At 39.1% G+C, this 57,169-nt stretch carries 59 protein-coding genes, 1 tRNA gene and 1 other RNA gene (2 of these 61 cut by a window edge); 14 read left to right on the top strand and 47 right to left on the bottom strand.

Annotation, left to right across the window (positions count from 1 at the left end):
* Together AC1DEF_RS21715 and AC1DEF_RS21710 are read right to left on the bottom strand one after the other, a co-directional pair.
* A protein-coding gene (locus AC1DEF_RS21715) for a hypothetical protein (protein ID WP_014457868.1) crosses the window boundary here: on the bottom strand, positions 1–103 show its 5' portion. It extends 35 nt beyond the left edge of the window; only the first 103 of its 138 coding nucleotides appear in the window; it begins with the start codon at positions 101–103; its stop codon lies off the left edge, out of view.
* A 36-nt stretch (positions 104–139) separates the two neighbouring features.
* Positions 140–3,250: an efflux RND transporter permease subunit gene (locus AC1DEF_RS21710; protein WP_097824867.1), complete on the bottom strand. Its 3,111-nt coding sequence runs from the start codon at positions 3,248–3,250 to the stop codon at positions 140–142.
* A 269-nt stretch (positions 3,251–3,519) separates the two neighbouring features.
* Between AC1DEF_RS21710 and AC1DEF_RS21705 the strand changes: the two genes are divergently transcribed.
* A complete protein-coding gene (locus AC1DEF_RS21705) occupies positions 3,520–4,392 on the top strand; it encodes a TetR/AcrR family transcriptional regulator (RefSeq protein WP_013085359.1) in 873 nt (290 codons plus the stop codon).
* A 24-nt stretch (positions 4,393–4,416) separates the two neighbouring features.
* Here the strand turns inward: AC1DEF_RS21705 and AC1DEF_RS21700 are convergent, their stop codons facing one another.
* The gene (locus AC1DEF_RS21700; protein WP_043977273.1) at positions 4,417–5,001 is read right to left on the bottom strand and encodes a DUF502 domain-containing protein; all 585 of its coding nucleotides are present in this window, start codon (positions 4,999–5,001) and stop codon (positions 4,417–4,419) included.
* Positions 5,002–5,172: 171 nt separating this feature from the next.
* Here AC1DEF_RS21700 and AC1DEF_RS21695 point away from each other — a divergent pair, with 171 nt between their 5' ends.
* Together AC1DEF_RS21695 and AC1DEF_RS21690 are read left to right on the top strand one after the other, a co-directional pair.
* Positions 5,173–5,967 carry an SDR family oxidoreductase gene (locus tag AC1DEF_RS21695; protein WP_025752640.1) on the top strand — a complete coding sequence of 265 codons (795 nt, stop codon included), beginning with the start codon at positions 5,173–5,175 and terminating at the stop codon, positions 5,965–5,967.
* Between the two features lie 129 nt (positions 5,968–6,096).
* Positions 6,097–7,299: an MFS transporter gene (locus tag AC1DEF_RS21690; RefSeq protein WP_097824868.1), complete on the top strand. Its 1,203-nt coding sequence runs from the start codon at positions 6,097–6,099 to the stop codon at positions 7,297–7,299.
* 37 nt (positions 7,300–7,336) lie between these two features.
* On the opposite strand, the gene AC1DEF_RS21685 is transcribed toward AC1DEF_RS21690, so the two are convergent.
* The 3 genes from AC1DEF_RS21685 to AC1DEF_RS21675 all read right to left on the bottom strand — a co-directional run bounded on the left by AC1DEF_RS21685 (position 7,337) and on the right by AC1DEF_RS21675 (position 9,833).
* On the bottom strand, positions 7,337–7,768 hold the full coding sequence (locus AC1DEF_RS21685) for a carboxymuconolactone decarboxylase family protein (RefSeq protein WP_016765843.1): 432 nt from the start codon (positions 7,766–7,768) through the stop codon (positions 7,337–7,339).
* 136 nt (positions 7,769–7,904) lie between these two features.
* A complete protein-coding gene (locus tag AC1DEF_RS21680) occupies positions 7,905–8,798 on the bottom strand; it encodes a LysR family transcriptional regulator (protein WP_097824869.1) in 894 nt (297 codons plus the stop codon).
* Between the two features lie 408 nt (positions 8,799–9,206).
* On the bottom strand, positions 9,207–9,833 hold the full coding sequence (locus tag AC1DEF_RS21675) for an FMN-dependent NADH-azoreductase (protein ID WP_097824870.1): 627 nt from the start codon (positions 9,831–9,833) through the stop codon (positions 9,207–9,209).
* 217 nt (positions 9,834–10,050) lie between these two features.
* Here AC1DEF_RS21675 and AC1DEF_RS21670 point away from each other — a divergent pair, with 217 nt between their 5' ends.
* Positions 10,051–10,764: an FTR1 family iron permease gene (locus AC1DEF_RS21670; protein WP_043977283.1), complete on the top strand. Its 714-nt coding sequence runs from the start codon at positions 10,051–10,053 to the stop codon at positions 10,762–10,764.
* 30 nt (positions 10,765–10,794) lie between these two features.
* Here the strand turns inward: AC1DEF_RS21670 and AC1DEF_RS21665 are convergent, their stop codons facing one another.
* The 3 genes from AC1DEF_RS21665 to AC1DEF_RS21655 form a co-directional block, all read right to left on the bottom strand.
* Complete coding sequence (locus AC1DEF_RS21665; RefSeq protein ID WP_097824871.1) at positions 10,795–12,150, bottom strand: sensor histidine kinase; 1,356 nt, start codon at positions 12,148–12,150, stop codon at positions 10,795–10,797.
* Complete coding sequence (locus AC1DEF_RS21660) at positions 12,128–12,853, bottom strand: response regulator transcription factor (RefSeq protein WP_013059676.1); 726 nt, start codon at positions 12,851–12,853, stop codon at positions 12,128–12,130. Before AC1DEF_RS21660 ends, AC1DEF_RS21665 begins: the two co-directional genes overlap by 23 nt.
* Positions 12,854–13,011: 158 nt before the next feature.
* Positions 13,012–14,148: an MGDG synthase family glycosyltransferase gene (locus tag AC1DEF_RS21655; RefSeq protein WP_230586501.1), complete on the bottom strand. Its 1,137-nt coding sequence runs from the start codon at positions 14,146–14,148 to the stop codon at positions 13,012–13,014.
* Between the two features lie 153 nt (positions 14,149–14,301).
* Between AC1DEF_RS21655 and AC1DEF_RS21650 the strand changes: the two genes are divergently transcribed.
* From AC1DEF_RS21650 to AC1DEF_RS21635, 4 genes are all read left to right on the top strand, one after another.
* On the top strand, positions 14,302–14,928 hold the full coding sequence (locus tag AC1DEF_RS21650; RefSeq protein WP_043977288.1) for an undecaprenyl-diphosphatase: 627 nt from the start codon (positions 14,302–14,304) through the stop codon (positions 14,926–14,928).
* A 129-nt stretch (positions 14,929–15,057) separates the two neighbouring features.
* A complete protein-coding gene (locus AC1DEF_RS21645) occupies positions 15,058–15,417 on the top strand; it encodes a hypothetical protein (RefSeq protein WP_477727542.1) in 360 nt (119 codons plus the stop codon).
* Entirely contained in the window at positions 15,398–15,835 is a 438-nt protein-coding gene (locus AC1DEF_RS21640; protein ID WP_013085370.1) for a MarR family winged helix-turn-helix transcriptional regulator, read from the top strand. The genes AC1DEF_RS21645 and AC1DEF_RS21640 overlap by 20 nt, the downstream gene beginning before the upstream one ends.
* 27 nt (positions 15,836–15,862) lie before the next feature.
* Positions 15,863–16,504, top strand: a complete 642-nt coding sequence (locus AC1DEF_RS21635) for a nitroreductase family protein (protein ID WP_013059680.1) — start codon at positions 15,863–15,865, stop codon at positions 16,502–16,504.
* 33 nt (positions 16,505–16,537) lie between these two features.
* Here AC1DEF_RS21635 and moaD read toward each other — a convergent pair whose 3' ends face one another.
* The 5 genes from moaD to AC1DEF_RS21610 are packed head-to-tail and all read right to left on the bottom strand — an operon-like array spanning position 16,538 to position 20,049.
* The gene (gene moaD / locus AC1DEF_RS21630) at positions 16,538–16,771 is read right to left on the bottom strand and encodes a molybdopterin converting factor subunit 1 (RefSeq protein WP_013085372.1); all 234 of its coding nucleotides are present in this window, start codon (positions 16,769–16,771) and stop codon (positions 16,538–16,540) included.
* 2 nt (positions 16,772–16,773) lie between these two features.
* Entirely contained in the window at positions 16,774–17,238 is a 465-nt protein-coding gene (locus tag AC1DEF_RS21625) for a molybdenum cofactor biosynthesis protein MoaE (RefSeq protein ID WP_097824872.1), read from the bottom strand.
* Positions 17,235–17,762 (bottom strand): molybdopterin-guanine dinucleotide biosynthesis protein B, encoded by a 528-nt coding sequence (gene mobB, locus AC1DEF_RS21620; RefSeq protein ID WP_097824873.1) that lies wholly within the window; start codon positions 17,760–17,762, stop codon positions 17,235–17,237. Before mobB ends, AC1DEF_RS21625 begins: the two co-directional genes overlap by 4 nt.
* Entirely contained in the window at positions 17,750–19,015 is a 1,266-nt protein-coding gene (locus tag AC1DEF_RS21615; RefSeq protein ID WP_097824874.1) for a molybdopterin molybdotransferase MoeA, read from the bottom strand. The genes mobB and AC1DEF_RS21615 overlap by 13 nt, the downstream gene beginning before the upstream one ends.
* Before the next feature lie 17 nt (positions 19,016–19,032).
* Entirely contained in the window at positions 19,033–20,049 is a 1,017-nt protein-coding gene (locus tag AC1DEF_RS21610; protein WP_097824875.1) for a molybdopterin-synthase adenylyltransferase MoeB, read from the bottom strand.
* A gap of 161 nt (positions 20,050–20,210) precedes the next feature.
* On the opposite strand from AC1DEF_RS21610, the gene mobA reads away from it, so the two are divergent.
* Positions 20,211–20,780: a molybdenum cofactor guanylyltransferase gene (gene mobA / locus AC1DEF_RS21605; RefSeq protein WP_097824876.1), complete on the top strand. Its 570-nt coding sequence runs from the start codon at positions 20,211–20,213 to the stop codon at positions 20,778–20,780.
* A 12-nt stretch (positions 20,781–20,792) separates the two neighbouring features.
* Here mobA and moaA read toward each other — a convergent pair whose 3' ends face one another.
* From moaA to AC1DEF_RS21590, 3 genes are all read right to left on the bottom strand, one after another.
* Positions 20,793–21,809 carry a GTP 3',8-cyclase MoaA gene (gene moaA / locus AC1DEF_RS21600; protein WP_013085378.1) on the bottom strand — a complete coding sequence of 339 codons (1,017 nt, stop codon included), beginning with the start codon at positions 21,807–21,809 and terminating at the stop codon, positions 20,793–20,795.
* Positions 21,810–21,855: 46 nt separating this feature from the next.
* On the bottom strand, positions 21,856–22,602 hold the full coding sequence (gene fdhD / locus AC1DEF_RS21595) for a formate dehydrogenase accessory sulfurtransferase FdhD (protein ID WP_411970502.1): 747 nt from the start codon (positions 22,600–22,602) through the stop codon (positions 21,856–21,858).
* 66 nt (positions 22,603–22,668) lie between these two features.
* Positions 22,669–23,013, bottom strand: a complete 345-nt coding sequence (locus tag AC1DEF_RS21590) for a Na-translocating system protein MpsC family protein (RefSeq protein WP_013085380.1) — start codon at positions 23,011–23,013, stop codon at positions 22,669–22,671.
* 364 nt (positions 23,014–23,377) lie between these two features.
* Between AC1DEF_RS21590 and fdhF the strand changes: the two genes are divergently transcribed.
* From fdhF to modB, 4 genes are all read left to right on the top strand, one after another.
* Complete coding sequence (gene fdhF, locus AC1DEF_RS21585) at positions 23,378–26,317, top strand: formate dehydrogenase subunit alpha (RefSeq protein WP_097824878.1); 2,940 nt, start codon at positions 23,378–23,380, stop codon at positions 26,315–26,317.
* A gap of 11 nt (positions 26,318–26,328) precedes the next feature.
* Positions 26,329–26,808: a helical membrane plugin domain-containing protein gene (locus AC1DEF_RS21580; protein WP_013085382.1), complete on the top strand. Its 480-nt coding sequence runs from the start codon at positions 26,329–26,331 to the stop codon at positions 26,806–26,808.
* Positions 26,809–26,933: 125 nt separating this feature from the next.
* A complete protein-coding gene (gene modA, locus AC1DEF_RS21575; RefSeq protein ID WP_097824879.1) occupies positions 26,934–27,731 on the top strand; it encodes a molybdate ABC transporter substrate-binding protein in 798 nt (265 codons plus the stop codon).
* A gap of 7 nt (positions 27,732–27,738) precedes the next feature.
* Positions 27,739–28,395 carry a molybdate ABC transporter permease subunit gene (gene modB / locus AC1DEF_RS21570; RefSeq protein ID WP_013059693.1) on the top strand — a complete coding sequence of 219 codons (657 nt, stop codon included), beginning with the start codon at positions 27,739–27,741 and terminating at the stop codon, positions 28,393–28,395.
* A 155-nt stretch (positions 28,396–28,550) separates the two neighbouring features.
* Here modB and ssrA read toward each other — a convergent pair.
* The 15 genes from ssrA to AC1DEF_RS21495 form a co-directional block, all read right to left on the bottom strand.
* Positions 28,551–28,912, bottom strand: a transfer-messenger RNA (tmRNA) gene (gene ssrA / locus AC1DEF_RS21565).
* Between the two features lie 137 nt (positions 28,913–29,049).
* The gene (gene smpB, locus AC1DEF_RS21560) at positions 29,050–29,517 is read right to left on the bottom strand and encodes an SsrA-binding protein SmpB (RefSeq protein ID WP_034648422.1); all 468 of its coding nucleotides are present in this window, start codon (positions 29,515–29,517) and stop codon (positions 29,050–29,052) included.
* A 151-nt stretch (positions 29,518–29,668) separates the two neighbouring features.
* The gene (gene rnr / locus AC1DEF_RS21555; protein ID WP_097824880.1) at positions 29,669–32,011 is read right to left on the bottom strand and encodes a ribonuclease R; all 2,343 of its coding nucleotides are present in this window, start codon (positions 32,009–32,011) and stop codon (positions 29,669–29,671) included.
* A 38-nt stretch (positions 32,012–32,049) separates the two neighbouring features.
* Complete coding sequence (locus AC1DEF_RS21550; protein WP_097824881.1) at positions 32,050–32,790, bottom strand: alpha/beta hydrolase; 741 nt, start codon at positions 32,788–32,790, stop codon at positions 32,050–32,052.
* Between the two features lie 267 nt (positions 32,791–33,057).
* Positions 33,058–33,291, bottom strand: coding sequence for a preprotein translocase subunit SecG (gene secG / locus AC1DEF_RS21545; protein WP_013059697.1), 234 nt, complete (start codon positions 33,289–33,291; stop codon positions 33,058–33,060).
* A gap of 208 nt (positions 33,292–33,499) precedes the next feature.
* Entirely contained in the window at positions 33,500–34,795 is a 1,296-nt protein-coding gene (gene eno, locus AC1DEF_RS21540; RefSeq protein ID WP_013059698.1) for a phosphopyruvate hydratase, read from the bottom strand.
* Between the two features lie 24 nt (positions 34,796–34,819).
* Entirely contained in the window at positions 34,820–36,352 is a 1,533-nt protein-coding gene (gene gpmI, locus AC1DEF_RS21535) for a 2,3-bisphosphoglycerate-independent phosphoglycerate mutase (protein ID WP_097824882.1), read from the bottom strand.
* Positions 36,352–37,107: a triose-phosphate isomerase gene (gene tpiA / locus AC1DEF_RS21530; protein WP_043977318.1), complete on the bottom strand. Its 756-nt coding sequence runs from the start codon at positions 37,105–37,107 to the stop codon at positions 36,352–36,354. The genes gpmI and tpiA overlap by 1 nt, the downstream gene beginning before the upstream one ends.
* A gap of 175 nt (positions 37,108–37,282) precedes the next feature.
* Positions 37,283–38,467 carry a phosphoglycerate kinase gene (locus AC1DEF_RS21525; RefSeq protein ID WP_013059701.1) on the bottom strand — a complete coding sequence of 395 codons (1,185 nt, stop codon included), beginning with the start codon at positions 38,465–38,467 and terminating at the stop codon, positions 37,283–37,285.
* Positions 38,468–38,776: 309 nt separating this feature from the next.
* Positions 38,777–39,784 (bottom strand): type I glyceraldehyde-3-phosphate dehydrogenase, encoded by a 1,008-nt coding sequence (gap, locus tag AC1DEF_RS21520; RefSeq protein WP_013059702.1) that lies wholly within the window; start codon positions 39,782–39,784, stop codon positions 38,777–38,779.
* A 45-nt stretch (positions 39,785–39,829) separates the two neighbouring features.
* Positions 39,830–40,858: a sugar-binding transcriptional regulator gene (locus AC1DEF_RS21515; protein WP_097824883.1), complete on the bottom strand. Its 1,029-nt coding sequence runs from the start codon at positions 40,856–40,858 to the stop codon at positions 39,830–39,832.
* 133 nt (positions 40,859–40,991) lie between these two features.
* Complete coding sequence (locus AC1DEF_RS21510) at positions 40,992–41,240, bottom strand: glutaredoxin family protein (RefSeq protein WP_097824884.1); 249 nt, start codon at positions 41,238–41,240, stop codon at positions 40,992–40,994.
* A gap of 12 nt (positions 41,241–41,252) precedes the next feature.
* The gene (gene rpoN, locus AC1DEF_RS21505) at positions 41,253–42,563 is read right to left on the bottom strand and encodes an RNA polymerase factor sigma-54 (protein WP_097824885.1); all 1,311 of its coding nucleotides are present in this window, start codon (positions 42,561–42,563) and stop codon (positions 41,253–41,255) included.
* 286 nt (positions 42,564–42,849) lie between these two features.
* Positions 42,850–43,524 (bottom strand): hypothetical protein, encoded by a 675-nt coding sequence (locus AC1DEF_RS21500; protein ID WP_097824886.1) that lies wholly within the window; start codon positions 43,522–43,524, stop codon positions 42,850–42,852.
* Positions 43,525–43,725: 201 nt separating this feature from the next.
* Positions 43,726–43,797 (bottom strand) — tRNA-Arg (locus AC1DEF_RS21495).
* A gap of 220 nt (positions 43,798–44,017) precedes the next feature.
* On the opposite strand from AC1DEF_RS21495, the gene clpP reads away from it, so the two are divergent.
* On the top strand, positions 44,018–44,605 hold the full coding sequence (clpP, locus tag AC1DEF_RS21490) for an ATP-dependent Clp endopeptidase proteolytic subunit ClpP (protein WP_097824887.1): 588 nt from the start codon (positions 44,018–44,020) through the stop codon (positions 44,603–44,605).
* Between the two features lie 34 nt (positions 44,606–44,639).
* Here the strand turns inward: clpP and AC1DEF_RS21485 are convergent, their stop codons facing one another.
* The 15 genes from AC1DEF_RS21485 to AC1DEF_RS21415 all read right to left on the bottom strand — a co-directional run.
* Complete coding sequence (locus AC1DEF_RS21485; RefSeq protein WP_013059708.1) at positions 44,640–44,894, bottom strand: HPr family phosphocarrier protein; 255 nt, start codon at positions 44,892–44,894, stop codon at positions 44,640–44,642.
* Between the two features lie 28 nt (positions 44,895–44,922).
* A complete protein-coding gene (gene whiA, locus AC1DEF_RS21480; RefSeq protein WP_013085390.1) occupies positions 44,923–45,867 on the bottom strand; it encodes a DNA-binding protein WhiA in 945 nt (314 codons plus the stop codon).
* A gap of 33 nt (positions 45,868–45,900) precedes the next feature.
* On the bottom strand, positions 45,901–46,887 hold the full coding sequence (locus tag AC1DEF_RS21475; RefSeq protein WP_097824888.1) for a gluconeogenesis factor YvcK family protein: 987 nt from the start codon (positions 46,885–46,887) through the stop codon (positions 45,901–45,903).
* The gene (gene rapZ, locus AC1DEF_RS21470) at positions 46,884–47,777 is read right to left on the bottom strand and encodes an RNase adapter RapZ (RefSeq protein ID WP_013059711.1); all 894 of its coding nucleotides are present in this window, start codon (positions 47,775–47,777) and stop codon (positions 46,884–46,886) included. Before rapZ ends, AC1DEF_RS21475 begins: the two co-directional genes overlap by 4 nt.
* Positions 47,778–47,818: 41 nt before the next feature.
* On the bottom strand, positions 47,819–48,277 hold the full coding sequence (locus AC1DEF_RS21465) for an 8-oxo-dGTP diphosphatase (RefSeq protein WP_013059712.1): 459 nt from the start codon (positions 48,275–48,277) through the stop codon (positions 47,819–47,821).
* 303 nt (positions 48,278–48,580) lie between these two features.
* Positions 48,581–49,534 (bottom strand): thioredoxin-disulfide reductase, encoded by a 954-nt coding sequence (gene trxB, locus AC1DEF_RS21460; protein ID WP_013059713.1) that lies wholly within the window; start codon positions 49,532–49,534, stop codon positions 48,581–48,583.
* Positions 49,535–49,645: 111 nt separating this feature from the next.
* A complete protein-coding gene (locus AC1DEF_RS21455) occupies positions 49,646–51,148 on the bottom strand; it encodes a tetratricopeptide repeat protein (RefSeq protein ID WP_043977338.1) in 1,503 nt (500 codons plus the stop codon).
* Positions 51,149–51,329: 181 nt separating this feature from the next.
* A complete protein-coding gene (hisIE, locus tag AC1DEF_RS21450; protein ID WP_013059715.1) occupies positions 51,330–51,953 on the bottom strand; it encodes a bifunctional phosphoribosyl-AMP cyclohydrolase/phosphoribosyl-ATP diphosphatase HisIE in 624 nt (207 codons plus the stop codon).
* Positions 51,950–52,708, bottom strand: coding sequence for an imidazole glycerol phosphate synthase subunit HisF (hisF, locus tag AC1DEF_RS21445; RefSeq protein ID WP_016765868.1), 759 nt, complete (start codon positions 52,706–52,708; stop codon positions 51,950–51,952). The genes hisIE and hisF overlap by 4 nt, the downstream gene beginning before the upstream one ends.
* A complete protein-coding gene (gene hisA / locus AC1DEF_RS21440; RefSeq protein ID WP_097824889.1) occupies positions 52,708–53,442 on the bottom strand; it encodes a 1-(5-phosphoribosyl)-5-[(5-phosphoribosylamino)methylideneamino]imidazole-4-carboxamide isomerase in 735 nt (244 codons plus the stop codon). Before hisA ends, hisF begins: the two co-directional genes overlap by 1 nt.
* The gene (gene hisH, locus AC1DEF_RS21435; RefSeq protein WP_016765871.1) at positions 53,429–54,076 is read right to left on the bottom strand and encodes an imidazole glycerol phosphate synthase subunit HisH; all 648 of its coding nucleotides are present in this window, start codon (positions 54,074–54,076) and stop codon (positions 53,429–53,431) included. Before hisH ends, hisA begins: the two co-directional genes overlap by 14 nt.
* Positions 54,077–54,661, bottom strand: a complete 585-nt coding sequence (hisB, locus tag AC1DEF_RS21430) for an imidazoleglycerol-phosphate dehydratase HisB (RefSeq protein WP_025752581.1) — start codon at positions 54,659–54,661, stop codon at positions 54,077–54,079.
* A gap of 75 nt (positions 54,662–54,736) precedes the next feature.
* Positions 54,737–56,005, bottom strand: coding sequence for a histidinol dehydrogenase (hisD, locus tag AC1DEF_RS21425; protein ID WP_013085399.1), 1,269 nt, complete (start codon positions 56,003–56,005; stop codon positions 54,737–54,739).
* A 15-nt stretch (positions 56,006–56,020) separates the two neighbouring features.
* Positions 56,021–56,653, bottom strand: a complete 633-nt coding sequence (gene hisG, locus AC1DEF_RS21420) for an ATP phosphoribosyltransferase (RefSeq protein WP_013059721.1) — start codon at positions 56,651–56,653, stop codon at positions 56,021–56,023.
* Positions 56,653–57,169, bottom strand: the end of a protein-coding gene (locus AC1DEF_RS21415) for an ATP phosphoribosyltransferase regulatory subunit (protein WP_043977360.1). Its footprint extends 665 nt past the window's final position; 517 of the gene's 1,182 nt are visible here — the last part of the coding sequence; its start codon lies off the right edge, out of view; its stop codon occupies positions 56,653–56,655. The genes hisG and AC1DEF_RS21415 overlap by 1 nt, the downstream gene beginning before the upstream one ends.

The raw sequence follows: 57,169 nt of genomic DNA, 5'->3' as shown, positions 1-57,169 counted from the left end.
ACATGGACATCCACTGCTGGCGCTTTGATTTATCAATCGTTACTTTCTTTGCTTTAATTCCTTGTTGAATCAGCTGTTTCATTAGTTTATCAATTGACTTCATCGCTATTCACCTCAAAAGCGGAAATTTGTTTTGCTTCTACTTTTTTACTTTTTTGCGCTTAAACTTCATAAAAAACTCATAGACAATTGGAACGATAATGAGCGTAAGCAGCGTAGAACTTGTTAGTCCTCCGATTACCGTAACCCCTAGCCCTTTTGAAATAAGGCCTCCACCTTCAAATCCAAACGCTAATGGAAGCAGTGCACCAATCGTTGCAATAGCTGTCATTAAGATCGGGCGAAGACGGGTCATTCCAGCTTCTAGTAACGCTTCACGCGTCGACAGACCCTCTTGCTCTTTATGAATCACGCGGTCAATCAGAACAATTGCATTGGTTACCACAATTCCAATCAGCATAAGAGCTCCAATCATCGAAGAAATGCTGATTGTTTCTCCAGATATTAACAGCGCCACTAGTGCACCAATAAGTGTAAATGGAAGTGAGAATAAGATAGCAAACGGTGCTAGCCCTCCACCAAATGTCAGTACTAGTACGAAGTACACGATACCGATGGCTGCGAGCATAGCAATTCCTAATTGACTAAATGAGTCATTAATTTGCTCTGATGCTCCGCCAAAGTTAATATCCATATCACTTGGCAAATCAATTTTCTTCACTTCTTTTTGAACGTTAGAAGAAACGCCGCCTACATCGTCACTCTTAATATCGGCACTTACCTCTGCATAAATTTTATTATCACGGCGAGTTACCGTATTCGATGTTTTACCTTTTTTAATATCGACAACTTCATTTAATGTAACTTCCTGTCCAGTTTGAGAGGTCACTTTTGTGCTTGAAAGTTCGGCAAAAGTAGAGAAATCCTCTTTTTCTTTTGGAAGGTATACGTTAATTTCGTTTCCATCTTTTTGGATAGTCGTTAATACTTCACGCTGGCCAAGGTTCGAAATTTGCATGCCGATTTGACTAGCAGACAAGCCCAGTTTAGCGGCTTTCTTTTGATTCGGTACTAGCGTATATTCATCAAACGTATCTGAAAGCGTAGAATCGACATTTTTCAGTTCTTTATGCTTGTCTAAAACATGCTGAACTTTATCAGCATAAGGTTTGATTTCATCTAAGCTATCTCCGTAAATAAGGACGTTTAATGAATTATTGCTACCGCTAGACGCCGTATTCATTGAGCCCCATTCACCTTGATTCGCTTGTTTATTAAGAGCTTTTAATACTTTATCCTGCTCTTTATCAAAGTTTTGTGTATCCTCGTCATATTGCACAAATGTTAAAACGTTATTTTTGCTTCCCGGATTAAAAGAGTTACCTTCACCGAACGAATACTGAACCGTTTTGACACCATCTCGCTTCATCAAGTACGCTTCTGCGCGATTTGCTGCTTTTTCTACGTCGCTTTGAGACTGTCCGGCTTTCGGTGTATACGTAAGCGTCAGCGTTTTTTCTTGATCGGATGATAAGAAGCTCACGCCAATAGAAGGAACTAAGAATAAACTTCCTACTAACAGTAGTACGGCTAACCCAAAGGAAATAAGCTTATGGTTTAGCGTCCAGTTCAAAATTCGCTTATATCCGTGCGCTAGTTTGCTTGGTTTTTCTTCTTTTACTTTTACATTTGTTTTAAATAACGAATGAGCAAGCATCGGCACGAGTGTTACCGCTACTAGCAGTGATGCTAACAGTGCAAAAACAACGGTTAACGCAAACGGTAAGAATAGCTCTCCTACCGGTCCTTCTACTAGACCTAACGGTAAGAATACGGCCACGGTTACGATTGTAGAAGAGAAAATTGGAACAAACATCTCTTTCGTTGCCGCGACAATTAAATCTTTTCCTTTAAGCTTTTCTTCCTGATAAGCCATGCGGCGGTAAATATTTTCAATAACGACAATGGAATCATCTACAACCCTTCCAATGGCTACAGTCATCGCTCCGAGCGTCATAATATTTAAAGAGATATCCATTGATTTGAGCGCTAAAATGGCGATTAATAACGAAAGCGGAATCGAAATAACGGCAATAATCGTTGAACGAATATCACGTAAAAATAAAAGAATAATAATAACCGCAAAGACCGCACCGATAATAGCTTTATTTAGCATCGTATGAACAGAATCTTCAATCGGTTTACCTTGATCAAAAATATTGTCAACGTGAAGGTCTTTGTTTTTCTTTTCTAGGCTATTCATTTTTTCTTTAATATCATTTACAACATTTACTGTGTTCGCATCCTTCGCTTTGACAACTTGTACAGCAATTGAAGGTTTTCCATTCGTGCGAGAAATAGATTCTGCTTTCCCCGTCACTTTAATATCCGCAATTTCTTTTAATTTCACAGTGGGAATAGAAGCTGCGGACGGCGCCTGCTGAACGGCTCCTTGTGTCTGCTGCTGGCTCATTCCTTGTTGCTGATCTCGAGCAGCTCCTTGACTAGGCACAGCTGGAATCTCTAAGTTTTCCAAATCTTTTTCTGTTGTCATCTTTCCGTCTACCACAACAGATTTTTGAGATCCATCCATCGTATACGTACCAGCCGGCACTTTTGCATCAGATGCTTGGATAAGCTTTTTCACCGTATCTTCATCGAGTCCCAGCTGCTTGAGCTTATCTTGTTTGAATACAAGTTCTGCTTCTTCAACTTGTTCTCCTGACACGCTGACCGAAGAAATCCCCTGCACTTTTTCAACTTGTGGAACAACAGTATTTTTTACATACTTCGTTAATTCTTCTAATGATTTTTTATCATCTGAAACGCTTAATGAAATAATCGGAAAATCACTAATGCTTTGTCTTGAAACATTTGGTTCCTCTACATCATCTGGCAGATCTACGTTTGAAAGAGCTCGTCTAACTTCGTCTTCTGCCTTCTCCATATCTTTACTAAAGCTATATTCAACTTGAATAGTAGCCATATTTTCATAAGAAGATGAGCTAACTGTGTCAACGCCGCTCAGTCCCTGAAGCTTTTGTTCAATCGGCTTACTCACCTTATCTGCCACTTGTTCCGGAGTGGCTCCCGGATAAGTTGCACTGACTGTTACAACAGGCGTTGAAATATCAGGAATGGTCTCTAGCTTCATATTAAACCCTGAATACAGCCCTGCAATAATGACAAATAGTGTTAACAGCCATACTGCAAATTTATTTTTCAATGAAAATTTAATAAACTTCCCCAATGCATATCCTCCTTCAAATATATGTATACTAATAAAATTGACTGATCGGTCACAACAACTTAAAATATAAATGACTAACCGGTCAGTGTCAACCCTAAGCAGGCTCTCTCCTAACATGTTCATAATAAAGACATATTTACGATAAATCGTTTTTTAAAGGAACTGACTCCCGGTTTTAACTTTGATATATACCTTTATCTTTTTTAGTGTATGATACTATTATCTAACGAAATGAATGGCTAAATTGTTCAATAAAGGAGGTAGAATACATGAAAGAAAAAGAAAAGAGAATAATTGAAGCTTCGATTAAGCTTTTTGCAAAAAAAGGATTTAATGCTACCTCTGTGCAAGAAATTGTAGATGAATGCAACATTTCAAAAGGTGCATTTTACCTGCACTTCAAATCTAAGGATGCACTTTTATTATCAATTCTAAACTTTTACTATGAAAAGCTGTTTAGCTCTGTTTATGCTCTCGACGAGGAAGTAAACGATGCCCGCAGCCGCTATATGAATCAGCTCATCTATTTCTATGAATTTATTACGGAGCACAGAGATTTTATTATCATGCAAATTCGTGAAAAATCTATTCCATTTAACAAAGAAGTGGAGACCTTTGTTCATAAAATGCAGCGAGAAACGTTTTACTTTCATCGCAAAAGCCTCGTTAGCGTATACGGAGAAGACGTAACTCCTTATATCTCGGATTTAACGAAAATGATTGAAGGTATTCATCATTCCTTTTTAGAAATTATTATCTTCAATCAATTCGAACTTACATTTAAAGAAGTAGCACAGTACATAATGGATCGAGTTGATGTATTAGTAGAAGATTTATTAGCTAGAAAACCTCGTCCCCTTATTCCTGCTTCTTTTGGTGAAGATATATATGGAAAGGAAAGAACGACTTTTCTCAGTAAAAATGAGCAGGTAAAACAAGCTCTTGAGGAAATTAAACATCTGCTAGACACCAGCGATCATATTTCTGATGAGCACGCAGACAGCTTTCACATTTTACAAACGGAGCTAAAAAAAGATAAGCCTACCGCTGCTATTGTAAAAGGCATGGTTGGAAATTTAACGGAACTTAAACCGTTGGAAGAACCGCTTAATCTTTTAACAGCCTTACTCCAACAAAAATAACAGAAGGCTTCAACAAGCCTTCTGTTATTTTTCTGCTTTTGAACTAGATACTCCCCCAGATAACACGAACTTCATTGCTTCTTCCGGCTTAATATCTAACCATTCAATTTCTTCTTTTGGAATCAAAAAAGTAAAACCAGCTACTTGAAAAGTTTGCGGAACATAGACGGCTACGTGGTCTTTTAACGAGTGAATCACCTCTTCTACTTCTTCGGAGGTCACAAACCCTATGACTTTCATTGACGTGCCGGGCATCATCACTAAAACTACTTTTGAAAAGGACTTTTTTTCTCCAAGAAAAGATTGAAGCGTATCTTTAATGACGATATATAGCGTTTTAACAAGCGGTATTCTTTCTAACAACCGGTCAATTAAGTTAATGATTTTCCCTGCAAAAAAACGAGTGGATAACCATCCTAAGAACGTAATTAAGACAAGAGTCGCTAAGATCCCAACCCCCGGTATATAATCCTGCTTCATGTAGGGCTTCAATACGTTTCCTAAAATGCTGTCTAAAAAATTAAACACTCTTACCAAAATATAAATAACGAGGATAATAGGAACAATCGTTAAGAGCCCATTAATAAAACTTTTTATGATTGCTTTCATGCAAACACCTCATTTTTTCTAACATACTGCTGTTCATTATACAATGGATTTATTTTCGCTGCCCCTCTTTATTCTTATTCACATACGTATAAACTAGCGACGTTTTATCAAAATAATAGATGGGTACATGAACATACATACTTATATATTTATTTTTTCGGAGGGATACAATTGGGACGTTTAGAATCAAAAATTGCTGTTATTACAGGGTCAAGCTCTGGCATAGGAAAAGCAACCGCTGAGCGCTTCGCGAAAGAAGGCGCGGTTGTTATTTGTGCCGATATTAATTTAGACGGTGTGAAAAAAGTAGCACAAGAAATTAAAGATGCTGGCGGTGAAGCCTACGCCTACTATATCGATGTAGCTGAAGAAGAAAAAGTAAAAGAATTCACAGCAGAAATTGAAAAGAAATTTGGTAAAGTGGACATTCTTTTTAATAATGCCGGTACAGACACAGAAGGCGGCAAGCTTCACGAATATCCAGTAGAACTTTGGGATCGCTTAATGTCGGTAGATTTACGCGGAACGTTTCTTGTAAGCAAATACGTTATTCCGCTGATGTTAGAAAATGGCGGATCGATTATTAATAATTCATCTGTGTCCGGACTGGCAGCAGACTTAGATCGTTCTGGCTATAACGCGGCGAAAGGTGCTATTACCAACCTAACAAGAACCATGGCAATTGACTACGCTCGTGAAGGTATTCGCGTTAACTCAATTGCTCCTGGAACAATCGAAACACCTCTTCTTGATGATTTATCAGGCGCTGAAGAAGGAAAAAAATTCAGAAAAGCATATGAATGGGTCGATCCGATGGGGCGTCTAGGAAAACCGGAAGAAGTAGCCGGTGCTGTATTATTTTTAGCATCTGATGACAGCTCATATGTGACAGGTGATTGCATTACTGTAGACGGCGGTCATATGGCGTATACGTGGCCTGGAAAAATGCTTTACGATAAAATGTGAGAATAAAATTAGCTCTATACCAGTAGGTATAGAGCTTTTCCGTTTGAATTTTTTCTTTAAAATAGACGTGACATTATGTCAAGACAGGTGTAAACTTAAAGCAAAATTCTTTGCTTCTAGGAGGAAGACATGAAAACAAAACAATTATCAGAACGTCAGCTTCTTGGCATCGCAGGGCTCGGGTGGCTCTTCGATGCAATGGATGTTGGCATTTTGTCTTTTATCATTGCAGCTCTTCACGCTGAATGGGGACTTTCCCCTACTGAAATGAGTTGGATAGGCAGTGTTAACTCGATCGGAATGGCGGTTGGAGCTTTGGTGTTTGGGTTACTGGCTGATCGAATTGGGCGAAAAACTGTTTTTATTGTAACTCTTGTTCTTTTTTCAGTGGCAAGCGGCCTTTCGGCTCTTACTACTACCCTTGCTGCTTTTTTAGTATTTCGATTTTTAATTGGAATGGGTTTAGGAGGAGAGCTGCCTGTTGCTTCTACACTTGTTTCTGAGACCGTGGCGCCGGAAAAACGCGGTAAAGTGGTCGTGCTGTTAGAAAGTTTTTGGGCGTTCGGTTGGCTACTGGCAGCGCTTATTTCTTATTTTGTAATCCCAGCTTACGGGTGGCAGCTAGCGCTTATCCTAACGGCTATTCCAGCGTTTTATGCCATTTATTTGCGCATTAAACTGCCCGATTCTCCTCAGTTTGTGGAAGCGACAAAAGAAAAGAAACCGTCGATTGCGGACAATGTAAGAAGCGTGTGGTCTAAGCCTTATCGTAAATCTACCATTATGCTCTGGGTTCTGTGGTTTTGCGTTGTATTTTCATATTACGGCATGTTTTTATGGCTACCTAGCGTCATGGTCATTAAAGGTTTTAGCTTGATCAAAAGCTTTGAATACGTATTGATTATGACATTAGCTCAACTGCCTGGCTATTATACGGCTGCTTGGTTTATTGAACGCATGGGCCGAAAATTCGTATTGGTCACATATCTGTTAGGTACGGCTGCCAGCGCATATATCTTCGGAAATGCGGAGTCACTTTGGCTGCTGCTAACAGCAGGTATGCTGTTGTCTTTCTTCAACTTAGGTGCTTGGGGTGCTTTATACGCGTATACACCTGAGCAATATCCGACATCTATCCGAGGCACAGGAGCTGGAATGGCTGCTTCTTTTGGACGAATTGGAGGAATTTTAGGGCCGCTGTTAGTTGGATATATGTCAACGCAAGGTACGTCTTTAACCGTTACGTTCTCAATCTTTTGTGGAGCTATTTTAATCGGTGTTGGTTCGGTTGTTTTTCTAGGAAAAGAAACCAAACAAAAGCAGCTCGCATAAACAAAGACGCTCTTTTAGAGCGTCTTTGTTGTGCTTATTATTTATTTTCTACCAGCTCTTTTTCATCTGCCTCTACTTCCACGTCACGCTGAGCGAATACTTTCTTGGCTACGCTTAAAGCATTTAACACGCGAGGGAAGCCTGTGTATGGGATTAATTGAATAATGCTCTCCACAATCTCCTTCGGCTCTAGTCCAGCTGTTAAACCTGTATTTAAATGCAGCTCAAGCTGAGGCTCTGTACCCTGAGTGACTAATGATGAAATGGTAACTAATGCTCGTTGCTTATTGGTTAGACCCGGTCGTGAATAAATGTCTCCATAGGCAAATTCAATAATATATTTCCCAACGTCAGGAGCTAGGTCTTTTAAGTCTTCTGTAATTTTTAAATGAGTTGAAATATCATCGTTACTCGTTAATGTATATTCCATTAATTTATCTAAACCTTTTTGATAACTATCTTGTGCCATGTAAAATCAACCTCCGTATTTTTCACTGACACCGCGCGGAATCAATGTTTGTTTTCTTGTATGTTTTCTACACTATCTACTTTAACGCACGTTCTCTCTTTCGTAAAATACATATATTCAATACAACATATGCATTTTATCTATATAAAGCAGAATGCTGTTCATTCATATAGTGAAGAAATTGCTTAGAGGCATATGAAATATATTTATCTTTTTTTAAAATCAATCCTAAATCCCATGAAATTGAAGGGTTAGTAATAGGAACTGCTTTTACAATAGAGGAATCTACTTTTGCCGCAATGGACTGTGGAAAGATAGATACTCCTAAGTTTTCGGCAATCATTTCACCAATAAAATCCCATTGAGAGCTCTCGTAAGCTACGTTAGGTTCAAATCCTGCTTGTTGACATGCATGAATAAGCCGGTCGTGAAGCGTAAAATCTTCATTAAATAAAATAAATTTCTCTTGGGCCAATTCATTAATTTCCACATGAGTTTTAGAGGCTAAAAGATGGGAATGGTGAACATATAAAAGCATTTTTTCAGAGATAAAAGGATTAATATCAAAAAGATGTTCATTTACCGGAAGCACCGCTACACCTAAGTCTAACTCTCCTTTTTCTACTGCTTTTTGAACACGATTGGCTCCGTATTCAATAAGTTTAATCGTAATATCTGGATAGAGCTGCTGAAACCCTTTGATAATCTTTGGAAAGAACAGAACTCCAATCAATGGAGGAATTCCAATTTTAATCATCCCTTTCTTCAGATTCATCACATCATATAAATAAGTCGATAGCTCATCAATGGATGCCATGACTTTTTGTCCTTGCGCATACACCACTTCCCCGGCATCCGTTAAATCAATCTGTCGTGCGGACCGATCAATTAATTCTACTTCCAATTCTTCTTCTAAGTTTTTCACCATTTTGCTCAAGGTCGGCTGTGAAATATGGAGGCTTTGAGATGCTTTAGTAAAGCTCCTTAATTTAGCGACTTCTAAAAAATAATTAAGCTGACGAATATCCATCTCTGCTCCTCCTATAGATAAGGCGAATATCTTTTATATTTTTTATTCATTTTACCTATTATTTTTTAGGATATATAGTAAAAATATAAAGAGAAGATGGACACATAATAAATCAATTTAATCTAAATAAGGACAATTGGGATAAAGGCGCTGGTATGGACCGCTTGTGACACCGCTGTTGCTTTCCGCGGGCGACCGCTGAGCCTCCTCTTCACTTGCGCTCCTGCGGTGTCTCACCTGTTCCGCTTTTCCGGCAGGAGTCTTCGCCTTGCCCTCCAATCAACATCTAGAAGCTACTACATGCATGAAACCTACGCTTACCATAACATCAAAAAATCCGAACGATTCATCGTTCGGATATACCTTCACCTAAAATACTTTTGTCCCGTCTTCTTTTACGAATATGATTTAAAATGTTTTGGCTGCTTGTGCTGCTTGTTCTAGACCACTTTCAATAATTTCTTGCCCACGATCTGGAAACTGATTATGTCCCTCAATAATAACAGAGTTCACATCCGTGATTCCAAAGAATTGAAGTACGCTGCTGACATATTTAACGGCCATTTCGACCTCAGCTGCTGGACCTTCTGAATACACTCCGCCTCGCGCGTTTAATAACATCACTTTTTTATCGCCTAGTAATCCCACCGGACCTTCGGGCGTATACTTAAACGTTTTGCCTGCTTGATTTAAATAATCAAGGTACGTATGAAGCACGGCTGGCACAGTAAAATTCCAAAGCGGAAAGGCAATAACAATTTTATCTGCTCTCACAAATTGTTCTAAGTAGGAATTAGCAGTTTCTGCTGCTTTGTTTTCCGCTGCCGTCACTTCTAGCCCTCTTGCTAATTTAAACTGACCGTTTATCATGTCGGCATCTAAATAAGGAAGTTCTTCTTTAAACAAATTTAGCTCTATTATTTCTTCATCTTGATGCGATTGTTGATAGCTTTTTAAAAATGCATCATATAATTTCATGCTAACCGCTTCACTTGCCGATCTGTCATTTGCTTTTATAAAAAGAGTATAACTCATACTAAAACCTCCACTGATTGTTCATACTCTTATTTTATTCGCTTTTTTCGTGCATTTCGAACGACTTTATAATGAAATACCTTCATACTTTAGTCTGAAAAATCCTATATTAGATTTTTATTAAAGAGCAAAAAAACAAATTGACAACGATAATCATTATCATTAAAATTAGAGAGAATTTAATTATTACTATCATTTAAAGTAAGGGGAGCTTTTTATGTGGTCGAGTTTGGCTTTGTCGCTTCGTGAAGGTTTAGAAGCGTCACTTATTATTGGAATTATTTTAGCTCATGTTACAAAAATTGGCCGAAAAGACTTAAAGTATTCCGTCTTCATTGGCGCTGCTGCTGGCCTTATTTTCAGCTTAGTATTTGGCTTTATTGGCTTTAATGAGGCGAGAGAGTTAGAAGAAGAGTCAGAAGAAATTTTTGAAGGAGTCATGATGCTTTTAGCTGCAGGTCTTATCGCTTACTTTATTCTGTGGTTGCATCGGAGCAAAGAAATGACATCTTCGGTTACATCAAAAATTTCCAGAAGCTCTTCCAAATGGGGATTAATCGTTTTAGCCTTTTTATCTGTCTTTCGTGAAGGAACAGAACTAATTATTTTTAATCTGACACAAGTGAATCAACACGCCTCTTCTATTGTATTCGGCAGTATAAGTGGCATTTTGCTGGCCATCGTTATTACATACATTCTGTTCAAAACAGCTATTAAGCTGAACCTGTGGATTATTTTTAAAGCGCTTGGTGTTTTCCTTATTTTTATTGGAGGAGAGTTATGCGGTGAAGGTTTGGTTAAGCTATTTGAAGCTGGTGGAGAACCCCTTGAAATAATTGGATTTAGTGTATTTACAGTTGCATCACTGTATCTATTCTTCCAAACGGAGTTAAAAAAATTAAGAGTAAGAAAACAAAAATCAGCATCATAATCACACAAAAGCCGCCTAACGGCGGCTTTCTCAGTTTGTAGATGAAACGGGAAGGTGAATCACAACTTCCGTCCCTTGTTCTTCTTCACTTTTAATAAAAATCTCGCCTTTATGCTGACGGACAATAGTTTGTGCAATCGACAGTCCAAGCCCCGTTCCTCCCGTAGCTCTGCTTCTGGCTTTATCGACTCGATAGAAACGTTCAAAAATATGTGCAAGATCTTCTTTTGGAATGCCAATTCCATAGTCTTTTACTTTGATAATGACATCTTCCTGCTTTTTTTCAACGGTCACTTCAATTTTATCCGTACTGTATTTAATTGCATTATCAAGCAAAATAATCAATACTTGCTTCATTTTTAGTTCATCCACTTCAATCATAATGGGCGTTTGATCATAATGAAGAACTAATTCTCTTTTGTATACCTGCTGCAGCTGCTTAACGATTTGTTCAAAAATAAGAACAAGATCTGTTTGCTTCAGATCAAGCGTTTGTTCTTTTTCCACACTTGCCAGATCAAGCAGCGTTTCAATCATTTTTTGCATTTTGGTTGCTTCGGCATAGATAGTGTCGATCGCATCGAGCGTAATTTCTTCATTTTTAATCCCTCTTCTTCTTAATAAATTAGAATAACTGCGAATAACGGTTAGAGGGGTTTTTAATTCATGAGAAGCATCGGAAACAAACTGATTTTGCTTTTCAATATTTTCTCGCAAGCGGTCAATCATATGATTAAAGGTAACGGTCATCCCCTGCAGTTCATCTCTCGTTTCGGTTTGAATGAGGACTTTTTTAGGAACACCGCTCTCTTCGATCTCTTTCATCGTTGTGACCATATTTTTAATAGGATGCATAATGACGCGTGATAACCATCTTCCTCCTAAAAGAGACAGTAAAATGGACACAAGCGAACAAAAAATCAAAATTGATAGCAAAATATCTTTACGGGTTTCAAAACCAGTCAGGAGCTCACCAATCTCAAGCGTTTCAACGACTTGATTATTGACTTTGACAGGCATGCGAATAACCAATACTTGCTTTTCTCTGATTTTGCGAAGTTTCACCTTTTTTTTCTTTGAAAATTCGGGCTTAATTTTCACCAGATGAGGATCATTTGATACCTGGTTAATGACCGTAGAATTTTCTGAGACTGTTCGTATAAATGAATGGTTGGTCAAATAAAATTTTAGTAACTCCGGCGAGAGCTCCACGGAATGATCTTGCTGACCTTTTTGAATAATCTCGCGTGCTTTTTCGAATAAAATGTCCTGTTCCATATTCACGGTAGATTTAGTAAAGGAGAAAAAAACAACGATGTTCATGATTAATAAAATAACCACTAGCCATGCTGTTGTCAGTAAATTAATCTTCGTCGTGATCTTCATGTTTCTCCTCTTTCATCATATATCCTACGCCCCGCACCGTATGAATGAGAGAAGTAGAAAAACCTTCATCTACTTTTTTTCTTAAGTGGCGAATATACACATCAATTACGTTCGTTTCTCCTTCATATTCATAGCCCCAAACGTTTGTGAGAATTCCTTCTCTCGTGACAATTTTATTTTTATTCGTAAGCAAATACACGACTAAATCATACTCTTTCGGTGTCAACGTAATGGATTCATTGTTTCTTAGGACTTCCCTTGTTTCAAGATTAATGGTCAAATCACTTATCGTTAAGAGCTCCGCTTCAGCTTCTTTCGTTCCTGATGCTTCTACGAGCGAACGATAGCGAATACAAGAGCGAACCCGTGCTAACAGTTCTTCAATTTCAAACGGTTTTGTAACATAATCATTAGCCCCTTGGTCTAAGCCCATTACCTTATCCAGCGTCGTATTTCTGGCAGTTAATAAAATAACTGGCGTAAATACTTCCGCTTTCCGAAGTCTTCTTAACACCTCAATACCACTCAGACTTGGAAGCATCACGTCTAGCAAAATGAGGTCATATTGAGCGGATGTTGCCGTCTCTAACCCCGCTTTCCCGTCGTACTCAACATCTACTTCATAATCTTCAAATTCCAATTCAATCTTTAACACTTTCGCAATTTGCGCTTCATCTTCCACAATTAAAATTTTCTCTTTCATGTTATACACCTCTCACCACATGTCTTAAGTGAAAGAATAGCTTCTTTAGATAAAAAAACAACACCTTTTTCAAAAGATGTTTGTTTTTTTATCTAAACCCTACTTTTTCAACATACTTGTCTTTTAGCTTATCCTTATTGTTTGTAAACATGAATGTTTTACGCATGAAGACCAATCGTTTGCTTTTCGCCTAAAATCCAATTGACTACTGCTAAAAGTTCTTCAGGCGTTTGTGCTTCGATTTCTTTATGGTAAGCAGCAATCGCGTTATATAATGTGCTCATTTTATCAGCATCCTGCAGCACTGCCTGCAGCTGACTTTCTAACGATTGATCCGCCTTTAGTTCTTGAACTAAGTTTCGTTCTGTTAAATAGCGTAAATTCACTTCTTCTTGACCTGGTAAAGCAGAATGAACAAAAATCGGTAAATTCTTGCGAAGAGCTTCACTGACCGTGATACCACCTGGCTTTGTTACAATAGCATCCACTTGTTCATACAGTTCATTCATTTCTGTGCGTGATGAAATGTACGGAATCGGTGTAACGTGCTGTAATTCCCATCCCTTGATTTCTTCATATAGCTTTTGATTTTTGCCGCATAAGACAAAGTAATGAAAATGGCTCGCATCTTTTAAATCATTGTAGAAATCCATAATATTGCCTAAACCGCTGCTGCCTCCAGCAATTAAAATATTTCGATTACCAGGATGCTTAAATGTTCTTGTTTTTGTTATTTCTTCATGTACCGGTATTCCTGTGACCATCATATTTTGAAGTGGAATTTCACTTTGAGCACGAAGTCCTTTTTTTACTTCTTCACTAGGGAGAAAGTGAAAATCAATCTCTTCTTTTCCCCATAAATTATTAATAAAGAAATCCGTGTAGACATTTATAATAGGTACATCGCACTTGCCTTTTGCTTTTAATTGACTGAGCAAATAAGAAGGAAAACCATGTGTGCATATAATTAAATCCGGATTTTCTTCTTTAACTAAGTGCTCCATTTTTTTTGCAAATACGTGATGATACCATTTGAATGAATGAACAGGCGGTTCATAAAAGAGATGTTTGTATGCCATATTGTACGTTTCTGGAGCATAACGAATCCATTTCAAATATGTGCCTGTGACCACTTTTTCTAATAGTTCGTTTGTATAGCTTAATAAATCTATTTTTTTATAACAAATATTTGTTGTTCTTCTTTCCAATATATCCATTAACGCCTCTGCCACTTGATGATGGCCAGAAGGCATTTTTAGAAGAGGTAAAAATAAAACCTTTTTCAACTGTTTCATCTCCTATTCTAAAAGCAGTTTCTTCCTCTCCTTTTTATATCATTAAATGCCCTTAAATTTCGGATTTTAATTGATTTTTAATGTGAAATTCATCGTTTTTTTAGAGTGTCAATCTAAACTAAGAGTGAAAAGTACTGTATAAGGAGAAAACAAATGAACCTCAATTACGAAGTATTTCAATGGATTAACTCGTTTGCTGGTGAATCCAGCGCAATGGATTCTGTAATGATTATCATCACGAATAGCGTTCCTTATTTTATAATGGCTTGTTTGCTTTTGCTTTGGTTTAGCGGAAAAACAGAAAGAACAATTTATCACCGTTATACGGCTTTATACATGTTGTTTACAATTGTACTTTCTCTATGTATCAATGAGGTCATTCACCTGGTGTATTACCACCCGCGTCCGTTTGTGACTCATCACGTTCATAAGCTGATTCCGCACCCGGCTAATTCATCTTTTGTGAGTGATCATTCGATTTTAGTCTTTTCTGCTGCTTGGATCATGTGGTTACGAAAAAACAAATGGAGAAGCATCATTTTTATATGGGCTGTCATTTCTGGCCTTTCACGTATTTACGTAGGCGTTCACTATCCAGCAGATGTACTTGGAGGCATGGTGATTGCGGGAGCTATCGGATGCTTTATTATATACGTTTCAGCTAAAACAACTCCTCTTATTCAGCGATTATTCTGGATTCACGATTTGATTATCAAGCGTATTCCGTTTCTATCTTCCTATACGCATGAACAAATTAGCAAAAAAAATCATTCAGCTTAAAGAGGCTGAGGCAAAAATAGTTTAGCTGAAATGAAAAACGAACCACTAATCAAACAGTTTGATTAGTGGTTCGTTTTTTTTGTTATGGTGAACGTAGATTTTATCTGTTTCGTTCCTTCCAGCAGTTGATTGGAGGGCAAGGCGAAGACTCTTGCGGGAACAGTGGAACAGGTGAGAACCCCGCAGGAGCGCAAGCGACGAGGAGGCTCAGCGGCCGCTCGCGGAAAGCGAAGCCTTGCACGGAAATCAACTGCGGTCGAGCAAGCAGTCCAGATTACATATCCAGATTGTTCACCTTTGAATGGGATTCATTTCGTTACGTCTCAGCCTCTTTTTTATTATTTTAAAAAAACAAAGTTCACTTTCTTGACTTTCACTTTTATTTATTTTATATTAGTTGATGTATCAAACATTGATGTATCAAATATTGATTCATCAATAAATATCATAGAAAAAGGGAGCGACTTTCTTGTCACATTCATGTTCTGAAAAAGCAAATGTTCTGTATGCTCTGCAAGAAGTTAATAAACAAATTAATCAAAAGTTTGAGCATTGTACCGGTGTTAGCCAATCACGTCTTGATATTTTACATCAGCTTTATGAAACAGGTGAAATGAGTCAAAAGGCGCTTCAACAGCAAGTAAACATTGACAATGCTGCAATTACAAGGCATTTAAAGCAGCTCGAAGAAAGAGATGTTGTATCACGCCGTAAAAACCCTGATGACAACCGCGTAACATTTGTAAAGCTTACGAAAAGCGGACATGAAAAAATCGGTGCATTTCGAAACGAAAAAGCTCGCTTTATTGATGAAGCATTTAAAGATTTCAGCGAAGAAGAACAGCTGCTGCTTTCCAAAATGCTTGAGCGTTTAAAAGTAAACATTTCGGCCATTGAACGGTCATAACATTTTTAACATAAAGGAGAGTTCATCATGACGCAAACAAAAACACTAAACAATGATTTCCAAGATATTATTACAGGGCGCAGATCTATTCGTTATTACGACCCATCTGTCAAAATCAGCCGTGAAGAAATGAAAGAAATTTTAACCGAAGCGACGCTAGCTCCATCTTCTGTTAATGCACAGCCTTGGCGCTTTCTAGTAATTGATAGCCCTGAAGGAAAGGCAACATTAGCTCCGCTTGCTAAATTTAATCAATCACAAGTAGAAACATCAGCAGCTGTTATTGCGATTTTCGGCGATTTAAAAAGTGAAGAAAATTTAGATGAAATTTACGATAAAGCTGTTGAACTAGGCTATATGCCACAAGAAATTAGAGATATGCAAATTCCTAAAATCAAAGCGCACTACGCAGCTGCTTCTGAAGAATTAAATAAAGAAACAGTATTAATTGACGGCGGTTTAGTATCTATGCAGTTAATGCTTGCTGCACGTGCTCACGGTTATGATACAAACGCTATTGGCGGTTATGAAAAAGATCAAATTGCCGAAGCATTCGGTTTAGACAAAGAGCGCTATGCGCCGGTTATGTTACTTTCAATCGGCAAAGCAGCAAATAGCGGTTACCCGTCTGTACGTTTACCAATCGAAAAAGTAGCTCAATTTAGATAATAAAAAAAGGTGCTGAATATACAGCACCTTTTTTTATCCTCCACTAACGGGCGGAATAAATGCGACGGTATCTCCCGTTCCAATGGTTTCTTCATCTGTTACAAACTCTTCGTTGACTGCGGTCATCGTTTGCTTCAGAGAGGACAACTTATACGTTTTTTGCACATATTCCTTTAATTCCTTCACTGTTATATCTTGCTTATCAACTGTTACTTGTTCCACTCCAGCCTCTTCACGTATAGCAGCGAAAAATAAGACGTTAATCATTTTTACATCTCCTTCATTGGCTTTCCTTCAGGATATTCTTTCGTTTCTAACTGATCTCCAATCCATTTTGTTCCGTCTTCCCAAAATTCCTTTTTCCAAATTGGCACAATTTGCTTAATACGTTCAATAGCATACTCGTTTGCTTCATAAGCTGTTTTGCGATGAAGAGAAGAAACGGCAATAACTACTGCGACTTCTGTTATATCAAGCTTCCCGATTCGATGAGTAATAGCTGTCAAAGCATCGGGCCACTTTTCCTGAATTTCGTCACCAATTTGGCTAAGCATTTTCACTGCCATTGGCACATAGGCTTGATATTCAAGAGAGAGCGTCTTCTTGCCTTTTGTAAATTCTCTTACCGTTCCAATAAATGTCGTAATAGCTCCCGCGTTTCTTCTAGAAACTTTTTTAATTATTTCATCTACGGCAATTGGCTGATTTACTACTTCAAATAAGTGCTGGTTCATCTTCTTTCCCCCACTTCTTTCAATAAAAAATTAAGATAAAGCTCGTCTTCTTGTAAGTGAAATATTGGATATGCTCGCTGCAATTCTTTTTTAAGCGGAACGTGACTGATCACGCATATAATATTGGTTAGAGAGGAAAGCAGAACAAGATCTTCTTCACTTCGAATCAAGACTGCTTTTGGATAGGATTCTTTTTTATATCCTTCAACAAAAATGACATCTGGCGAGAAAAATCGATAAAAATCAATCAGCTTTTTTAGGCTCCAGTCTTTACTAGCTGCCGTAAGCTGAAAGATTCCACCTCCCTCTACACCTGCCACATCGGCACCTGCTTGCTGGTGGCGATGACTGTCTTTTAGCTCACTGCTGCTATCTGGAGGTCCGCCGTGTCCATGGTGCTTAATAGAACCTACACATAGATTGAATTGTTTCGCTCTTTTAATGAGCTTTTCCACTAAAGTAGTTTTTCCGCTGTTTTGAAATCCAACTACTTGTAAAACGGTACAACAAGCTACCAAGGCCATTCACTTCCTCGCACGTCATCTAGCAATAAGACGTCAACCAGCATTCCTTCTTTGTATCCTCTCGTCCCTCCAGGAAATATAATTAATGTATCCGCATGAGCTAAAGAAGAAACCGCACTAGATTTTGTAAAGCTTAATGGAGAAGCAATCAGCTGTCCTTCCCTGTATGAAAGCCTGCCAGATACAAATCGCATAAAAGGATTTGGCTTTAAGAAGTCCTTTCCTAACAAAGCTTTTTCTTTCCGAAGATGAGGGGTTCTTTTACCCGCATATGTACTGATTACCGGACGAGCCAGAAGTTCAAAACCGACATAGCACGCTGTAGGATTTCCCGAGAGGCCAAATAAAAGCTTTTCTTCCATACGAGCAACCGTTGTTACACTGCCTGGTCTCATTGCTATTTTATTAAAAAGAACTTCGGCTTGTAATTGTTTATAAACATCTGGTAGATAATCATAGTCTCCTACTGAAACGCCGCCCGTTGTAATCAGCATGTCCACTTCTGATAGTGCAGCTTTTACCGCATTGTAGCACTGACTTAAATCATCAGGCATAATACCAAAATAGTTCACTTCGCCTCCAGCTTTTTCAATTTGCGCACGCAGCATATGAGCATTGCTATTACGAATTTTGCCCCGTTCAACAGGATCACTCACTTCCACTAGTTCACTTCCAGTTGCAAGTAATCCAACTACAGGTTTTTTGAAGACAGCTACGTCACTATAGCCAAATGTGGCTAAAAGAGCTGCTACTCCCGGAGTGATATACGTTCCTTTTGAAGCTAACACAGTGTCTTTTGTTGTTTCTTCTCCTTGAAAAGAAATGTTATCTCCGCTGTTAAACGAACGCTTGATTTGAACGATCGGCTGATTGTCTTTCGTATATTCTTTTGTTACTTCAAGCATTGCAACCGCATCGCAGCCTTTAGGAATAGGAGCTCCTGTCATAATACGCACAGCCTGCATCGCGCTGACTGTATGTTCAAAAACAGAACCCGCTCCTATTTCTCCTCGAACAGCCAGTTCTACTGGATGAAGTGATGATGCTTCTTTCGTATCTTGCGACCGAACGGCAAAACCATCATATGGAGAACGATCAAAAGCAGGAATATCATGATCTGCTATTAAATCTTCAGCTAAAAATCTGCCGTGAGCTTCTTCAAGCGCAATGATTTCTTGCTTTCTGTTTTTTGCATACTGCATCACTCGTCCAACGCATTCTCCGACAGGGATAGGAGTTCGCTTTTCTCTCATTCTTTTCACTCCTTTACTCATCCTAGTAAACGATAATATAAGCTTCTCGCAAATTGAATATCATTCGTTCCATGAATAAATACACGGCCATCTTGAAAAATTACAAAGCGCTGCTCTGGAAGCTGACATGACAGAAGATATGGATTGCGGTCCACTTTCCCCTGTTTTTTTAACCGTTTTTCCAATTCATCGAAGTTGTACAAATGGCGCTGCGAGGGCCTGATTTGAACCGTCTCTCTGCCGCACAGAACTTCTGTTTTAAGCTGATTTTCATACGCTAAGTACGGATATGTTTGGGTTGATCCGCAAGAAGAACATTTATCACTTTTCATTTTGCCCGTCTTAAATTCAGCATGCTGATTATTCCAGGCGTCAAAGGTTAGAAATGTGTGGCGCAAAGCTTCAACATCTTCGACTAAAATTTTTAATGCTTCGGTTATTTGATAGGCTGCCACAATTTGAACAGCGGGACTAATAATTCCTGCTGTCTCACAGGTTGCTCCTCCGACAGGCACTTTTTTCAATATGCAGTGCAGACAAGGGGTTACATTTGGGATAACAGTATAAGTGGCGCCATAACTCCCTACACATGAGCCGTATATCCAAGGAACTTCATACTTATGTGACAAATCATTTAAAATAAAACGGATGTCGAAGTTGTCTGTCGCATCGATGATCACATCGGCTGTTTGGACGATACTTTCTAAATTAGCAGGCTGAGCATCCATCACCAGCGCTTCAATCTTCACTTCCGTGTTTATTTGACGCAAACGATTTTTTGCTGCTACAGCTTTAGGTAGTTTGTTTTGCGCATCTTGTTCTGTATAAAGCTGCTGACGCTGTAGATTACTCCATTCTACATAATCACGATCTACAAGAGTCAATTTTCCAATTCCAGCACGCACGAGGGCTTCTGCGCTAGCGCTGCCTAGAGCCCCTGCACCTACAACTAAAACATGCTTACTTCTAATTTGCTGCTGCCCTTTGTTTCCAATGGGCTGGAAAAGCTGCTGACGTGAATAACGTTCTGTCACTCTTTTCTCTCCCTTTCTCGTTCAATCTCTGACTTCACTATCTATTCCTTCGTCAAAGATATTTCTTTAGAAACATGCTATTATACACATAAAGCTACGCTGCTTTACGGAGACTTTTTTGCATAAATATACAAATATATTTTGATGGAGGTATTTAATAAATGTCCATTGCAGGCATTGTATTAGCAGGAGGAAAATCTTCTCGCTACGGTAAACCAAAAATGTTTGAAACCTATAACAAGAAATCATTTTACGAATATAGTATAGATGCATTAAAAGAAAATCACGTCACACCTATACTTGTGTCTACCAACCAAGATTTACTCCCTTATTTTCAAAGAAAGGATGTTGCATTTGCAGTTGAAAAATGCCCGTATCAAGGTCCTTTGTATGCAATTCATCACGCTTTAACTGCGATCGATTGCTGCGCTGAATGGTTCTTTATTCTTTCTTGCGATATTCCTTTTATTAATGCTGAGTTTGTTCATCACATGATCACACTGACCCAAACGGACTCACCTGACATTGTTCTTCCTGTTCAGCCTGATCACATTCACCCGCTTCTAGCACTCTATCACCGTAGAACGCTTCCTCTTATTGAACAACTCGTTACACAAGGTGAAAGAAGGCTTACGCAATTGTTGAATCAGACAAACGTCCTTCGCGTGCCTTTTTCAGCGGAAGATCCCACTTTTATAAATGTGAATCATCGCAGTGATTGGGATGTATAAAGCTTCTTTGAATTATCCACCAATATGAGACATTTCCACTTTTTCAGCGCCTTGGACCTGTCTTCCATTAGCTCGTTCGTCTGAGTAACGATCTTTCCGATGATTCCAGATATCAGAAATGGTGTCACAAACAGTATGATCAGAGGCTTCTGACCGTATCAGTGTGCGGAGGTCATATCCTTTTGACGCGAACAAACAGGTATAGAGCTTTCCTTCAGCCGATACTCTTGCGCGTGAACAAGTGGAACAGAATGAATCTGTGACAGATGAAATGATACCAATTTCCTCTTCTGTCCCGACGTATCGATACCTGGTGGCTACTTCTCCCGTATAATGAGGTGTAATTTCTTCAAGAGGCATTTCTTGTCCAACTATATCAAGAATTTGTTTCTTTGTTATAACCTCATCCATTTTCCATCCGTTTGAATTTCCAACATCCATATATTCAATAAAACGCAGCGTATGTTTTTTGTCTTTAAAATAGTGGGCCATCGGAAGAATATCCTGCTCATTCTTGCCTTTTTGGACAACCATGTTTATTTTGACTGAAATCCCCGCAAGAGCTGCTGCTTCTATTCCTTCTAATACTCGTTTTACGCTTCCTCGGTTTCCATTCAACTCTTGAAATCTCACTTCATCAAGCGAGTCTAAGCTAACGGTTACTCTTGATAATCCCGCTTTTGATAAGGCTTCTGCATGCTTCTTTAACAGTGAGCCGTTTGTTGTTATGGCAATATCATCTATACCCTCAATTTGCTTCAGACGATTGATTAGATCTGGCAAGCCTTTTCTTAGCAGCGGCTCTCCTCCCGTTATACGCACTTTTTTTACTCCTAGCGATGCGAATAATCTAGTGAGTCTCTCTAATTCATCAAACGAAAGAATGTTTTCGGCAGGTAAAAATGGATAGTCTGCCCCAAAAATTTCTTCAGGCATACAATATCGACAGCGAAAGTTACAGCGATCTGTTACTGACAAACGCAAGTCTCGTAAAGGACGCTTTAAAGTATCAACTATAGCGTATGACATCTGCCTCATCTCTCCTCTCTCTAGCTGTCAGCTTCTCCACAGCAGATTAACTCTCTCTTAAAATTCTTTCCGGGCATGTATAAATATTCAACGAATCATTTCGAATAAACCCTACCGTTGTAATTCCCAATTCTTCTGCTAGATTTAAAGCAAGTTCAGTCGGGGCGGATTTTGAAAGAACCACTTCACACCCGATCTTCGCTACTTTCAACAAAATTTCTGAAGAAATACGGCCGCTGAAAACGACTACTTTATCTCTAATTGAAATATGGTGTTTTAAGCAATACCCGTATAGCTTATCTAGAGCATTATGCCTACCAATGTCCATTCTGCTAAGCATAAAGCCATTTTTATCACAAATAGCAGCGTTATGAACGCCACCCGTTTCTTGAAACGTAGCAGCAGATTGCTGCAGCTTATTCATCAATTGAAAACAATCCTTAATTGAAAGTTCTACCGATATATCGTTCATTTTTTTAGCAGTCAGTGCATCATTTATAAAGACAAACCCTTGTCTGCTCGCCCCGCAGCAAGACGTGATATATCGTTTATTTTGAAGGTTTTGAAAATACGGGTTTAATTTATCTATTGTAACATGAACATACCCTTCTTTTTCTTGAACCCATATGTTTTTAATGTCTGTGTATGCTCGGATAACCCCTTCAGATGCTAAATAGCCAATTACCATATCTTCAATGTATTGTGGGCTACATACCATCGTGACAAACTCTTCTTCATTAATTTTCACAGTCACAGGAAACTCCGTTACAATTTTATCTTCCACGTTTTCCATTTGACCATTTTTAAATCTAAGAACTGTACGCTTCTTAACGGTCGAGTTCATGTGATGTCTCCTTTTTTAAATAATGTTTTTATCAAAAACGAATACGGAAACCGCTATATTTTCTTTTATTTTCATATCTGAAAATAAATTAACCAACTTTGCTCCTACCAATTCTTCTAACCCTTCCGGCGGATTCGATGCATATACATCTTGGATCATTTTTGTTCGAGCTAGATGAACCATGTCACATCCTTCAGCAGTGCTTGCAATAAATGTTTCTGTCGGAGTTAAATTTCCATACAGTGTTGAGACAGCCATATTTTCAACAAAAACCGTATGTATTCTTTCCGGTCCTTTTCCAAATAAATCTTTTCGAAGCTTCCGAATAATATCATTAAATTCATGAATAGTTTTTGACATAATCAACGCTCTCCCACCGATTAAAATTAAATTGTGCATTTTATTCCTACAGTTTTTTTATCATAAATCAACACTTCAAAAAATAAAAGCCTAAAATCTTTGCAGCAAAACTTTTGAAGAGAGTTGGGTATTTAAAAAAGTTGTGCATTTAAAAACGTAGCGATATAATTATAAATAACCGAGATGGAATAATAATAATGAATTGTTATTACTCTATCACTTTTTCTTAACGATATAAATGGGCCGGATTGGCATATTAGTAAGACCTGCTAGTAAACTATTCCACCATGATTGCACTTCCCTTATTTAATTAGGCGTGTGTATTCATGGTGGTTTTTTGTTTTTATATAAAGGAGGAAAACAAATGAGTCGTGAAATCATCACTGTTCATATAAATGGTAACGAATACAAGGCAGCTTCAGGCTCTACCATACTCGAAATTATTAATCAGCAAAGCATTGAGCACCCTCAGATTTGTTATGTTCCTGAAGTGGATCCTATTCAAACTTGTGACACATGTATCGTTGAAATGAATGGCGAGTTAGTTCGTTCTTGTTCTACAAAAGCTGAAAACGGCATGAAGATTGAATTACAATCAGCACCCGCAAAAGCGGCACAGACGGAAGCAATGGATCGTTTATTAGAAAATCATTTGCTATACTGCACCGTTTGCGACAATAACAACGGAAACTGTAAATTACATAACACAGCCGAAATGATGGAGATTGAACATCAAAAATACCCCTATACGCCAAAGGCCTCAGAGAATGAAGTCGATATGTCTCATCCGTTCTACCGTTATGACCCTAATCAATGCATCGCTTGTGGCCAATGCGTAGAGGTTTGTCAAAATCTTCAAGTTAATGAAACACTCTCTATCGACTGGGAAGCAAAACGTCCCCGCGTTCTCTGGGATGACGGTGTAGCAATCAATGAATCTTCTTGTGTGAGCTGCGGTCAATGTGTAACCGTATGCCCTTGTAATGCCTTGATGGAAAAATCCATGCTTGGAGAAGCTGGATTTATGACTGGGCTTCCAAAAGACGTTTTAAATCCAATGATTGATTTAGTTAAAGAAGTAGAACCTGGATACAGCGGAATTTTTGCTGTTTCAGAAGTGGAAGCCGCTATGCGCGAAACACGCACGAAAAAAACAAAAACTGTCTGTACATTTTGCGGAGTTGGATGTTCATTTGAAGTATGGACAAAAGGCCGTGAAATCCTTAAAGTTCAGCCTAGCTCTGATGCTCCCGCAAATGCCATTTCAACCTGTGTGAAAGGAAAATTCGGCTGGGATTTTGTAAACTCTGAAAAACGTATTACTAAGCCTTTAATCCGAAAAAATGGTGCATTTGTAGAGTCGTCATGGGAAGAAGCCCTCGACTTAGTAGCAAGCAGGTTAAGCTCTATTAATCAGCAGTATGGACATGGATCAGTTGGTTTTATTTCTTCTTCTAAGATTACAAACGAAGAAAACTATGTTATTCAAAAGCTGGCTCGCCAAATGTTTGAAACAAATGACGTAGACAACTGCTCTCGCTACTGTCAGTCTCCTGCAACTGATGGATTATTTCGAACAGTGGGAATGGGAGGCGATGCCGGCACGATAAAAGACATCGCAAAAGCTGGACTGGTTATCATCGTTGGAGCTAACCCTGCTGAAGGTCATCCTGTATTAGCAACTCGCATCAAACGCGCGCACAAGCTTCATGACCAAAAACTAATCGTCGCAGATTTGCGCAAAAACGAAATGGCTGAACGCTCTGACATTTTCATCAGTCCAAAACAAGGTACGGACCAAGTATGGCTAATGGCTGTAACAAAATACATGATTGACCAAGGATGGCACAATGAAAAATTCATCCAAGAAAACGTCAACTATTTTGAAGACTTTCACTCTTTGCTTGAAAAGTACACGCTTGAATATGCTGAACAAATTACGGGTATTCCAGCAGCAACGCTCATTCAAATAGCTGAAATGATTCGAGACGCCGATGGAACCTGTGTGCTGTGGGGCATGGGCGTAACGCAAAATACGGGAGGCTCTGATACATCAGCGGCTATCTCAAACCTGTTGCTTGCTACTGGAAACTATCGACGCCCTGGAGCAGGCGCTTATCCGCTCCGAGGCCACAATAACGTCCAAGGAGCATGTGATATGGGAACTCTTCCTGCTTGGCTTCCAGGCTATCAGCACGTCACAGACTCAGTCGCCCGAGCGAAATTTGAAAAAGCATACGGTGTAAAAATTAAAGATAAGCCAGGGCTTGATAATATTCAAATGCTGCATTCAATTGATGAAGGAAAAATGAAGGCCATGTACCTTGTCGGAGAAGATATGGCTCTTGTTGATTCAAATGCTAACCATGTACACGAAATATTATCAAATTTAGATTTTTTTGTCGTCCAAGACATTTTCCTTTCGAGAACGGCTCAATATGCTGATGTTGTACTTCCTGCTGTTCCTTCTCTTGAAAAAGACGGAACATTTACCAATACGGAGCGACGTGTCCAAAGATTGTATCAAGCATTACCAACGCTCGGTGATTCAAAGCCGGATTGGTGGATTGTTCAAGAGATAGCCAACCGCTTAGGTGCGAACTGGACGTATACACATCCTGGTGATATCTTTGCAGAAATGGCTAGTCTATCACCTTTATTCAGCCAAGCCAGCTACGAAAACCTTGAAGGCTGGAATAGCTTCTTATGGGGGAGCTTAGAGGGAAAAAGCACGCCGTTACTTTACGTCGATGGGTTTAATTTCCCAGATAAAAAAGCGCGCTTTGCTTTATCACATTGGGTACTTCCTGCCGAATTCCCAGAAGAATATGATCTACACATTAATAATGGAAGAATGTTAGAACATTTTCATGAAGGGAATATGACCAATAAATCGAGCGGCATCCAATCAAAAGTACCGGAAGTATTTGTAGAAATTTCACCTCAGCTTGCCAAGGAGCGTGAAATTGAAGAAGGTTCGCTTGTCAGATTAATCTCACCGTTTGGAGCAGTAAAAGTACAGGCATTAATTACAGAGCGAGTAAAAGCAAATGAGCTGTATCTTCCAATGCACTCTGTTCATAAAGATTCGGCTATTAACTTCTTGACCGGACCTGCAGTCGACCAACGAACAAATACGCCAGCTTACAAACAAACAAAAGTACGGATGGAAGTATTAAGTAAAGGTGGAGAAACGCCTTTACCGTCTACAAATCCGCGTAACAAAAAACGTCATCCTCAAAATGGGGTCGAGGTTCAGCGTAAATGGAACCGTCCTGGCTACGTCCATTTAACAAGTAAATAGGAGGAGAAAAGATGGCACAACCTATTACAGAAATTAAGAAACCTCTTCTAAGCGAGGAAGAAGAAAAACAACAAAAATTAGAAGATTTAACTTCTCTGCTGGCAGATAATGAAGAAGCATTGAACCGTATTCTCGGTATTGTTGGCGAACTTAACGACATGGGTGTTCTTGAAGCTGCTGATTCAATGATTCAAGCAAAAGAAAAAATCTCAAAAATTGCGCTTCATCAAATTTCCAGAGAACCGGTAACCAATTTAATTAATACTCTTATGGGTGCAAGCAGCGGTTTGATGAAGGCAGATCCAGAGGTAACTGCTAAACTTGTAAATAGCGCAACAGCTGGTATGAACGAAGCGAATGAATATGTAAAAACCGGAAAAAAAGTAAGTGCATTAGCTCTTATAAAAGCGCTAAACGATCCAGATGTCAATCGTGCAATTGGATTTGGGCTTCACTTTTTAAAAGGAATGGGCAAAGCGTTGGAAGAATAAATGAAGCAGCGACTTGAAAGTTTTCCCCCTTTCAAGTCGCTGTTTTCTTTTTAGGAAGTCAAATTTAAAATGAACGTGATATAGTTATACTAAATTGCTTTACTACAACTAACTGAGGTGACACGATGCAACAATACTTTAAACCCTTATTCGCACTATTATTTTTAATTATGTTTACTGCTGCTTGTTCGAACGAAACAAATACCGATCAATCCGCAGCTCAGCACAAAAACATCAGCTTAACGATATCCGCTGCGGCCAGCTTAAAAGATGCGCTCACTGATATTCAAAAGCAATATGAAAAAAAGCATCCAAATATAGACTTGAAATTTAATTTTGGAGCTTCAGGCTCGCTGCAACAGCAAGTTACAAACGGCGCACCTATTGATTTATTTTTTTCAGCAGCGGAAGACAAGTTTGATGCACTAGTAAAAGCAGGAGCGATCTCCAAAGAGAATGGTGCTGACTTGGTTGGCAATGACCTTGTGCTTATCGTGCCAAAGAATAATACGTCTGCTATCACAAATTTTGAAGATCTATCAAAGCCGACTGTTCAAAAAATTGCACTTGGAATACCAGAATCCGTTCCTGCCGGACAGTATGCGAAGGAGACTTTTGAACACATGAACCTCTGGAAAAACATTGAGCCAAAAACCGTCTATGCGAAAGACGTACGCCAGGTGCTTTCCTATGTAGAGACAGGAAACGTTGAAGCTGGGGTGGTTTATAAAACCGATGCCTTGATTTCAAAAAAGGTGAAGATTGTCGCTACTGCAGATAATAGCACTCACAAACCAATTGTATATCCTGTAGGCGTTATTAAGGATTCAAAACATCCACAAGAAGCAAAAGCTTTTTATCAATTTTTACAAAGTAAGACGGCTCTTGACACTTTAAAGAAATACGGTTTCACTGCAAATTGAGGCCGCTATGATTCAAGAATTTTTATCTCCTCTTCAGCTATCGCTTAAAATTGCATTAGTAGCAGGATTTGTCGTTATTATTTTAGGCACTGTTATAGGAAAACTGTTATCTAGGAAACACTTTAAGGGAAAAGTGATGATTGAAACGGCGTTAATGCTCCCGTTGGTGCTCCCTCCGTCCGTTGTTGGATTTTTATTGATTGTCATATTCGGGAAACACAGCCTGCTCGGCCGGGCAATTGAATGGGTCTTTCAACAACCCGTTATTTTCACATGGTGGGCAGCTGTTATTGCCTCCGTTGTCGTTGCGTTTCCGCTTATGTATCAATCTGCCAAAACAGGCTTTCAAGGCGTTGATTACGAAATTGAAGACGCAGCTCGAGTAGATGGTGCAAGCGAATGGAAAGTCTTTTTCTTTATTTCTATCCCTTTAGCTTCTAAAGCCATCGTAACAGGAGGAGTGCTAAGTCTGGCAAGAGCACTCGGAGAGTTTGGAGCCACTTTGATGTTTGCCGGCAATATTCCAGGTGAAACTCAAACTGTGCCTACCGCTATCTACGTAGCGATTGACTCTGGAAACATGAATCTCGCTTGGCTATGGGTTATTTCAATCGTCTTTCTTTCCTTTCTTATGCTGCTTTTTGTTCAGCTTAAACAAAAATAAAAGGATGCCTCTTTGTGTAACAGGCATCCTTTTATTTCTTTCCTGCTTTTTTCAATTTTACATAAATTATAAATTAAAAAGGAGCTAATCAAATGAAGAGCATACATTTGATTAACTCCTGTTATAAGTAAGGTAAGCCACCATACAATATGTATTGGTGGAGACGGTGGGAGTCGAACCCACGTCCAGAAATATCGCCACTTAAGCGTCTACGAGTGTAGTTGGCATATTGATCATTCGCGAGCTGTTCTGCCTACCAACAGGCGTCCCAGTCGCTAGTCTGATTATTCTCTTCCTTCGTCCTCAGACGGCGAACTCCGGCGTAGCCCACTTAAAGTGAGTCCCTTACCCTACCACATGGGCGATGGAGGGAGGAACCGCTAAGCTACTATTATGCAGCTAAAGCGAAGTTATTGTTAGATTTGCCAGTTATTATTGGCGTTGATGTTTTAACGAGGCCATCTCCTCGACTCGCAACCTAAGCTCGAACTACCCCTGTCGAATCCGTAACGTCCCCATATAAAAGGGAGTCGGAATGTGTAAGAAAAAATCTTACATCAGATAGCGACTTCAGTGTGCAAAATGAAATCTAACTGATAACAATACTTATTATATCACAAAATGAGCATTTTGCAATTGTAATATTTTGTAATGTTACATCTTTTGACGATCACGAAATGCTCGTTCGATATCGCGCTTCGCTTCTTTTTGCTTTAAGTCTTCACGCTTGTCATATTTCTTTTTACCCTTACCAAGCCCTAGTAAAACCTTTGCGTATCCATTTTTTAAATACACTTTTAAAGGAACTAATGAATAACCCGTTTCTTTTGAATAGCCAATTAGCTTGCTGATTTCACGCTTATGCAGCAATAGCTTTCGTGTACGCAACGGCTCATGATTGTATCGATTTCCTTGTTCGTAAGGACTAACGTGCATATTGTGTAGAAATACTTCTCCGTTTTGCACACGAGCAAAAGAGTCCTTTAAATTTACACGCCCATTACGAATTGATTTAATTTCCGTTCCTTGTAGAACAATACCCGTCTCATATGTTTCTTCAATAAAAAAGTCGTGGCGGGCTTTTTTGTTTTGTGCAATTAATTTCCCTTCACCTTTTGGCATAAAACGTTCCTTCCCTTCAGCCGTACTTACGTATATGTATGATATTATGTATCATTTTACTGTATGGAAATCTAAACAACAACTAAAACGTTTAATGGAGCTGTTTTGAAGCAGAAGGAATACCCTTCTGCTTCACTGCTGTCGATTTCGATTATTTACGCTTTTTCTTTTTGCGCTTAACATTTGGGGCACCCTCGAAGAATCTCTTTTTCTTTTTCTTCTTTGGCTTTTGAGTAGACCACTCTTCATTTTTGCTTCGGCTGCCCTCGCGACCTTTTCCTTTATCATCTTTGCGTGACTTTTGTTTTGCTTTAATCACTTTAGGACGGTCTTTAGATAAGCGTTTGCGACTTTCTTTCATTCCTACAATAATAAAGTCAACCGAACGCTCGTCTTTATTCACATCGGCGACTTTCACTTCAATTTCGTCTCCAATTCGGAAGACATTGCCCGTTTTTTCTCCAATCATCGCATAGTGACGTTCGTCGTAACGATAATAGTCATCTGTTAAGTCACTGACGTGAACTAAACCTTCAATCGTATTTTCTAGCTCCACGAACATTCCAAAGTTAGTAACAGAGCTAATAATACCATTAAATACTTCCCCAACTTTATCAGCCATAAACTCAGCTTTTTTCATATCGTCCGTTTCCCGCTCAGCGTCAACTGAACGACGTTCCATATTAGAAGAATGCTCAGCAACATCAGGCAGAAGCTCGCGCCATTTTTCTTGCGTTTGCTGATCTGTTTTTCCTTCAATTAAATACGTGCGAATGAGACGATGAACGATTAAATCCGGATAACGACGGATTGGAGACGTAAAATGCGTATAGAACTCAGCTGATAAACCAAAGTGGCCTAAACTTTCTGCTTCATATTTCGCTTGTTTCATCGAACGAAGCATAACAGTTGAAATAACCATCTCTTCAGGCGTGCCTTTTACTTCTTCTAAAATATCCTGTAGCGCACGCGGATGAATATCGTTTCCTGTTCCTTTCACCGTGTAACCAAAGTTTGTAATGAACTCTAAGAAACGAGTAAGCTTCTCTGCATCTGGATCTTCATGAATACGATAAATGAACGGTACGTTCATCCAGTGAAAATGTTCTGCTACTGTTTCGTTCGCCGCTAGCATAAATTCTTCGATTAGCTTTTCAGCAACCGAACGTTCACGCAAAATAACATCGTGAGGATGGCCATCATCATCTACTAATACTTTTGCTTCTTTGAAATCAAAATCAATGGCCCCGCGATCCATTCTCTTTTTACGAAGAATAGCTGCCAGATTTTCCATACGCTCAAACATCGGAACGATTGGCTCGTAGCGTTCTAACACTTCTTCATCTTTATCCACTAAGATTTTGTTAACGTCTGAATACGTCATTCGTTCTGTCGTTTTGATGACACTTTCAAAAATCTCATGTTTCACTACTTCACCCTGTGGATCGATTTCCATCTCACAAGAAAGCGTAAAACGGTTAACTTTTGGATTTAATGAGCAAATTCCATTAGATAAACGGTGAGGAATCATCGGAATAACTCGGTCTACTAAATAGACGCTTGTTCCGCGCTCTGCTGCTTCTACATCAATCGGAGAACCTTCTTTAACGTAGTGACTTACATCTGCAATATGGACGCCTAATTTGTAGTTTCCATTTTCAAGCTCTGTAACCGTTACGGCGTCATCCAAATCTTTTGCATCTGCTCCGTCAATGGTTACAATAACTTGATCACGAAGATCGCGGCGGTTGCCAATATCTTTTTCGTCAATCGTTTCAGGTGTATCAATTGCTTGTGTTAAAGCATCAGCAGGAAATTCTTGAGGAAGACCGTGCTTATGGATAACAGAAATGATATCGATCCCCGGATCGTTTTTATGTCCAAGAATTTGAACAACTTTTCCTTCTGCATTCATGCGGCCTTCCGGATAGGTTGTCAGTTCTACTACTACTTTATGGCCTTCAACCGCACCGTTTCTTGCTGCTTTGGGAATAAAAATATCACCTGCAATTTTTTTGTCATCCGCAATCACAAAGCCAAAATTTTTGCTTTGCGTATACGTACCTACAATTTGCTGGGTACCTCGTTCTAAGATTTTTACAATGGTTCCTTCACGACGAGCACCTGATGATTCTGATGACACTCTTGCAAGCACAATATCTCCGTGCATAGCATTGTTTGTTTCAGTAGGGGGAATAAATACATCACCCGCATCTTTTTCTTCAGGAACTACGAACGCAAACCCTTTTGCATGTCCGCTTACTTTCCCTTTGACAAAATTCATTTGTTCCGGCAGCCCGTAGCGATCGTTTCTTGCTCGGATAATTAAACCCTTCTCTTCCATAATAACAAGTGCCTTCACAAACTCTTTGAATGACTCTGCATCCTCAGTATTAAATTCTTTTGCAAGCTCTTGGACAGTCAAAGGTTTGTAATTATCCCTTTTCATAAAATCCAATATTTCATTTATATAGGGCTGATTTTCTTCTTTCACATCATGTCCCTCCTTTTTCTTTATTCGTATTATCTCTATCACCAATCAAGTGATTCCAAAAATACATATACATCCTCGTGAAGCTGATCACGCTCTTTATCAAAGGTAATGGTATGACCAGATTCTTCGTACCATTTTATATCTTTTGTAGGAGACTCGACGCTATTATAAATAATATTGGCGCTGTCTGTATTAATCATATGATCATGACGACCTTGTACAACAAATGTCGGTGCATAAATCATATCAACTGAATTTCGCACTTCAGCGATTAATTCCTGTAAAGACTTTAATGTGTTCATTGGTGTTTGCTTGAACTCTTCCATTTCTTGTTCAATCTGTTCAGACGATTTACCTTCACGCTTTTTATATTCGCGTGCATACGCTAAAACACCTTCATACATGACTTCTTCACTCTTTATATACATAGGGGCGCACATAGGCACAATACCCTTTATAGGTACAGTGTAACCTAATTTCAGTGAAAATACGCCACCTAGTGAAAGACCTACAGCGGCAATACTTTCATGACCTTTGCTTTTCAAAAACTCATAGCCGTCCATGACATCTTTCCACCAATCTTTTGGACCAGTATGAACAAGTTCTTCAGGCGCTACGCCATGTCCTTTGTAATGAGGTGCGTGGCATGTGTATCCTTTTTTCTCTAAAAAACGACCTAACATACGAACATCAGCAGAATTTCCGGTAAAACCATGAAGTAATAAAACAGCTTTTTCGCCGCCTTCAAATGTAAATGGCTTTGGTTGTGCAATTTTCATATATCATTTAACTCCTTTTAGTTATAATATCTGCAGTCCTAATAGAAAAAAACATGTATTTATGTGACGGTCATCACATAACAAGAGATGTAACCATCAACTTTTACGCTTTTATACTATATTTAGTACTTTTTTCTAAAGCTATATTATATCATTACTTAAAAATGAAATTAAAGTATTCAACACACCCATTAAAAAACCACCTAATACATAAGTTGGTATACACCAAGTACATATGCATTAGGTGGCAGTCTATCCAGTAACATATTAAAGTTTGAAATAAGATACAGCAAGTGTTAACACAAAGAATAAGATAGATAACACTACTGTCAAACGGTGTAAAACTAAGTCAATTCCACGTGCTTTTTGTTTCCCAAATAACGTTTCAGCTCCACCGGAAATAGCTCCAGATAATCCAGTAGTTTTACTTGATTGTAAAACGACCACAACAATCAAAGCAATTGAAACAATCACTAGCAAAGTAATCAGCAATGTATGCACTAAGACACACCTCCTACACCAAGTAATAGTCAATCAGCGGGGTTTCTTCATCCCTTCTGATTGGCATTACCGGGGATAAAGTACGCGCACTACGCTAAGGTTAATTTATCATAAAAAACCCTCTCGTACAAGTAATGGCAGTGAAATACAACGGATTTTAACGTAAAAAAACGGATGACAATCGTCATCCGTTTTTTATACTTTCAACTTATTTTTTTAAGTTGTAGAAAGATTTAGCGCCATCGTATACAGCTAGAACACCTAGCTCGTCTTCGATGCGTAGTAATTGGTTGTATTTCGCAATACGATCTGTACGGCTCATAGAACCAGTTTTGATTTGACCAGCGTTTGTTGCAACAGCAATATCAGCGATTGTTGCATCTTCAGTTTCACCAGAACGGTGAGAAACTACTGCTGTGTAACCAGCACGTTTAGCCATTTCGATAGCTTCGAACGTTTCAGTTAATGTACCGATTTGGTTAACTTTGATAAGGATAGAGTTACCTACGCCTTGTTCGATACCTTGAGCAAGTTTTTTCGTGTTTGTTACGAATAGATCGTCACCAACAAGCTGTACTTTTCCGCCAATGCGCTCAGTTAATAGCTTGTGACCATCCCAGTCATTTTCGTCTAAACCGTCTTCGATTGAAACGATTGGGAATTCGTTAACTAACTGCTCGTAGAAATCTACCATTTCAGCAGAAGTTACGCCTGTACGGCCTTCGCCTGCTAAATCATATTTACCAGTTTCTTTGTTGAAGAACTCAGAAGAAGCTACGTCCATACCTAATTGGATGTCTTTACCAGCTTCGTAACCAGCTTTTGTGATTGCTTCTACGATTACTTCTAATGCTTCACGGTTAGAACCTAAGTTAGGAGCGAAACCACCTTCGTCACCTACAGCTGTGTTTAAGCCTTTAGCAGATAAAACAGATTTTAACGCGTGGAATACTTCAGCACCCATACGGATTGCTTCTTTGAATGTAGGAGCTCCTACAGGTAAGATCATGAATTCTTGGAAGTCAACGTTGTTATCAGCATGAGAACCACCGTTGATGATGTTCATCATTGGAGTTGGTAATTGCTTAGCGTTGAATCCACCAAGGTAACGGTATAATGGAAGACCTACGAAATCAGCTGCTGCGTGAGCTACTGCCATAGATACACCAAGAATAGCATTGGCACCTAATTTACCTTTGTTTTCAGTACCGTCTAACTCGATCATAAGGCGATCGATACCGATTTGATCAGTTACGTCCATACCTACTAATTCAGGAGCGATAATTTCGTTTACGTTTTCTACTGCTTTTAATACACCTTTACCTAGGTAGCGAGATTTGTCACCATCGCGTAATTCTACTGCTTCGTATTCACCAGTAGAAGCACCACTTGGTACTAAAGCGCGTCCGAAAGCGCCTGATTCAGTATATACTTCAACTTCAACTGTTGGGTTACCGCGAGAATCTAATACTTCGCGTGCATAAATGTCAAGAATTGCTGGCATTTTAAAACTCTCCTTTATAATTAATTATTTAATTAATGTTTTACCTGTCATTTCTTTTGGCTGTGCTACATCTAGAAGAGTAAGCATCGTAGGAGCTAGATCTCCTAGAATACCGTCTTCACGAAGCTCTAAGCCTTGTTTGGTTACGATTACTGGAACAGGATTCGTTGTATGAGCCGTCATTGGATTACCTTCAAGCGTAATCACTTCATCAGCATTACCATGGTCTGCTGTGATGATTGCTGTACCGCCTTTAGCTAAAATTGCATCTACAATTTTGCCTAAGCACTCATCTACTGTTTCAATCGCTTTTACCGTTGGTTCTAACATACCTGAATGGCCTACCATATCAGGATTTGCAAAGTTTAATAAAATAGCGTCTTGCTTATCGCCTTCGATTTCTGCAAGCAACGCGTCCGTCACTTCATAAGCACTCATCTCAGGTTTCAAGTCATATGTTGCTACTTTTGGTGAATCGATTAAGATACGTGTTTCACCAGGAAACTCTGCTTCACGTCCACCGCTCATAAAGAACGTTACGTGAGGATATTTTTCTGTCTCGGCAATACGAAGCTGCTTTAAGTTATTTTGAGATAATACTTCACCAAGCGTGTTATCCAAGTTAATTGGCTTAAAGGCTACATATCCGTCAACTGTTTCGCTGAAGTGAGTTAAACATACAAAATGTAAGTTTTTCGGATGCTTTTCACCACGATCAAATGAACGGAAATCTTCGTTTGCGAACGTATTTGAAATTTGAATTGCGCGATCCGGACGGAAGTTGTAGAAAATAACTGCATCTTCGTCTTGAATTGTCGCAACTGGCGATCCGTCTTCTTTTGTAATAACAGAAGGTAAAACGAATTCGTCATAGATTCCATTTTCATACGAATCTTTTACGCACTCTTCAGCGCTTGTATATGATGGACCTTCGCCGTACACCATTGCGCGGTATGATTTCTCTACGCGCTCCCAGCGTTTGTCGCGGTCCATTGAGTAGTAACGTCCTGAAAGTGTTGCAATTTCACCAACGCCATACTCTTCAATTTTTTCATTAAGTTCTTTTAAATACGTTTCAGCAGATTGAGGTGCTACGTCACGACCATCTAAGAAGCCATGAATGTAGACTTTTTCTAAGCCTTCACTCTTAGCTAGACGCAATAATGCATATAGATGTTCGATATGACTGTGTACACCGCCATCAGATAAAAGCCCGAAAAGATGAAGATTTGTACCCTTTTCTTTTGCGTGCTTTACAGCTGCTAGAAGCGTTTCGTTTTGTTCAAACTCGCCTTCACGAATTGCTACGTTTACACGAGTTAAGCTTTGGTACACAATTCGGCCTGCGCCGATATTTAAGTGACCTACTTCAGAGTTACCCATTTGGCCTTCTGGTAAGCCTACAGCTTCTCCAGACGCCTCAAGTGTAGCATGAGGATACTCGTTCCAGAAACGGTCGAAGTTTGGTTTTTTTGCATGTGTTACCGCATTACCTTTATCTTCATCGCGTAATGCAAAACCATCTAAGATGATTAATGCTACTGGCTTTTTACTCATTACTTACCAGCCTCCAAAAGCTGTAAGAAAGAATCTGCTTCTAAGCTTGCTCCACCTACTAAAGCTCCGTCAATGTCTGATTGAGACATATATTCTTTAATATTAGCAGGTTTTACGCTACCGCCGTATTGAATACGTACAGCATCTGCAACATCTTGAGAGAATTGTTCTGCAACAACGCTACGGATGTATGCACAAACTTCGTTTGCACCTTCAGCAGTTGAAGATTTACCTGTACCGATTGCCCAGATTGGCTCATATGCGATAACTGTTTGTTTTACTTGCTCATCAGTTAGACCAGCTAATGCTTTTTGTACTTGATTAGCTACAACTGTTTTTGTTTGATCTTGTTCGTACTCTTCGTTTGTTTCACCGCAGCACACGATTGGTGTTAAACCGTGTTTGAATGCAGAAATTGTTTTTTGGTTTACTGTTTCGTCCGTTTCAGCAAACATTTCACGACGCTCAGAGTGTCCTAAAATGACATAGTTCACACCTAAGTCTGCTAAAGCAACAGGGCTCACTTCTCCAGTGAACGCACCGTTTTCTTCAAAGTGCATGTTTTGTGCACCAATTTTTAAGTCTGTGCCTTTAGTCGCTTCTACTAAACGATCTAAAAATAGTGCAGGTGCACATACTACTGATTCTACGCTTTCAGGAGATGGTACTGCTCCTTTTACTTCTTCAACAAAGCTAGTTGCTTCAGAAAGTACTTTGTTCATTTTCCAGTTTCCTGCAATAATTGGTTTACGCATGTATAACACCGTCCTTTGTTTATTGTGGGTTTTCCCTTCACGCGTTAGATGTCCAAGAGGGTGCTGTTAAAAGTGATTCGGTCCCTTTTATCTCTTGGTCATCCATCTTCGCTGCTTGATAATTTTTTATATTATCAGTCGTCAGGTCGGTCCTCCGTCTTACTGAAACATAAACTTACTTATCGTTTAATGCAACTACGCCTGGAAGTTCTTTACCTTCCATAAACTCTAGTGACGCACCGCCACCTGTAGAAATATGGCTCATTTTATCAGCTAAGTTGAATTTTTCAACAGCTGCTGCAGAGTCTCCTCCGCCGATTACTGAATATGTGTCAGTTGCTTCTGCTAAAGCTTCTGCTACTGCTTTTGTTCCGTTAGCAAATGCGTCTAATTCAAATACACCCATTGGTCCATTCCAAATAACTAACTTAGAGTTTTTGATTACGTCAGCATAGATTTCGCGCGTTTTCGGTCCTGCGTCTAAGCCTTCCCAATCGCTTGGAATATCTTCAATTGATACAACTTGAATATTAGCATCATTTGAGAAGTCATCTGCTACTACCACGTCCACTGGCATGTAGAAGTTTACTCCGTTTTTCTTAGCTTTTTCCATGAAAGATTTTGCAAGTTCAATCTTGTCTTCTTCAAGAAGTGATTTACCTACTTCATGGCCTAGTGCCTTAATAAATGTGTAAGAAAGTCCTCCACCGATGATTAAGTTATCTACTTTATCAAGCAAGTGGTCAATTACACCGATTTTGTCTTTAACTTTTGCTCCACCAACGATTGCAGTAAATGGACGTTCTGGGTTTGATAATGCTTTTGAAAGCACATCAAGCTCTTTTTCCATTAAGAAACCTGCTACTGCTGGAATATGTTGTGCAATTCCTTCTGTTGAAGCATGCGCACGGTGAGCTGCACCGAATGCATCGTTTACGTACACGTCTGCTAATTCAGCAAATGCTTTTGCTAATTCAGGATCGTTTTTCTCTTCACCTGGGTAAAAACGTACGTTTTCAAGTACTAAAACATCGCCTTCGCTCATGCCGTCGATTGTTTTCTTTACTTCTTCACCAAAAGCTTCGTCAGCTTTTGCAACGTCTTTACCAAGAAGAGCTTGTAAACGTTCTGCAACAGCATTTAGACGTAACTCTTCAACAACTTCGCCTTTTGGACGTCCAAGATGGCTAGCTAAAATTACTTTTGCACCTTGTTCTACTAAATATTGAATAGTAGGAATAGCTGCACGAATACGAGTTTCATCTGTTACTTTTCCGTCTTTCATTGGTACGTTAAAGTCTACGCGACAAAATACTCGCTTTCCTTTTACATCGATGTCTTTCAACGTTTTTTTGTTCATCGTTAAAAGGCCTCCTTAAGTATTTATGGTACTAAGCAAGTAGGCTTCTATGTAATCATCAATCCACAAACCACCGTAGATTTCATTTTATATATTGGCGCCTTTCTATATAAAGTGAAACTCCAGTTAGCTGCTTATGACGCTTTTTCATGTAGAAGCCAATACATAAATCAAGGAAGAGGGGGTATGCCCCTCTCTTCCTTAGCAAGTCTTATTATAGTCGTTCTATTTTCAGATATCCAATAAAAAAGGAAAGTCTAGTCGATTTCTGTCTTATTGAATAAAATAGAAGCGAATTTTAAGTTATTCTTATAGTCCTTTAGCAGCGATGTATTGAGCAAGGTCTACTACACGGTTAGAATATCCGCTCTCGTTATCGTACCAAGAGATAACTTTAACCATGTTACCTTCCATTACCATTGTAGATAATGCATCGATTGTAGAAGAGTTGATGTTACCATTGTAGTCACCAGATACTAGTGGCTCTTCGCTGTAACCAAGGATACCTTTAAGATCGCCTTCAGCAGCTTCTTTAAGAGCGTTGTTTACATCTTCAACAGTTACTTCTTTGTCAAGTTCAGCAACTAAGTCTACTAAAGAAACGTTTGGAGTTGGAACACGCATAGCTCCACCGTTTAATTTACCTTTTAATTCAGGTAATACTAGAGATACAGCTTTAGCAGCACCAGTTGAAGTTGGGATGATGTTTTCAGCAGCTGCACGAGCACGACGGTAATCTTTGTGTGGTAAGTCTAAGATTTGTTGGTCGTTTGTGTAAGAGTGAACTGTTGTCATCATTCCGCGTTTAAGACCGAACTTGTCATTTAACACTTTAGCAAATGGCGCTAAGCAGTTAGTTGTACAAGATGCGTTTGAAATTACGTTGTGGTTAGCCGCATCGTATTTGTCTTCGTTAACACCCATTACGATTGTGATATCTTCGTCAGATGCTGGAGCAGAGATGATTACTTTTTTAGCTCCTGCTTCTAAGTGTTTTGCAGCGTCAGCGCGTTTTGTGAAGAATCCAGTAGATTCAACAACGATTTCTACGCCTTGTTTGCCCCAAGATAATTGAGCTGGGTCACGTTCAGCAGAGATTTCGATTGTTTTACCGTTTACTACTAAGTTGCTACCATCTACTACTACTTCTGCATCTAATTTTCCGTGTACAGAATCATATTTTAAAAGGTGAGCAAGCATGTTAGCATCTGTTAAGTCGTTGATTGCTACTACTTCAACGTTATCATTTTTTAAAGCTGCGCGGAATACATTACGGCCGATACGACCAAATCCGTTAATACCAATTTTTACTGCCATGGGTATTTCCTCCTTGAATGTAAAAAGTATTTTTTATATGAGGGATTAATTAAAATCCCTTACTAACTCTTTTGCGGCGCCTTCATCTGTAATGAGAATCGAATCATGCGCTTGTTGCATAAACGCTTTAATTGCCTTTGCTTTTGATGAACCTCCTGCAACAGCAATAACACATTTATTGTTCTTTAAATCATCGAGTTGTATGCCAACTGTTTTAACTTTATGAACAACTTCGCCTTGATGATTAAAATAGTATCCAAATGCCTCACCTACAGCATGTCCATTTTTCACTTTTTCTAAGTCTGCTTGTGGTGTTTTACGGCGTTCTGCCATTGTCATAGCGTCTCCTATTCCGTGAACAACCATACCAGCGGACTTAATTAAATGAAGCATGTCTTTAATAGATGGTTCACCGATAATAGATCGGTATGCTTCATCACTAAGCTGATCTGGAACATGAAGCAAGCGATAGTGACTCATGGACTTTTCAGCCATCTTAGCACAAATCGTATTTGCTTGGTTTTGTACATTTTCCCCTAACCCTCCACGAGCAGGTACAAAAAGTACATCAGGGTGTTTTAAATCAGGTGTCATCATTTCGGCAACGGCGGCAAGCGTCGTACCACCTGTAACAGCAACGGTATTTTTTTGACCAACAAGGCGCTCCTTGATACACGAAACAGATGCTCGACCCATTTCATTTTTGACCCAAGGAGACTGATCACTATCTCCAGATACAACAACAACTTCTGATAAAGAAAACGCCTCTTTTAATGTTGTTTCCAATAACCGAAGTCCTGAAACTTCCTTCATTACTTCTTCTAATTCAGCCAGAAGGAGCTCTCCCTCATTTGTAAGCGTCATTCCACTAGGGTAAATGTCAATCAAATCTTGTTCTTTTAAGAATGTTACTTCGCTTCGTAACACACGCTCTGTTAGCCCAAGGCTTACAGCTAAGTTTCTGCGGCCAATCGGCTGCATTAAACGTATGTATTGCAAGATTTGATAGCGCTTTTGCATAACTGAGAGAAGTTCAGGTAATAATTTTCGTTGTACTTCTATTAAAGAACGCATGTTAAAATCCCCTTAAGGCATAAACTCGCTGGACATTTTTTGTCCCGTATAGACATATTATGTCCCACCTTGCGCAAAAAAAATTCACCCTGCTACAAAATCTATTCTAACAGGAGTGAATCCTTTATTCAACTCATGTGTTGCCTATTTTTAAAAGTAAGCGTTTTCTTAACAGAATACCTGTTATTTTTCCATATTCTACTTCTTCTCCATCCATTTCTACTACAGGAATGGCAAGGTGATACTTTTCCAGCCACTCATCGTTTTTGTAAATATCTCGTTCAATAAGCTGAAAGGGAAACTCCGACTGCAGCTCTGCAAGCAGCTTCTTTGCATCATCGCATAAGTGACAGCCATTTTTAGTATACAGTACGACCTCCACATTCCCACTCCTTTACTGCGTGACAAAAAGTTTTCGTTGACTGGATGGTAGAACGTTTAATTGATCTCGATATTTGGCTACCGTTCTTCTTGAAATAGTAACGTTATAATTGCTTTGCAAAATGTTAGCCAACTGCTGATCTGAAAGCGGACGCTGTTTGTTTTCTTCTGCTACTAGCTTTTTAAGCAGTTCTTTTACGTGAGTTGTAGAAGTTGCTTCGTTGTTGCCCAGTTGAATACTAGTTGAAAAAAAAGATTTCATTGAAAAGGTGCCAAAAGGCGTTTGAATATATTTGTGCCGAGTAGCACGGCTAATCGTTGATTCATGCACAGATGTTTGTTCCGCTACTTCCTTCATCGTTAACGGCTTCAAATACGAAGGACCCTTTTTAAAAAATGCTTCTTGTTCAACGAGTAAGGTATTCATTAATGCGTTTAATGTATCTTTGCGTGTGTGTAAACTTTTCATAATCCATTGGAATTCACGATATTTCTCTTGCAAATAAGAAAACATTTCTTGGTTCTGCCTATTTTTCAGCTGAAGTTTGTATTGTTCATTCACTGAAAGTCGAGGTTCCAAATCCTCATTTGCATAAGCAACGACATTTCCATCTTCAATTTTTACAATAAAATCCGGTACAATGAATCGTTCATTGGACTTCATATAAAACGATCCAGGACGAGGATTTAATTTCTTAATCTGTTCATGTAAGTGTTGAAGAGCTTCAAGTGAGATTTGACATAACTTTGAGATTTTCATCCATTTTTTATACGCGAATTCCTCAAAGTGATGTGTCAAAATTTGCTCTATTTTTTCTGTCCATTGATTATTCCTTTTTAATTGAAGCATTAAGCACTCTTGTAAACTTCTTGCCCCTACTCCTGCCGGGTCCATCTGCTGCACAAGCTGGAGAGCCTTTTCAACCTGCTCCTGATCTTGGCCAAGCTGGTTAGCAAGTATGATTAACTCATCGTGCAAATAGCCAGCATCATCCAGGCTATTAATAACAAACTCAACGGCTGCCTGCTCACATTCATCTAACTTTAATAATGCGGATTGATTCATTAAATGTTCGTACAGCGTTTCTTTAGGAGCTGGTATACTGCTCATATAATCTGTTGAATCAGAAGTTGCATGATTTTTTTGATTGTGAGATGTATAGACGGGCAGCTCTGAAAAATCTATAAGCGGATTTTGAAGCGCCTGCTCATGTAAAAACGCTACAATATCCATCGATGAATATTGTAAAAGAGAAATAGCTTGTGATAATTCTTTTGACATCGTCAGCTTTAACGACTGCTGCTGAAATAATCCAATCTCCATTATTTCTCCCCTCCCCTTCATCTATTTTACTATAAAAACGCTTTCAAAGAGCATGTAACTATTTTTTATATGTAATTTTTTCATCAAAAAATCTTCGTCAACCTTTGTTAACGAAGCGGTTCATCCTATTTTTAATTATTAACCATCAAAAAAGTAATAGAGCTATGCACCTTTATAACTTTTCATTATAATTCGCACCAACCACATGATCCGAGTAATAATCCGACATGACGTTTTCTTCGTCATGTCGAATTTTCTGCATGTGTATAATATATAGAAAAATTGCTTATTGAATGGTTTGTGCCATTTGTATAAACTTGTCCAAGTTTTCTTCTTCATTTTTCGTGAAGATGGTTAGCTTCATTGGTTTCTTTCCTTTAATCAACACGGCGTTTACCGTATGATCGCCAGATGTGGCTTCATACCAAACAGAATCTTTGAAGATTCCATTCTCTTCAAGATTCTTTTTCTCTGCTGCATTTTTATTAACTGCTATTGCCGTTTGTTTAACAGATTGAGCAGCGTCATCCATCGATACTTCTGATGAAAGCATTTCAATACGCATAAATTGAGAATCATCTGAAGTTAATACTAACGCATCTTTTCCTGGTTCTTCACCCGTTAGTTTATAACCGTCCATTACTTGAATAGAATAATCTTGTTCTGGGCTTTTTGTTAGTTTTGTTTCTGAAGAAGACGTTGACTGTCCATCTTCCGCTGTTTCGCTAGTTGATGATTGACTTCCTGAAGGTTTGGCTGAGACCTCGGAAGAATCCGCATCTTTTTTCGAATCTTCTTTTGCAGCGCCTGATGTTTGATCAGATTTAGAAGCTGTGTCCTGCTGAACATTTTCTGCTTGATCATTAGACTTCGGCTGAGCAGAATCTTCGTTCGTCCCGCATGCAGACAGCAATAATGCTACCGATGCACTGACAATGAAAAGTTTGTTCATATATTTCATATTTATTCCTCCTCCGTGTTTCTTTTCCTTATATACTGTTTTATAGTATTCTGACAAATTCCGCAACCGGTACAATGGAATTAATTTCTTGCTTCCTTGCGCGTATAAAGGGTTGGAGGAGAAAAATAAATATTATTTTTTGAGAAGATGAGCCTTTTTACTCAAAATAAAAAACGTTGCGTAATCCGCAACGTTTTAAGACGCCCTCGACAGGATTCGAACCCACCCTAAGAGAACCGGAATCTCTTGTGCTATCCACTACACTACGAGGGCATATTTGTCACAACTTCCATTATAGGAGAGAAAACTTCTCTTTTCAATAGAATACTACGTTTATTTTTTTTAGAAGAGGGAAAAATTTTAATAATGTCAAAGAGGAATACATAGTCTTTTAAGCGAATATGTGTAGTAGAGGTTCTTTTGTTTGACCTTTATTGACCATACGTGTATTATAGGTACATAACAAATTATTCTTGTTAAGGAGGAATTTAATATGAACTTAATTCCTACAGTTATTGAACAAACAAACCGTGGTGAACGTGCTTATGACATTTATTCACGTTTGTTAAAAGACCGCATTATTATTTTAGGTAGTGCTATTGATGATAATGTAGCTAACTCAATCGTTTCTCAGCTTCTATTCTTAGCTGCTGAAGACCCAGAAAAAGATATCTCACTTTATATCAACAGTCCAGGTGGCTCTATTACAGCTGGAATGGCTATCTACGATACGATGCAATTTATTAAGCCAAAAGTTTCTACAATTTGTATCGGTATGGCTGCATCAATGGGTGCTTTCTTACTGGCTGCTGGTGAAAAGGGCAAACGTTTTGCTCTTCCAAACAGCGAAGTAATGATTCATCAACCTCTTGGTGGTGCTCAAGGACAAGCTACTGAAATCGAAATTGCGGCAAAACGTATTCTATTCTTACGCGAAAAACTAAATTCAATTTTAGCTGAGCGTACAGGTCAACCGTTAGAAGTGCTACAACGTGATACAGATCGTGATAATTTCATGACTGCTGAACGCGCTTTAGAATACGGTCTAATTGACAAAGTATTAAAAAACGACCCTAAATAAAAAAAAAGCCTTTCCCGCAGCGGGAAAGGCTTTTTTATGCGTCGTTCTCTACGTAAGCTACTAACGCATCCATTGCTTCTTTTTCATCTACCCCTTCAACGATGAGCGTAATAAGAGAACCGTTATTAATCGCTAAGCTCATTAACCCCATGATACTTTTAGCGTTGACCACTTTCTCATCTTTCTTCAAGTACACATCAGATGTAAAACGAGTTGCTTCTTGCACAAATAGTGCGGCAACACGAGCTTGTAATCCCGTTTTTAATTTTACTTCTACTTGTTTTTCCATGATAAAATCCTCCCCCTTGCAATTCCCCTTATGTGACTGGCTGACCGGCGCGAAGCTTGTCTGCTATTTGGTCAATTTTACGCAACCGATGGTTAATGCCCGATTTGCTAATTTGACCTCCCGATACCATCTCACCCAGCTCCTTTAACGTAACGTCTTGGTATTCCACACGTAAACGAGCAATTTCTCTTAGCTTTTCTGGTAAGATGTCTAAGCCAGCTGTTTCATCAATATAACGAATGTTTTCCACTTGACGAATAGCCGCTCCGATCGTTTTATTTAAGTTAGCTGTTTCACAATTAACTAAGCGATTAACGGAATTTCGCATATCTCGGACGATTCTTACATCCTCAAACCGTAACAGAGCGTTATGGGCTCCAATGATATTTAGAAACTCCGTAATTTTTTCAGCTTCTTTCAAATAGTTAATATAGCCTTTTTTCCGTTCTAATGTTTTACTATTCAATTGAAACTCGTTCATTAAATTGCATAAAGCTTCGTTGTGCTCTTCATACAATGAAAAGATTTCAAGATGGTACGATGATGTCTCTGGGTTATTAATAGAACCGCCGGCTAAAAATGCGCCTCTTAAGTAGGATCGCTTACAGCATTTTTTTTGTACTAGCTCTGGTGAAATACGATGTGTAAACGTGAATCCTTCTTCTACAATTTTTAAGTCTTCCAAAAGCATTCTCGTTTTCTCTACTAATCGAACAATATACACATTGTTTTTTTTCAACCGCATTTTCTTACGCACAAGCAGTTCTACTGACACATCATAATTTTTCTTAAGCAGGACATAAATGCGCCGAGCAATCGCTGCGTTTTCTGTTTGAACATCAACCGTGAATTTTTTATTCGAAAAAGAAAGTGAACCATTCATTCGAATTAATGCAGAAAGCTCTGCTTTTGCACAGCAATCTTTGACTTCTAAATTCGTTAACTCTTTTTTTGTTTCTGATGCAAATGACATAACTTCACCTCCAATCTACATACGGAAATAGTGTTAAACACCCGTATTCGCTTTACCTTGCAGCGATGTCAGCATAGAATACACAAGCTTTGCTACTTTTTTTGTATCATGCCTAATTACGCTGCCGTCATACTGAATAATTTGATCTTCAATCACTTCTAACCCTAATTTTAGCAATACTTCACGATCATATTCTACAGGCTGAGCCTGCTCTACTTGATATTTCTTTTTCAAAGGCGCTGGAATAGGTGCATTATTGACGATAATCGCATCTAAAAATGCACAAGGCATATGATTGTAAAGCGCTTTAATATGATCACTTGCCTTAAAACCCAATGTCTCACCCGGCTGCGTCATCACGTTGCATACGTACACTTTCTTTGCTTTTGTCGAACAAAGCTCGTTACAAATATCCCGCACCAGTAAATTCGGCAAAATACTTGTATAAAGACTTCCGGGCCCCAACACAATTAAATCAGCGCGTCGAATCGCTTTTATTGTCTCGACAAGCGGTTTCACATCGGCGGGCGATAAAAATACTTTATTAATTTTTTTATTAACTTCTGGAATTTTAGATTCACCTGTTACGATGGATCCATCTTGCATCTCCGCATGCAGCACAACACTTTGATTAGCTGCTGGAAGTACTTTCCCTCTGACGTTTAGTACTTTGCTCATTTCTCGTATAGCATGCACAAAATCGCCAGTAATAGACGTCATAGCTGCAAGCAACAAATTGCCAAGAGAATGGCCTGTAAGCTCATTTCCTGTATCAAATCGATGCTGAAAAAGCTCTTCAACTAGTGGCTCTACATCTGATAAAGCAACTAGCACATTTCGAATATCACCAGGAGCAGGGATTTCAAGTTCATCGCGCAATCGGCCAGAACTTCCCCCGTCGTCTGCTACGGTTACGATGGCTGTAAGATCAAGAGGGTATTCCTTCAACCCTCTTAACAGCACTGGTAAACCCGTTCCTCCCCCAATGACGACAACTTTTGGAAGCTGTTCACTGCTCATCTATGATTTTCCTTTCTCCTCTCAATGTCACGATGAGAAATATGAGTTTTGTATTCATTCTGGAAATGGTGACCTAAATATTCAGCTAATGTGACGGAGCGATGCTGTCCGCCTGTGCATCCTATAGCAATGACCAGCTGGCTTTTACCTTCTCGCTTGTACTGTGGAAGCATAAACGAAAGTAAGTCTACTACTTTTTCAATGAACTTTTGAGTTTCCGTCCATTTTAATACGTAAGAAGAAACCTCTTCTTCAAGCCCTGTTTTAGGGCGCATATGGTCAATGTAGTGAGGGTTTGGCAAAAAGCGCACATCAAAGACTAAATCAGCGTCAATAGGTACACCATATTTAAAACCAAACGACATCACATTAACAGTAAAAACCTGTGAAGCGTGCGACGAAAACTGAGTTAAAATCTTTTCTCTAAGCTCTCTTGGTTTTAACTCTGACGTCTCATAAATAAGCTGAGCTCTTCCCTTTAACTCCTCAAGAAGCTCACGTTCCATACCAATTCCTTCTAAAGGTAAACCCGAAGGAGCTAGCGGATGTGAACGTCTCGTTTCTTTATAGCGCGTCACCAATACAGAATCTTTTGCATCTAAAAATAAAATTTGTGGCGTGACCCACGTTGTTTCACTCATGTTATCTAATGCTTCAAACAGGCTTTCAAAAAACTCTCTGCCTCGCAAGTCCATAACAAGAGCAACTTTATTCATTTTATTCCCTGACTCTTTCATGAGTTCTAAAAATTTCGGTAGCAATGTAGGGGGTAAATTATCTACACAAAAGAACCCTAAATCTTCAAAACTCTGAATTGCTACTGTTTTTCCTGCACCTGACATTCCAGTAATAATCACTAATTGAATATCGCTTACAGACCCAGTACTCATTTTCCATCCCCCTCAATCTATGCATACATGTCTATTTATCATTAACAAGGATCAATTCGATAAGATAATAACTCGAAATCCGTTGTATACGTAAAGTTGCCATAAATAACACCCGACCCTTTTGCTACATAATCGATAATGTGATGATCTCCCGGTGCCATCGGCAATTCACTTACTTCACTCAAATTATGCCAACCGAGTTTGCCTTCTTCTGATTCTAGCACATTTGTCCCATCAAAATCTGTAGCAAAAAAAGTAAACATCATCCATTCAGATGAAATTTGATCGTTTTCTTTCATCGTAAAAGTAAAGATACCTTTTACAGTGGGATTTTTCAAATAAATTCCCGTTTCTTCACGAAATTCTCTTACAACAGAGTCTTTTACAGATTCTCCTTGCTCCATTTTCCCACCCGGGGCCACCCACCAGTTTCTTCGTGGCTTTTGAAGCAACAATACTTTATCATCTTTCATTAATACACAATTTGTGACCCTTTGCATGTTTTCCACCTCATCATATATATACTGACATTTTCTTTTATTATACTACGAAACAAACTTCTCTCACAACGGAGATGAACTAACTATTACTAAATTTTCTGAAAATAATCCATTGCTGTTATATACGTAAATTCAATCTGTTATAGTCACAAAAAAGAGGCATAGGAACACGTCCTATGCCCGACATACATATATTTTATAAAAGGGGGTCAATTACTATCTATATAGTACCCCATCAATGTTTCACAGGTGTTACAGAACAGTTAAAACCGAATTACGTTTTGTAAAAGATTGATTTCAGCCTTATTGCTGAATAGCTTTTAACTTTTCTTTTAACTCTTCTACATAGTGCTGAGCCGCTTGAGCAGCAATGCTGCCATCGCCTGTAGCTGTTACAATTTGACGAAGAGCCTTTTCACGAACGTCTCCAGCTGCGAACACACCTGGTACTTTTGTTTCCATTTGCTCGTTCGTTTCAATATATCCTTCTTTATTCGTGATGTTTAGGCTTTCGAATGGTTTTGTTAGTGGAACCATTCCAACATAAATGAATACGCCGTCCGCACCGAACTCGCGCTCTTCACCTGTTTTTGTGTCCACCAACGTTACGCTTCCTACTTTACCGTCTTTTTCATTTACTTCTTTGACCGTTGTATTCCAAATAAAGTCAACTTTTTCGTTATCAAATGCACGCTGCTGTAGGATTTTCTGCGCGCGAAGCTCATCGCGTCGGTGAATAATTGTTACTTTTGTTGCGAAGCGTGTTAAATATACGCCTTCTTCAACCGCAGAGTCTCCACCGCCTACAACAACTAGCTCTTTACCTTTAAAGAATGCACCGTCACATACAGCACAATAAGATACGCCGCGGCCGCCTAGTTCTTTTTCTCCTGGCGCGCCTAATTTTTTATATTCAGCACCCGTAGCAACGATTACTGAACGTGTTTTATATTCTTTGCTGCCTGCACGAACTGTCTTGTATTCTTCTCCGTCGATGATTTCTTTAATATCACCGTACGCATATTCCGCACCGAATTTTTTTGCATGCTCAAACATTTTGTTAGAAAGGTCAGGACCAAGGATATGATCATAACCTGGATAGTTTTCTACATCTTCCGTATTAGCCATTTGACCGCCTGGAATTCCGCGTTCAATCATTAGTGTTGATAAATCTGCACGAGATGTATATACAGCAGCAGTCATACCTGCTGGACCTGCCCCAATAATAATGACATCATAAATTTTTTCTTCTGTCATTGCTTTACACTCCTTTTAGGAAATTCCTTCGTAGTTGATTCCAAATTTATGGATAATTATTTCGTTACCACTATCCTAATATGTTCTTCCTATTACCGTCTATTTTTTTGCTCAATTTAATAATGTATTCACAATTTTACTGTACTTTCTCACTGTTGCAGCGGAAATGGAATATTGTTTTGCCGCATCAGCTTGAGTAATAGACTGGTTTTGTTCTTTCGCCCATATATATGTGACGGCTGCGGCCCATGCATTTACGTTCACATGCTGAAAATCATAGGATTGTTTATATACCTGTACATATACATAAAACCAAAAGCTTAAAAGATCCTGGGTATCACTTTCATTCTGCGATTCCATCTCCAGTTCAATAACATCTGCCACCTCAAAAATCACATGTTGTTTATCCTGCCATACATACGTATATACTTCATCCAAAAGTGTACTCATATGTATGGACGACTTGATTTCTTCTAAAAGGAGCAGACGCTGCTGTTCAGGAAGCTTCTTCGCCATATACAAGCTGTAAAGCTGATCGTGAACATTTTTTGTTGCACACTTCTTTTTCGCTGTAACATCCACTTTCGATTGAAAAACCTTCGCAGCTTTTTGACTGATGCGCCAAGGCTCCTCTCCTTCTTTATCAGGAACGTCTTCCAATGCCAGCTTCCACATTTCTTTAGCGAACGCTTCACGTCCGGTATAGTAAGAGGCATATGAGAGCCAATAATGAAATGAGTTGTCTCCTTGAAATCCTTGTGTATAAAGCTTTTTTAACCATCTGTATGATAGTTTGTATTGACCAATCAATGCAAATGTTGCTCCAAGCTTATAGCGGTGTTCAAATGACATTGGATAAACGCGGCTAAGCCCGTCTGTAAGCTCCTCAACTTCTTTATGCTTATGGCAATAATAATAGAAAATTAGCTGATTGCATAACGCATGAAGATTTCCAGGGTTTTTCTCCAATACTTCATTCAGCAAATCCATTGCCTCATCAATTTTATTTAAATAAAAATAAGCTAACGCTAAATTATTATATGCAGACCAGAATTCTGGATACTCATCAATTATTTCAGTTAACAAATCCACTGCTTCTTCAAAATTCGTTGCTTCAAGCAGTCGTTTTGCTTGTTCTTGTTTTATAATCAGCATGTCGCCTAGCTGATTTTTAGGCTCTTCATCTTCTTCATCCACATCAATTGATAGTAAATCTAACAGATCTGTAGCCGATCGAAAGAGGTCACCATTTGGAAAATGCTCAATGTAATACATCGCGTATTTTTTTGATTCTTCAAACAGTCCAAGATGCGCATAGCTGTTGGCTATATAGTAGTAACAGCTTCCTAATGTATCGTCCATATGATGAATCACATGGAGAAAAAGCTCGTTGGCATCTTGATAATCTCCCTGCTCCGTTAAAGCTACTCCAACGTTTGTAAGAAGCTGTGGATTACGGGCATTTTCTTTGTTTGCACGCGTTAAATACTTGAGCGCTTTATCCGACTCCTCTTCTTCAAACGCCTGCAGCGCTTTTTCGAAATAGAAGTCACCCGTTTGCGAAAATGGAATTACTTGTGCCATTTTTTGAATTACTTTTGAGTGTTTTTCCATTAAGCCCTCCAAATAAGTTGATAATTTCGACGTTCGTAGTATATCACATTTGCCAAGAAGTTTAATACCTCTATTCAAAAAAGGAGCCTGTAAACAGTCGTTTCTGGACACAAATAAGAGAAGGTTTTGCCTCTTTTATCTAAAATGAGACAACTCCTTCTCTCCTTTCACTATGTAGCTATTAGCTAGAGTGACGCTCTTTTAATACTGATAGGACATCGTCTAAAGGCAGCTTTTGCTCACGAAGTAAAACAAGTACGTGGTACAATAAATCTGCAACTTCCCACTTCAGCTCATCATGGTCACGATTTTTTGCTGCAATAATCACTTCACCAGCTTCTTCTCCTACTTTTTTGAGGATTTTATCTACGCCTTTATCGAATAAGTACGTCGTATAAGCTCCTTCTGGCATTTCAGCTTCACGCTTAGCGATTACTTCTTCTAGCTCATTAATAATAGCAAACCGATTATCGTTTTGTTTATTTTCGCCAAGAATTGTTTCATTAAAGCAGCTGTAAGCGCCCGTATGACAAGCAGGACCTTGAGGCTCCACTTTTACAACAAGAGAATCAGCATCACAGTCATATGCCATGCTCACAATTTTTTGTGTGTTTCCAGAGGTTGCACCCTTGTGCCACAACTCTTGTCGAGAACGGCTGTAAAACCATGTTTCACGTGTATCAATTGATTTTTGAAGTGATTCTTCGTTCATATAAGCCAATGTTAAAACTTCTTTGCTCACAGCATCTTGTACAATAGCTGGCACAAGTCCATCACTGTTGAATTTAATGTTTTCAATCGTCATCGAATGCTCACTCCTTGTTGTTTTGCATAGCTTTTAATTTCTTTTACAGATGTTTCTTTATAGTGAAAGATCGAAGCCGCCAAAGCCGCGTCAGCTTCCCCTTTTTCAAACGCATCGACAAAATCTTGACCATTTCCTGCACCGCCAGAAGCAATAACAGGAACGCTCACTGCTTGGCTGACTGCTTTAGTTAATGCTAAATCAAACCCTGACTTTTCACCGTCTTTATCCATACTCGTTAACAAGATCTCACCCGCACCGCGCTTCACTGCTTCTCTGGCCCAGTCGATTACTTCCCAGTCCGTTGCGTTGCGGCCTCCGTGTGTGTAGACTCGCCATGATTGTAAGCTTTCATCATACTTAGCGTCGATGGCTACCACAATACACTGAGCTCCAAAAAAGTCGGACCCTTCTGTAATCAGTGTTGGATTGAGTACGGCCGCTGTATTTAATGACACTTTGTCTGCACCAGCACGAAGCATTCTTTTCATATCTTCTAATGCATTAATTCCTCCGCCCACCGTAAAAGGAATCGCTAGCTGAGATGCTACTTCTTCTACAACATGTACCATCGTTTTGCGTCCTTCATGAGAAGCAGAAATGTCTAAAAAGACTAATTCGTCTGCGCCTTCTTCATCGTAAAATTTCGCCAATTCTACAGGATCTCCTGCATCTCGAAGTTCCACAAACTGAACTCCTTTTACCACACGGCCGTCCTTTACATCTAAACAAGGAATGATTCGTTTTGTAATCATTACGCTTTCACCTCTTGAAGTGCCTCAGCTACTGTAAACTTATTTGTATAAAGTGCTTTTCCTACGATGGCACCAATAACACCGTCAGCTTCATATTTCTTTAGTGCATCTAGATCAGCAAGTTTACTAACTCCCCCTGATGCAATCACACCTTTTCCAGTAGCCTTAGCCATTTCAACAATTCCTTCCACATTAGGACCAGACAGCATACCATCAGTAGAAATATCCGTGAAAATAAATGTTTCCGCACCAGCATTAGCCAATTCTTTTCCTAGTTCTGTCGCTTTGATTGTAGATGTTTCCACCCAGCCTTCCGTCGCAACATAGCCATCACGTGCATCAATACCAATAGCAATACGCGCACCATATTCCTTCAGCATTTTTTTCACAAATTCAGGATTAGAAATAGCTGCACTTCCTAAAATAACACGGTCAATTCCGCTTTCTAAATAGTAAGCAACGTCAGCTTCTGAGCGAATGCCTCCTCCAATTTGCACACGTACATCTAATTTCTTTTTCACGCCTAGCACAAATTCATCATTCACGCGCTTGGCCGCTTTTGCGCCGTCTAAATCAACCATGTGAATCCACTGAGCGCCTTCACTTGCGAATTGTGTGGCCATATCTACCGGAGAATCTCCGTACACCGTTTCTTTTGAGTAATCTCCTTGAAGCAAACGGACGCACTTTCCTCCGCGCATATCAATGGCTGGATATATTTCAAATTTGCTCATACGATGGGCTCCTTTTCTCTACGAAGTTTGCATAATTTTGCAGCATTTGCATTCCGATTGCACTGCTTTTTTCAGGGTGGAATTGAGTGCCAAATACGTGTTCTTTTCCAACAACTGCTGGAACTTCGACATCATAAGGACTTGTTGCTAAAAGCACGTCTTGATCATTTGTTTTTACGTAATAAGAGTGAACAAAGTACACATGACCTTCACTGATTCCATCAAGCAGAGCAGACTGCTGATGAAAATCTAAAGAGTTCCAGCCCATATGGGGAACTTTATATGTCTGTCCTTCGGCAGTAATGCCGGGAATACGCTCGACTCTCCCTTTTAACAGTTCCAGCCCTTTTGTTACGCCGTTCTCATCGCTTTCTTCAAATAAAAGCTGCATACCTAAACAAATTCCAAGCAAAGGCATTCCTTTTGCTACTTCTTCTTTAATAAAGTCCGTCAGCTTTGTTTGATTCAGCTGTTCCATCGCATCTTTGAATGCTCCAACTCCAGGAAGAATCAGCCCTTTTGCCTTTCTTAGTTCTGCAGGATCTGCCGAGATAATATAATCATAGTTTAATCGTTCAAGAGCTTTACTTACGCTGTATAAGTTGCCCATCCCATAGTCGATAATTCCAATCATTTACAACATCCCTTTCGTCGAAGGCACACCTTTGACACGCGGATCAATCGTTGTCGCTTCGTCCAAAGCACGTGCTAAAGCCTTAAACACCGCTTCAATAATGTGGTGCGTATTTTTACCGTAGTGTACAATTACATGTACATTCATGCGAGATTCTAATGCAAATTTCCATAAAAATTCATACACAAGCTCTGTATCAAATGTACCTACGCGCGACGCGGGAATATCACCTTTAAATTCAAAATGAGGACGATTGCTTAAATCTACTACCACTTGAGCCAACGCGTCATCCATTGGTACAAAAGCATTTCCATAGCGCTTAATTCCTTTTTTATCACCGAGCGCTTCTTTGAACGTTTGACCAAGGCAAATACCGATATCTTCCGTTGTATGGTGATCATCAATCTCCGTGTCTCCATCTGCTTTTACATCAAGGTTAAACTGTCCGTGTTTTGTAAATAAATCGAGCATATGATTTAAAAAAGGAACGCCTGTATCAATGCTCGCTTTTCCTTCTCCATCGATTCCAATCGCTAATGCAATATCCGTTTCGTTTGTTGTACGTTTAATACTTGACTCTCTCATTGTGAAACTCCTTTCAACTGTGCATGTAATAAGTAAAGAAAAGAACATTTCTACTCTTTTCTTTTAATCTCCACCTTATTTTTTAAAGCGTTCTTCAACCGCCCTTGCATGAGCTTCTAGCCCTTCTAAACGAGCAAATGCTGCGATTTTCGAGACATTTTTCTGCAGAGCTTGTTGGCTGTATGAAATGATGCTAGACTTTTTCACAAATGAATCAACTGATAAAGGACTTGAGAATTTTGCTGTCCCATTTGTTGGAAGAACATGGTTTGGTCCCGCGAAATAATCGCCAACAGGTTCTGAGCTGTATCTTCCTAGAAAAATAGCACCGGCATGACGAATGGAACCTAAAAGTTCAAGCGGACTTTCAGTCATAATTTCTAAATGCTCAGGAGCTAATTGATTAACAGCTTCAATCGCTTCTTCTAATGACCCGGTCACATAAATAGCGCCATGGTTATCAATAGAAGGTTTTGCAATTTCTTTACGAGGTAAAGATTCCACTTGTCTTTCCACTTCTTCTTTAACAGCTTCGGCTAATTTCATAGAAGGTGTAACTAAAATACTTGAAGCTAATTTGTCATGTTCTGCTTGAGACAATAAATCAGCGGCCACTTCGTTCGGCTTAGCCGTATCGTCTGCTAGTACGACAATTTCACTAGGTCCAGCAATTGAGTCAATGTCTACTAAGCCATATACTTCCCTTTTCGCTAATGCAACAAAGATATTACCTGGCCCTACAATTTTATCGACGGATTGAATTGTTTCTGTTCCATAGGCAAGTGCCCCTACTGCCTGAGCTCCCCCTACTTTATAAATCTCTTTGACCCCAAGCTCACTCGCTGCTACCACTACTCCAGCAGGAAGCGCGCCGTCTTTTCCTGGAGGTGAAACCATCACGATACGTTTTACACCTGCCACTTGAGCAGGAATGACATTCATTAAAACGGAAGAAGGATAAGCCGCAAGGCCTCCCGGTACATAAACACCTACTGCATCTAAAGGCGTTACTTTCTGCCCTAAAATGGTTCCATCTTCTTTTGTTGTCATCCAAGACTGCTCGACCATTCTTTCGTGGTAATCACGAATGTTGTCAGCAGCTTCACGAATGATTGACAGCATATCTGCATCAACCAGCTCATAAGCACGCTTCTTTTCTTGTTCTGTCACAAGCAAAGAAGAAAGCTCAACGCCGTCAAATTGGGCTGTATACCTTTTTAAAGCTTCGTCTTTTTGCTCTTGCACCTGCTTTAAAATATTTACGACAATTTCTCTTTGAGCACTCGTTCCTTGATCAATCGTACGTTTTAAGCTCACTTGTTCTGTTACACGTGTAATTTTCAATGTATGTCACCTCTTTTATACAGGTTGAACCACTTGGGCTAAACGATTCACTAAATCATCAATTCGTTCGTCTTTTAAACGATAGCTCACAGGGTTCACAATCAAACGCGATGTAATATCTTCAATGTGCTCCAATTCAACAAGTCCGTTCTCTTTTAGTGTTTGTCCTGTTGATACAATATCAACGATCCGATCAGCCAGGCCGATTAAAGGCGCTAATTCAATGGAACCATTCAATTTAATAATTTCTACTTGCTCTCCTTGCTCCCTGAAATAAGTAGATGCTACATTTGGATATTTGGTTGCCACTTTTTGAGCAATTTCTGATTTTTTAGCATTAGGCAAACCGGCAACGGCCAGATGACATTTACTAATATTTAAATCCAACAGCTCATAGACATCTCTTTCTTCTTCTAACATTACGTCTTTACCTGCAATACCAAGATCCGCTACTCCGTATTCTACATAAGTAGTAACGTCCATTGGTTTTGCTAAAATAAAGCGCATGTTCTCTTCAGGAATGTCTACAATCAGCTTGCGCGAATCGTCAAATTCTGGCGGCAATTGAAAGTCTGCTTGACGCAAAAGTTCAGCTGCTTCTTCAAAAATACGTCCTTTTGGCATTGCAATTGTTAATAGTTCACTCATTATTGTCCCCCCTTGCCTCGTTTTCCAATTAGAAACGTGACTTCTTCAAACTGTGCAGTAAATACATCAACATCATCAACACCTGCAATTTCCTGAGTCACTACCCGGTATCCTTGCTTGCGCTGTTCAGCAGCTAAAGCTAATGCCTCATCTAAACGCTCCTGGCTATATAATATGCCGTATACTGCTGAAGGCTCATATACTTCTTCGCCCAGCGCTTCAATTAAGCGGTCGAGCTGAATTCCAAATCCTGTAGCTGGTGTTTTAGACGCAAATTTTTCAAGAAGCTGGTCATAACGTCCTCCATTACCGATATGGAAACCAACGTTTTCAGCAAAGACTTCAAATAAAATACCTGTGTAATAGCTCATATGACTGACTAAGTTAAAATCAATTTTAATTTCATCCGTTACACCGTACGCATCAAGCATATTCCATAGCTTTTTCAAATCACCGGCTGCTTTTTTACCAGCTTCGTTTTCAACTAGTTCAACCGCTTCTTCAATCTTCTTTTCA

This window comes from Priestia sp. 10L35, from assembly GCF_056395685.1.
This window is presented reverse-complemented; position numbering and strand designations above follow the sequence as displayed.

Excerpts from the sequence above, each read along its gene's own strand:
- AC1DEF_RS21705 (WP_013085359.1), top strand. The coding sequence starts at position 3,520 with ATGAAAGAAAAAGAAAAGAGAATAATTGAAGCTTCGATTAAGCTTTTT.
- AC1DEF_RS21700 (WP_043977273.1), bottom strand. The coding sequence starts at position 5,001 with ATGAAAGCAATCATAAAAAGTTTTATTAATGGGCTCTTAACGATTGTT.
- AC1DEF_RS21690 (WP_097824868.1), top strand. The coding sequence starts at position 6,097 with ATGAAAACAAAACAATTATCAGAACGTCAGCTTCTTGGCATCGCAGGG.
- AC1DEF_RS21685 (WP_016765843.1), bottom strand. The coding sequence starts at position 7,768 with ATGGCACAAGATAGTTATCAAAAAGGTTTAGATAAATTAATGGAATAT.
- AC1DEF_RS21680 (WP_097824869.1), bottom strand. The coding sequence starts at position 8,798 with ATGGATATTCGTCAGCTTAATTATTTTTTAGAAGTCGCTAAATTAAGG.
- AC1DEF_RS21675 (WP_097824870.1), bottom strand. The coding sequence starts at position 9,833 with ATGAGTTATACTCTTTTTATAAAAGCAAATGACAGATCGGCAAGTGAA.
- AC1DEF_RS21670 (WP_043977283.1), top strand. The coding sequence starts at position 10,051 with ATGTGGTCGAGTTTGGCTTTGTCGCTTCGTGAAGGTTTAGAAGCGTCA.
- AC1DEF_RS21665 (WP_097824871.1), bottom strand. The coding sequence starts at position 12,150 with ATGAAGATCACGACGAAGATTAATTTACTGACAACAGCATGGCTAGTG.
- AC1DEF_RS21660 (WP_013059676.1), bottom strand. The coding sequence starts at position 12,853 with ATGAAAGAGAAAATTTTAATTGTGGAAGATGAAGCGCAAATTGCGAAA.
- AC1DEF_RS21655 (WP_230586501.1), bottom strand. The coding sequence starts at position 14,148 with ATGAAACAGTTGAAAAAGGTTTTATTTTTACCTCTTCTAAAAATGCCT.
- AC1DEF_RS21650 (WP_043977288.1), top strand. The coding sequence starts at position 14,302 with ATGAACCTCAATTACGAAGTATTTCAATGGATTAACTCGTTTGCTGGT.
- AC1DEF_RS21635 (WP_013059680.1), top strand. The coding sequence starts at position 15,863 with ATGACGCAAACAAAAACACTAAACAATGATTTCCAAGATATTATTACA.
- moaD (WP_013085372.1), bottom strand. The coding sequence starts at position 16,771 with ATGATTAACGTCTTATTTTTCGCTGCTATACGTGAAGAGGCTGGAGTG.
- AC1DEF_RS21625 (WP_097824872.1), bottom strand. The coding sequence starts at position 17,238 with ATGAACCAGCACTTATTTGAAGTAGTAAATCAGCCAATTGCCGTAGAT.
- mobB (WP_097824873.1), bottom strand. The coding sequence starts at position 17,762 with ATGGCCTTGGTAGCTTGTTGTACCGTTTTACAAGTAGTTGGATTTCAA.
- AC1DEF_RS21615 (WP_097824874.1), bottom strand. The coding sequence starts at position 19,015 with ATGAGAGAAAAGCGAACTCCTATCCCTGTCGGAGAATGCGTTGGACGA.
- mobA (WP_097824876.1), top strand. The coding sequence starts at position 20,211 with ATGTCCATTGCAGGCATTGTATTAGCAGGAGGAAAATCTTCTCGCTAC.
- moaA (WP_013085378.1), bottom strand. The coding sequence starts at position 21,809 with ATGTCATACGCTATAGTTGATACTTTAAAGCGTCCTTTACGAGACTTG.
- fdhD (WP_411970502.1), bottom strand. The coding sequence starts at position 22,602 with ATGGAAAACGTGGAAGATAAAATTGTAACGGAGTTTCCTGTGACTGTG.
- AC1DEF_RS21590 (WP_013085380.1), bottom strand. The coding sequence starts at position 23,013 with ATGTCAAAAACTATTCATGAATTTAATGATATTATTCGGAAGCTTCGA.
- fdhF (WP_097824878.1), top strand. The coding sequence starts at position 23,378 with ATGAGTCGTGAAATCATCACTGTTCATATAAATGGTAACGAATACAAG.
- AC1DEF_RS21580 (WP_013085382.1), top strand. The coding sequence starts at position 26,329 with ATGGCACAACCTATTACAGAAATTAAGAAACCTCTTCTAAGCGAGGAA.
- modA (WP_097824879.1), top strand. The coding sequence starts at position 26,934 with ATGCAACAATACTTTAAACCCTTATTCGCACTATTATTTTTAATTATG.
- modB (WP_013059693.1), top strand. The coding sequence starts at position 27,739 with ATGATTCAAGAATTTTTATCTCCTCTTCAGCTATCGCTTAAAATTGCA.
- smpB (WP_034648422.1), bottom strand. The coding sequence starts at position 29,517 with ATGCCAAAAGGTGAAGGGAAATTAATTGCACAAAACAAAAAAGCCCGC.
- AC1DEF_RS21550 (WP_097824881.1), bottom strand. The coding sequence starts at position 32,790 with ATGAAAATTGCACAACCAAAGCCATTTACATTTGAAGGCGGCGAAAAA.
- eno (WP_013059698.1), bottom strand. The coding sequence starts at position 34,795 with ATGCCAGCAATTCTTGACATTTATGCACGCGAAGTATTAGATTCTCGC.
- gpmI (WP_097824882.1), bottom strand. The coding sequence starts at position 36,352 with ATGAGTAAAAAGCCAGTAGCATTAATCATCTTAGATGGTTTTGCATTA.
- tpiA (WP_043977318.1), bottom strand. The coding sequence starts at position 37,107 with ATGCGTAAACCAATTATTGCAGGAAACTGGAAAATGAACAAAGTACTT.
- AC1DEF_RS21525 (WP_013059701.1), bottom strand. The coding sequence starts at position 38,467 with ATGAACAAAAAAACGTTGAAAGACATCGATGTAAAAGGAAAGCGAGTA.
- gap (WP_013059702.1), bottom strand. The coding sequence starts at position 39,784 with ATGGCAGTAAAAATTGGTATTAACGGATTTGGTCGTATCGGCCGTAAT.
- AC1DEF_RS21515 (WP_097824883.1), bottom strand. The coding sequence starts at position 40,858 with ATGCGTTCTTTAATAGAAGTACAACGAAAATTATTACCTGAACTTCTC.
- rpoN (WP_097824885.1), bottom strand. The coding sequence starts at position 42,563 with ATGGAGATTGGATTATTTCAGCAGCAGTCGTTAAAGCTGACGATGTCA.
- AC1DEF_RS21500 (WP_097824886.1), bottom strand. The coding sequence starts at position 43,524 with ATGAAATATATGAACAAACTTTTCATTGTCAGTGCATCGGTAGCATTA.
- clpP (WP_097824887.1), top strand. The coding sequence starts at position 44,018 with ATGAACTTAATTCCTACAGTTATTGAACAAACAAACCGTGGTGAACGT.
- AC1DEF_RS21485 (WP_013059708.1), bottom strand. The coding sequence starts at position 44,894 with ATGGAAAAACAAGTAGAAGTAAAATTAAAAACGGGATTACAAGCTCGT.
- whiA (WP_013085390.1), bottom strand. The coding sequence starts at position 45,867 with ATGTCATTTGCATCAGAAACAAAAAAAGAGTTAACGAATTTAGAAGTC.
- AC1DEF_RS21475 (WP_097824888.1), bottom strand. The coding sequence starts at position 46,887 with ATGAGCAGTGAACAGCTTCCAAAAGTTGTCGTCATTGGGGGAGGAACG.
- rapZ (WP_013059711.1), bottom strand. The coding sequence starts at position 47,777 with ATGAGTACTGGGTCTGTAAGCGATATTCAATTAGTGATTATTACTGGA.
- AC1DEF_RS21465 (WP_013059712.1), bottom strand. The coding sequence starts at position 48,277 with ATGCAAAGGGTCACAAATTGTGTATTAATGAAAGATGATAAAGTATTG.
- trxB (WP_013059713.1), bottom strand. The coding sequence starts at position 49,534 with ATGACAGAAGAAAAAATTTATGATGTCATTATTATTGGGGCAGGTCCA.
- AC1DEF_RS21455 (WP_043977338.1), bottom strand. The coding sequence starts at position 51,148 with ATGGAAAAACACTCAAAAGTAATTCAAAAAATGGCACAAGTAATTCCA.
- hisIE (WP_013059715.1), bottom strand. The coding sequence starts at position 51,953 with ATGACGATTGAAAACATTAAATTCAACAGTGATGGACTTGTGCCAGCT.
- hisF (WP_016765868.1), bottom strand. The coding sequence starts at position 52,708 with ATGATTACAAAACGAATCATTCCTTGTTTAGATGTAAAGGACGGCCGT.
- hisA (WP_097824889.1), bottom strand. The coding sequence starts at position 53,442 with ATGAGCAAATTTGAAATATATCCAGCCATTGATATGCGCGGAGGAAAG.
- hisH (WP_016765871.1), bottom strand. The coding sequence starts at position 54,076 with ATGATTGGAATTATCGACTATGGGATGGGCAACTTATACAGCGTAAGT.
- hisB (WP_025752581.1), bottom strand. The coding sequence starts at position 54,661 with ATGAGAGAGTCAAGTATTAAACGTACAACAAACGAAACGGATATTGCA.
- hisG (WP_013059721.1), bottom strand. The coding sequence starts at position 56,653 with ATGAGTGAACTATTAACAATTGCAATGCCAAAAGGACGTATTTTTGAA.